Source organism: Streptomyces longispororuber (genome assembly GCF_024448165.1).
Classification (GTDB): Bacteria; Actinomycetota; Actinomycetes; order Streptomycetales; family Streptomycetaceae; genus Streptomyces; species Streptomyces longispororuber_A.
In genome coordinates this window covers 1-45,905 of the sequence record NZ_JAMOLN010000058.1, presented here as the reverse complement: position 1 = coordinate 45,905, position 45,905 = coordinate 1, and the positions used below count along the sequence as shown (strand labels likewise).

Annotated in this window: 37 protein-coding genes; 15 read left to right on the top strand and 22 right to left on the bottom strand. The window is 72.4% G+C overall.

Annotated features, from left to right (window positions below; translation table 11 throughout):
- The 4 genes from M4J07_RS18275 to M4J07_RS18260 all read right to left on the bottom strand — a co-directional run.
- On the bottom strand, positions 1-605 hold a 605-nt coding region (locus tag M4J07_RS18275), incomplete at its 3' end, for a DUF4142 domain-containing protein (RefSeq protein ID WP_255973186.1).
- 43 nt (positions 606-648) lie between these two features.
- The gene (locus M4J07_RS18270) at positions 649-1,548 is read right to left on the bottom strand and encodes a cytochrome c biogenesis CcdA family protein (RefSeq protein WP_255973184.1); all 900 of its coding nucleotides are present in this window, start codon (positions 1,546-1,548) and stop codon (positions 649-651) included.
- On the bottom strand, positions 1,545-2,315 hold the full coding sequence (locus M4J07_RS18265; protein ID WP_255973183.1) for a DsbA family protein: 771 nt from the start codon (positions 2,313-2,315) through the stop codon (positions 1,545-1,547). Before M4J07_RS18265 ends, M4J07_RS18270 begins: the two co-directional genes overlap by 4 nt.
- Before the next feature lie 59 nt (positions 2,316-2,374).
- On the bottom strand, positions 2,375-2,764 hold the full coding sequence (locus M4J07_RS18260) for a hypothetical protein (protein WP_255973181.1): 390 nt from the start codon (positions 2,762-2,764) through the stop codon (positions 2,375-2,377).
- A 117-nt stretch (positions 2,765-2,881) separates the two neighbouring features.
- Between M4J07_RS18260 and M4J07_RS18255 the strand changes: the two genes are divergently transcribed.
- Together M4J07_RS18255 and M4J07_RS18250 are read left to right on the top strand one after the other, a co-directional pair.
- Positions 2,882-3,439, top strand: coding sequence for an HD domain-containing protein (locus tag M4J07_RS18255; protein WP_255973180.1), 558 nt, complete (start codon positions 2,882-2,884; stop codon positions 3,437-3,439).
- Between the two features lie 318 nt (positions 3,440-3,757).
- On the top strand, positions 3,758-4,579 hold the full coding sequence (locus tag M4J07_RS18250) for an SDR family oxidoreductase (protein ID WP_255973178.1): 822 nt from the start codon (positions 3,758-3,760) through the stop codon (positions 4,577-4,579).
- On the opposite strand, the gene M4J07_RS18245 is transcribed toward M4J07_RS18250, so the two are convergent.
- Complete coding sequence (locus tag M4J07_RS18245; protein ID WP_255973176.1) at positions 4,558-6,057, bottom strand: SDR family NAD(P)-dependent oxidoreductase; 1,500 nt, start codon at positions 6,055-6,057, stop codon at positions 4,558-4,560. The genes M4J07_RS18250 and M4J07_RS18245 overlap by 22 nt on opposite strands.
- Positions 6,058-6,237: 180 nt before the next feature.
- Between M4J07_RS18245 and M4J07_RS18240 the strand changes: the two genes are divergently transcribed.
- A complete protein-coding gene (locus M4J07_RS18240) occupies positions 6,238-7,020 on the top strand; it encodes an NAD(P)-binding domain-containing protein (RefSeq protein WP_255973174.1) in 783 nt (260 codons plus the stop codon).
- 200 nt (positions 7,021-7,220) lie between these two features.
- Here the strand turns inward: M4J07_RS18240 and M4J07_RS18235 are convergent, their stop codons facing one another.
- From M4J07_RS18235 to M4J07_RS18220, 4 genes are all read right to left on the bottom strand, one after another.
- The gene (locus M4J07_RS18235; RefSeq protein ID WP_255973172.1) at positions 7,221-8,588 is read right to left on the bottom strand and encodes a wax ester/triacylglycerol synthase family O-acyltransferase; all 1,368 of its coding nucleotides are present in this window, start codon (positions 8,586-8,588) and stop codon (positions 7,221-7,223) included.
- Positions 8,589-8,744: 156 nt separating this feature from the next.
- Positions 8,745-11,081 (bottom strand): GH92 family glycosyl hydrolase, encoded by a 2,337-nt coding sequence (locus M4J07_RS18230; protein ID WP_255973170.1) that lies wholly within the window; start codon positions 11,079-11,081, stop codon positions 8,745-8,747.
- A 79-nt stretch (positions 11,082-11,160) separates the two neighbouring features.
- Positions 11,161-13,578 carry a beta-L-arabinofuranosidase domain-containing protein gene (locus M4J07_RS18225; RefSeq protein WP_255973168.1) on the bottom strand — a complete coding sequence of 806 codons (2,418 nt, stop codon included), beginning with the start codon at positions 13,576-13,578 and terminating at the stop codon, positions 11,161-11,163.
- Positions 13,579-13,639: 61 nt separating this feature from the next.
- Positions 13,640-16,252, bottom strand: a complete 2,613-nt coding sequence (locus tag M4J07_RS18220) for a PA14 domain-containing protein (protein WP_255973167.1) — start codon at positions 16,250-16,252, stop codon at positions 13,640-13,642.
- Positions 16,253-16,433: 181 nt separating this feature from the next.
- Here M4J07_RS18220 and M4J07_RS18215 point away from each other — a divergent pair, with 181 nt between their 5' ends.
- The 7 genes from M4J07_RS18215 to M4J07_RS18185 all read left to right on the top strand — a co-directional run bounded on the left by M4J07_RS18215 (position 16,434) and on the right by M4J07_RS18185 (position 24,069).
- Positions 16,434-17,447 (top strand): LacI family DNA-binding transcriptional regulator, encoded by a 1,014-nt coding sequence (locus tag M4J07_RS18215; protein WP_255973165.1) that lies wholly within the window; start codon positions 16,434-16,436, stop codon positions 17,445-17,447.
- Positions 17,448-17,639: 192 nt separating this feature from the next.
- On the top strand, positions 17,640-18,740 hold the full coding sequence (locus tag M4J07_RS18210) for an ABC transporter substrate-binding protein (protein ID WP_255973163.1): 1,101 nt from the start codon (positions 17,640-17,642) through the stop codon (positions 18,738-18,740).
- Entirely contained in the window at positions 18,740-20,266 is a 1,527-nt protein-coding gene (locus M4J07_RS18205; RefSeq protein WP_255973161.1) for a sugar ABC transporter ATP-binding protein, read from the top strand. Before M4J07_RS18210 ends, M4J07_RS18205 begins: the two co-directional genes overlap by 1 nt.
- Complete coding sequence (locus tag M4J07_RS18200; RefSeq protein WP_255973159.1) at positions 20,259-21,221, top strand: ABC transporter permease; 963 nt, start codon at positions 20,259-20,261, stop codon at positions 21,219-21,221. The genes M4J07_RS18205 and M4J07_RS18200 overlap by 8 nt, the downstream gene beginning before the upstream one ends.
- A 2-nt stretch (positions 21,222-21,223) precedes the next feature.
- Positions 21,224-22,240: an ABC transporter permease gene (locus tag M4J07_RS18195; RefSeq protein ID WP_374215056.1), complete on the top strand. Its 1,017-nt coding sequence runs from the start codon at positions 21,224-21,226 to the stop codon at positions 22,238-22,240.
- 69 nt (positions 22,241-22,309) lie between these two features.
- Entirely contained in the window at positions 22,310-23,284 is a 975-nt protein-coding gene (locus M4J07_RS18190) for an ATP-binding cassette domain-containing protein (RefSeq protein ID WP_255973155.1), read from the top strand.
- A complete protein-coding gene (locus tag M4J07_RS18185) occupies positions 23,281-24,069 on the top strand; it encodes an ABC transporter permease (protein WP_255973153.1) in 789 nt (262 codons plus the stop codon). Before M4J07_RS18190 ends, M4J07_RS18185 begins: the two co-directional genes overlap by 4 nt.
- Here the strand turns inward: M4J07_RS18185 and M4J07_RS18180 are convergent.
- The 3 genes from M4J07_RS18180 to M4J07_RS18170 are packed head-to-tail and all read right to left on the bottom strand — an operon-like array spanning position 24,050 to position 29,846.
- The gene (locus M4J07_RS18180; RefSeq protein WP_255973151.1) at positions 24,050-27,163 is read right to left on the bottom strand and encodes an ATP-binding protein; all 3,114 of its coding nucleotides are present in this window, start codon (positions 27,161-27,163) and stop codon (positions 24,050-24,052) included. The two genes, M4J07_RS18185 and M4J07_RS18180, sit on opposite strands and share 20 nt — an antisense overlap.
- 26 nt (positions 27,164-27,189) lie before the next feature.
- Positions 27,190-28,647, bottom strand: a complete 1,458-nt coding sequence (locus M4J07_RS18175; RefSeq protein WP_255973149.1) for an MFS transporter — start codon at positions 28,645-28,647, stop codon at positions 27,190-27,192.
- Entirely contained in the window at positions 28,644-29,846 is a 1,203-nt protein-coding gene (locus M4J07_RS18170) for a M20 metallopeptidase family protein (RefSeq protein WP_255973147.1), read from the bottom strand. The genes M4J07_RS18175 and M4J07_RS18170 overlap by 4 nt, the downstream gene beginning before the upstream one ends.
- Positions 29,847-29,957: 111 nt before the next feature.
- Here M4J07_RS18170 and M4J07_RS18165 point away from each other — a divergent pair, with 111 nt between their 5' ends.
- Entirely contained in the window at positions 29,958-31,001 is a 1,044-nt protein-coding gene (locus M4J07_RS18165; RefSeq protein ID WP_255973145.1) for an Lrp/AsnC family transcriptional regulator, read from the top strand.
- Here M4J07_RS18165 and M4J07_RS18160 read toward each other — a convergent pair.
- Positions 30,976-32,193, bottom strand: coding sequence for an acyl-CoA dehydrogenase family protein (locus tag M4J07_RS18160; RefSeq protein WP_255973143.1), 1,218 nt, complete (start codon positions 32,191-32,193; stop codon positions 30,976-30,978). The genes M4J07_RS18165 and M4J07_RS18160 overlap by 26 nt on opposite strands.
- 12 nt (positions 32,194-32,205) lie before the next feature.
- Entirely contained in the window at positions 32,206-33,756 is a 1,551-nt protein-coding gene (locus M4J07_RS18155; protein ID WP_255973141.1) for an acyl-CoA synthetase, read from the bottom strand.
- 133 nt (positions 33,757-33,889) lie between these two features.
- Here M4J07_RS18155 and M4J07_RS18150 point away from each other — a divergent pair, with 133 nt between their 5' ends.
- Entirely contained in the window at positions 33,890-34,519 is a 630-nt protein-coding gene (locus tag M4J07_RS18150; protein ID WP_255973140.1) for a TetR/AcrR family transcriptional regulator, read from the top strand.
- A 102-nt stretch (positions 34,520-34,621) separates the two neighbouring features.
- Here M4J07_RS18150 and glgC read toward each other — a convergent pair whose 3' ends face one another.
- Together glgC and glgA are read right to left on the bottom strand one after the other, a co-directional pair.
- The gene (glgC, locus tag M4J07_RS18145) at positions 34,622-35,839 is read right to left on the bottom strand and encodes a glucose-1-phosphate adenylyltransferase (RefSeq protein ID WP_255973138.1); all 1,218 of its coding nucleotides are present in this window, start codon (positions 35,837-35,839) and stop codon (positions 34,622-34,624) included.
- Positions 35,840-35,855: 16 nt separating this feature from the next.
- Positions 35,856-37,013, bottom strand: coding sequence for a glycogen synthase (gene glgA, locus M4J07_RS18140; RefSeq protein ID WP_255973188.1), 1,158 nt, complete (start codon positions 37,011-37,013; stop codon positions 35,856-35,858).
- Positions 37,014-37,312: 299 nt separating this feature from the next.
- Between glgA and M4J07_RS18135 the strand changes: the two genes are divergently transcribed.
- Positions 37,313-38,293 carry a DMT family transporter gene (locus M4J07_RS18135; RefSeq protein ID WP_255973137.1) on the top strand — a complete coding sequence of 327 codons (981 nt, stop codon included), beginning with the start codon at positions 37,313-37,315 and terminating at the stop codon, positions 38,291-38,293.
- On the opposite strand, the gene M4J07_RS18130 is transcribed toward M4J07_RS18135, so the two are convergent.
- Positions 38,283-39,446, bottom strand: coding sequence for a transglycosylase family protein (locus M4J07_RS18130; protein WP_255973135.1), 1,164 nt, complete (start codon positions 39,444-39,446; stop codon positions 38,283-38,285). The two genes, M4J07_RS18135 and M4J07_RS18130, sit on opposite strands and share 11 nt — an antisense overlap.
- A gap of 100 nt (positions 39,447-39,546) precedes the next feature.
- Positions 39,547-40,518, bottom strand: coding sequence for an acetylxylan esterase (locus tag M4J07_RS18125; RefSeq protein WP_255973134.1), 972 nt, complete (start codon positions 40,516-40,518; stop codon positions 39,547-39,549).
- Between the two features lie 112 nt (positions 40,519-40,630).
- On the opposite strand from M4J07_RS18125, the gene gndA reads away from it, so the two are divergent.
- Positions 40,631-42,070 carry an NADP-dependent phosphogluconate dehydrogenase gene (gndA, locus tag M4J07_RS18120; RefSeq protein WP_255973132.1) on the top strand — a complete coding sequence of 480 codons (1,440 nt, stop codon included), beginning with the start codon at positions 40,631-40,633 and terminating at the stop codon, positions 42,068-42,070.
- Between the two features lie 328 nt (positions 42,071-42,398).
- Here the strand turns inward: gndA and M4J07_RS18115 are convergent, their stop codons facing one another.
- Genes M4J07_RS18115 through panD form a run of 4 tightly spaced genes read right to left on the bottom strand, consistent with a single transcriptional unit; the run spans position 42,399 to position 44,387 of the window.
- Positions 42,399-42,842, bottom strand: a complete 444-nt coding sequence (locus tag M4J07_RS18115; protein WP_255973131.1) for a nitroreductase family deazaflavin-dependent oxidoreductase — start codon at positions 42,840-42,842, stop codon at positions 42,399-42,401.
- Between the two features lie 26 nt (positions 42,843-42,868).
- A complete protein-coding gene (locus M4J07_RS18110; RefSeq protein ID WP_255973129.1) occupies positions 42,869-43,534 on the bottom strand; it encodes an aspartate/glutamate racemase family protein in 666 nt (221 codons plus the stop codon).
- Between the two features lie 32 nt (positions 43,535-43,566).
- Entirely contained in the window at positions 43,567-43,920 is a 354-nt protein-coding gene (locus M4J07_RS18105) for a GNAT family N-acetyltransferase (protein WP_255973127.1), read from the bottom strand.
- Positions 43,921-43,952: 32 nt separating this feature from the next.
- On the bottom strand, positions 43,953-44,387 hold the full coding sequence (gene panD / locus M4J07_RS18100; protein ID WP_255973126.1) for an aspartate 1-decarboxylase: 435 nt from the start codon (positions 44,385-44,387) through the stop codon (positions 43,953-43,955).
- A gap of 227 nt (positions 44,388-44,614) precedes the next feature.
- On the opposite strand from panD, the gene M4J07_RS18095 reads away from it, so the two are divergent.
- The gene (locus tag M4J07_RS18095; RefSeq protein WP_255973124.1) at positions 44,615-45,817 is read left to right on the top strand and encodes an erythromycin esterase family protein; all 1,203 of its coding nucleotides are present in this window, start codon (positions 44,615-44,617) and stop codon (positions 45,815-45,817) included.
- Positions 45,818-45,905: the final 88 nt, after the last annotated feature.

Sequence of the window (45,905 nt, the reverse complement as noted above, 5' to 3'; positions counted from 1 at the left end):
GCCGCCTCGTCGGCGATCGCGTCGAAGTCCACGTCACCGGTGCCCTCCAGCATGGTGATGTGGTCGAGCACCGTCTGGTTGGCGTCGGTGGCCAGGGTCCGAACGAGCGTGTTGCGGGTGGTGTGCCGGACCTGGGCGATGAGCGCGAACACCTTTCCGTGCGAGTCCCGCAGCAGATTGGCGAACTTCCGCTCGTAGTCCTTGCCGCTCGCCGCCGACAGCTCGTCGAGCCAGCCCTGCTGCTGCGGGTTCGGCTGGTTGGGGAGTTCCACGCCGAGCTGCCCGGCCACCGAGCGCACCCGCTGGTCGAGGTCGGTGTGGCCGACGACGAGGTGGTCGCCGGCGTCCCTGATCGCCTGGGTGGGGGCGCGCTCCATGGCCTGCTGGCCCGCCGGTATCTCCCACAGCCCGGCGAGCCTGACCTTGACGATGAAGTCCCGGTCGGTCGCCGACAGCGGGCCCCACCGGGTGGCCACGGTGGCGGCGTTCAGGTTCGCCTGGCCGGTTCCCGACCGGTCCGCGTACGACCAGATCGGGAAGGCCAGGGCGCCGAGGGTGGCGACCAGGGCGGCGAGGATGAGGGCGGTGCCGTTGACGCGACGCAAGCAGTCCTCCCGGTGACCGACGTCGACTCGCCGGTACGGCGAGCTACTTGGTGGTACGGGAAGATACGGGCGCGGCGGGTGTCGTGTTCAGCTCCTCGCGGGGTTCGCCGTCCTCCGTCACGTTCCGTGTCCGGCCGCGACGGACGCGGACCGCGAACACCCCGCCCACGACGGCGACGGCCAGGGCGAGCAGCGCCACGTCCGGCACCCGGTCGCCGACGCCCCGAGCCCACTGCTCGACGGCGAACGAGTCGTCGACGTCGAGCAGTCCGGGCAGCGCCGTCGTCCCGTCGAAGACCAGGAACAGGGTGCCGAGCGCGATGAAGAAGAGCCCGGAGGCGAGGGTCGTCGTGTGCGCCTCGAACCGGCCGATCCGCACCGGCCGCCCGCGCAGCCACCGCCGCCCGCCGAGGTCGAAGCGCTCCCAGAGCAGGGCGAGCAGGAACAGCGGTACCGCCATGCCCAGCGCGTAGACGGCGAGCAGCGCCCCGCCGTACACGGGGTGCCCGCCGAGCGCGGCGACGGTCAGGACGCTGCCGAGGATCGGTCCCGCGCAGAATCCGGCGAGACCGTAGACGGCACCGAGCGCGTACACGGAGACGGCGTTGGTGGGCCTGATCCGCCCGGACAGCTCGGTCATCCGGCGCGAGGCGAAGCCCCGGCCCGCGATCTGCAGCACGCCGAGCGCGATGATCAGCCAGCCGCCGACGGCGACCAGCAGGTCCCGGTTGCCGTAGAAGAAGCGGCCCGCGTACGAGCCGGCGGCGCCGAGCGGGACCAGGGTGGTGGCGAGCCCCAGGTAGAAGATGCCGGTGCGGGCGACGAGCCGGGTCGGGCTGTCGACGGAGTACGCGAAGAAGGCGGGCAGCAGCAGGGCGCTGCACGGGCTGAGCAGCGCGAGCAGGCCGCCGAGGAACGCCGCGAGGTAGCCGATGTCGCTCACCGTGCGGCCTGCGCCTTCGCCGTCTCGACCGCCTGCTCGAAGGTGGCCGCGGGCTGGGCGCCCGCGATGGGCTGTCCGTTGACGAGGAAGGAGGGCGTGGACGTGGCGCCCAGGCGGTACGCCTCGTCCCGGTCCTTGCCGACGGCCGCGTGTGCCGCCGAACCGTCGCGGTCGGTGCGGAACCGGTCGAGGTCCTTCACCCCGGCCTCCCGGGCCAGGGCGTCCAGCCGCGCGGCGCCGAAGCCCTTCTCCTTGGCGCCCTCGGCGTAGGCCGCCGCGTGGAACTGCCAGAAGCGGCCCTGCTGCCCGGCCGCCCAGGAGGCGCGCGCGGCGGCCTCGGACTCGGCGCCGAAGATCGGGAAGTTGCGCCATTCGATGCGCAGGGTGCCGTCGTCGACGTACTTCTTCACGAGGGCGGGTTCGGTGTCGCGGGCGAACTTGCCGCAGTAGCCGCACTTGAAGTCGGCGTACTCGATGAGGACCACGGGCGCGTCCGCGCGGCCCTGCGCGAGGGCGTCGTCGGCGTCCCGGCGGGCGAGCTTCACGAGCTCGGCGGTGGCGTCGTCGAGCTGCTGCCCGGAGTCGCCCTCCTCGGTGACCACGGAGGTACGGGGCTCGGGCCGGGTCGCCGTGTACGAGACGGTGCCGAGGAGCGCGGCGGCCACGGCGACGGCGGCGCAGATGACGAGCGGACGGCGCTTGCCGGGGGTGTTCTTGCCGGGGGTGTTCCTACCGGTGGTGTTGTCGGGAGTGGTGTTTTCGGGCATGGCGAAGTCGTCCTTGCGTGCGGCGGTACGGGTGATGACGCGGGGTGAGTGGGCGTCATCTACACGCGCAGGACGGACAGTTCGACCGGTGAGGGCGGGTCGTGCGGCGGCGGGCCGCGGCCTGCCGGGGTCGGCGGGACGGTGCCGTCGAACGTGGCGTCGGCGCCGAGCCCGTGCTCGTGCACGAGCGGCGCGAGGAGTTCGTGGGCGGACGTGCCGCGCGAGGGCACGCCCTGCCGGCCGTCCGGGGCGTGCCGCTGCTCGGGGTCGCAGCCGGGTGTCGCGGGCGCGACCCGGGCGACCGCGCGGGCGTCGGCCTGCGGGGCGGTCGCCGCGCACGCCGGGACGCCGAGCACGGAGACGAGCAGCGCCATCAGCAGCGCACCCCACAGGACGCGCGCGCCCGGCGCGGCGGGGCGCGTCCGGGTGCGGTGGGTCGGGCGGGGCATGCGGGCAATTCTGCACCACACGAGGGAAGGAGCGTTAACGTCCCGTTGACCGGTCCGTCAGGTCCTCATGGTCTGCTTCCGGACAGGCAGCGGAGGATCTTCGGGAGGAGTCCGTCCATGGAACGCGTCGAGCTGTGCACCGTCGAGGAGTTGATGGCCGCGCTGTACGCCTGCCGGGGCGCGTGGGACACCCCCGACCGCAGCGGTGACCCCGTCGACCTGCACGACCACGCGCTGCAGACGGCGGCGCTGCTGCGCCGTTCCCGGCCCAGCGACAAGGAGTTGCAGGTCGCGGGTCTGGTGCACGACCTCGGGCACCTGCTGAGCCCGGGCGACGACGCGGGGCACGCGGACCGGGCGGCGGAGGCGGTGCGCGGGCTGCTCGGTGAGCGGGTGGCGCGGCTGGTGCGGCTGCACGTGCCGGCCAAGCGGTACCTCGCGGCCGTCGAGCCGGGCCGTGGTCTGTCCGCGCAGAGTTCCCTGACGCTCGGTGCGCAGGGTGGTCCGATGACGGCGCGCGAGGTGGCGTCGTTCGAGGCGGATCCGCTGGCGGAGGACGCGGTGACGCTGCGGCAGGCGGACGACGCGGGCAAGGTGGTCGGGCTCGATGCCGGGTCGATGGAGGACTGGCGGGCCGTGGTCGAGCTGGTGGCGCAAGGGGTGCCGGTGCGCTGAGCGGCGCTGCCGCGAAGGTTGTTGCCGCGAAGGTTGTTGCCGGGGTGCGGGCCGGTGGGGGCCGGTCGCGCAGTTCCCCGCGCCCCTGAAGGCGTGCGCCGGCGCACAGCCTTCCCCGCCGGGGAGATGCCATCCGACGGGTGAGCGTCTCAGGGGCGCGGGGCTGTGTCATCAGCGGCTCCGCCGCGGGGCGCGACCAGCCCCCACCGGCCCGCACACGACGACCCCCCATCGACACACCTGGCGCACCAACCGTCCACGACCACCCCACCCACTGACCCGTCGTCACGCCCACCCGCCCCGTGAGAACGTACGCGCATGAATGCGGAGCGCGTGCTCGGCGGTCGGGTGGCCGTCGTGACCGGGGCCTCACGCGGCATCGGCCGCGCGATCGCCGAGGAACTGGCCCGCGCGGGCGCCGACCTGTGCGTGACGGCACGCCACACCCAGGGCCTCGCGGAGACGGTCACCGCCCTGCGCGCGCTCGGCGCGAACGCGGTGGGCGTGGCCGGGTCCGTCGCCGACCCGGCCCATCTGTGGGAGGTGACGGAGCGGACCATGGCCGAGCTCGGCCGGGTCGACGTCGTGGTGAACAACGCGGCGACGAACCAGCCGTACGGCCCGCTCATGGACGCCGACCCCGAGGCGTGGCGCACCGCGTTCGCCGTGAACGTGGAGGCGCCGCTGCGCCTGGTGCAGTGCGCGTGGCGGGCGTGGATGAGCGAGCACGGCGGCGCCGTCGTCAACGTGTGCACGGAGGGCGCCGCACACGTCGGCCCGCACGTCGGCGCGTACGGCACGAGCAAGGCGGCGCTGCTGCACCTGACGGCTCAACTGGCCGGGGAACTGGGCCCGTTGGTGCGGGTCAACTCGGTGTCCCCCGGTCTCGTACGCACCGAGATGGCCCGCTTCGTGTGGGAGACCGCGGAGGAGACGGTGGCGGCGGGGCTGCCCGCGGGCCGGATCGGGGAGCCGGCGGACGTGGCGCGGGCGGTGCGCTGGCTGGTGTCGGACGAGGCGTCCTGGATCACCGGCGCGGACCTGCTGGTGGACGGCGGCACCCGGGTGCGCGCCGCCTCACCGGCCGGCGACGCGCACGCCGTGCAGCGGCAGCTGCGTCACCACTTCCCGGGTTCGTAGTCCTTCAGGAAGACGCCGTACACGTCGTCGCCGGACTCGCCGCGGACGACCGGGTCGTAGACGCGCGCGGCGCCGTCGATCAGGTCGAGCGGGGCGTGGAAACCCTCCTCGGCGAGGCGCAGCTTGTCGTAGTGCGGGCGCTCGTCGGTGATCCAGCCGGTGTCGACGGACGTCATGAGGATGCCGTCGGACTGGAACATCTCCTGGGCGCTGGTCCGCGTCACCATGTTCATCGCGGCCTTGGCGGCGTTCGTGTTCGGGTGGCCCGCGCCCTTGTAGCCGCGGCCGAAGACGCCCTCCATCGCCGAGACGTTCACGACGTACGCGCGACCGCTGCCCGCCTTCTTCGCGGCCTCGGCCATCGCCGGGCGCAGGGCGCTGATCAGGATGAACGGCGACGTGTAGTTGCACAGCTGGGTCTCGAGCAGCTCCACCGGGGAGATCTGGTCGATGGTCTGCACCCAGGTGTTGGTGTCGACGACGTCCGGGACGAGGCCGCCCGCGTCGATGGCGGTGCCGTCGAGGTGCCGCTCGATGCTGGCGTTGCCCGCGACGAGCGCGAGGTCGGCGACCTGCTGCGCGTCGATGCCGCTGGTGCCGATGGGCAGGGCGGCGATGCCGTCGACCGCGCCCGAGTTGAACGCGCCGATCACGGAGTGGGCGGGCAGTTCACCGGCGGGCAGCGGCGCGCTCTCGCCGTCGACCAGGGCGGCGTAGGCGGAGGGCAGCCGGCGCACGGTCTGCGTCGCGTTGTTGATCAGGATGTCCAGCGGTCCCGCCGCGGTCAGCTGCTCGGCGAGGGCCACGGACTGCGCGGGGTCGCGCAGGTCGATGCCGACGACCTCCAGGCGGTGGATCCAGTCGGCGGAGTCCTCCATCGCCTTGAAGCGGCGGATGGCGTCCTTCGGGAACCGGGTGGTGATCGTCGTGTGGGCGCCGTCGCGCAGCAGCCGCAGCGCGATGTACATGCCGATCTTGGCGCGGCCGCCGGTGAGCAGGGCGCGCTTGCCGGTGAGGTCGGCGCGGGCGTCCCGCTTCTCCCGGTTGAGGCGGGCGCAGTCGGGACAGAGCTGGTGGTAGAAGTAGTCGACCTCCACGTACCGGGTCTTGCAGGTGTAGCAGGAGCGCGGGCGCTGGAGTATCCCCGCGATCCGGCCCTCCTCGGTGATCGACGACGGCAGGATGCCCTCGGTCTCGTCGTCGATGCGCTGCGCCGAGCCGGTCGCGGTCGCCTCGGTGACGGCCTTGTCGTGGGCGGTCTTGGCGGCCCGGCGCTCCTGGCGGCGGCGCTGCTTCACGGTCCGGTAGATGCCGGCGGTGGCGCGCCGCACGGTGATCGCGTCGGGGTGGTCGACGTCCAGCGTGTCCAGCTCGTCGAGGACGGCGAGGCAGACGGCGAGGCGCTCGGGATCGATGCCGGGACCGTACGCGATCTCGTCGCCGGGCCCGGGGGCCTCGTGGTTCTCTGTCACCGTCATCGCTGTTGCCGTTCCTCGGGTCACCCGCGTCGCGCGCGAACCGCGCTCGCTTTCGAATGCGGAATTTTACGGAGCGGCGGGCCCTGTCTCCAAACTCGTTCCGCGGCGGCGAATCTACGTTGTAGGTTTGGCGGGGTCGGGACGGCGTGCGCGCAGCACCAGGACGACCGGGGAGAGACCGTGGACCGCATAGGAATCATCGGCGTGGGCGAGCTCGGCCGGGCCCTGGTGACCGGCTGGTGCGAGGGGGTCGCCGACCCGCCGCCGATCACGCTCTCGCCGCGGGGCGCCCGGGCCGCCGCCGAGCTCGCCGGGCGGTATCCGGGCGTGCGGGTCGGCGCCGGCAACCAGGAGGTGGTGGACCGCAGCGATCTGGTGGTCCTCGCCGTTCGCCCGCAGGACCGCGCGCAGGCCCTGGCCGGGTTGCGGATCAGGGACGATCAGGTCGTCCTCAGCGTCATGGCCGGGGTCACCGTCGACGAGGTGCGCGGACTGCTCGGTACGGCAGTGCCCGTGGTGCGGGCCATCCCGCTGCCCGCCGTGCGCGAGCGCCGCTCGGTCACCGTGACCTGCCCGGCGCACCCGGCCGTGGACGCCCTCTTCGACCGGCTCGGCGGGGCGCTGCCCGTCGCGGACGAGGCGACGCTCGACGTCTTCCAGACGCTGACGTCCACGCTGACCACGCACTACTGGTACCTGGCGACGCTCACCGCGTGGGCGGCCGGGCAGGGCGTCCCCACCGAGGACGCGGACCGGTACGTCCGCGGCCTCTTCCAGGAGGTCGGCCGCACCCTGGGTGACGGCTCGCGGTCCCTGCGGCAGCTCGCGGGCGACCACGAGACGCCGAAGGGCACGAACGAGCGGATCCGCACGACCTGGTTCGACCCCCGCGCCGAGGCCCTGACGGAGGCGCTGGACGCGCTCCGCACGGACCTCGGCCGCCCCGGCGTGGACCCGGGCTAGGGCCTGTCTCCCAGATCCCTCCTGCCCCGCGACGCCTGGCACGCGCTCTCGCCGCACCGGGCGCAAGGCCAAGTACACCCAGTACGAGGCCTTGAGCCCGGCACTCCCCCAGCCTTCGTCCGGGGGGACCCCCTGAGAGCACGCACCAGACGCCGCGGGGCCCGCCCTTCGGGCGGACGGACGGACCTGGGAGACAGGCCCTAGGCGCCACAGGCAGCCAGCAGCTCCTTCACCTCGTCGGTCACCGCGCCCGCCAGGACGTCCAGGTCGGGTACGGCGGCGGCGTCGGCGACGAGCCCGTAGTGCACCCGGCCGCGGTACGTCGAGACGGCCACGGCGAGGGACTGGCCCTGCGCGAGCGGGGCCAGCGGGAAGACCTCGGTGAGCGGGCAGCCGCCGAGCTTCAGGCCGAGGCTGGGCAGCGGCACGCTGGTGACGAGCAGGTCGAACAGCAGGCGGGCGTTCTGGCCGACGAAGGCGCCGCCGAGCCGGTGGCCGAGCGGCGGCACGTGGTCGGCGAGCAGCGCCACCGCACCGGCTCCGCGGCCCGGCCCGTGGTCCTTGCGCCGGTCCATGGTGGCGCGTACGACCCGGAGCCGTTCGAGGGGGTCGCCCTCCCCCACGGGCAGCCGCACCAGGTAGCCGGAGAGCCGGTTGCCCTGCGGGTGGGCGGTGCGCGGGCGGCGGCGGGAGACCGGGACGAGGGCGCGCGGCTCGACGCCCGCGCTGCCGTCGCCGCGCTCGTCGAGCCAGCGGCGTACGGCCCCGGCGACGACGGCGATCAGGACGTCGTTCACCGTGCCGCCCACCGTCTTGCGGATCCGGTGCACGTCGTCCAGGTCGAGTACGACCCCGGCGGTGCGCCGCCGGCCGCTGGCGTCGGCGGTGAGCGCGGGCGAGGTCCGCACGCCCCAGGTGGCCCGCGCCACGGACGCGCCGATCGACAGGGCCTGCGACGCGCCGCCCGCGAGCGCGCGCACGTGGCCGGGGTAGCGCCGCGGGTCGAGGTCGCCGAGCGTGATCTCCCGCATCCCGGGGAACGGCAGCCGCAGTCCGCGGCGCGGGGCCGGCTCGTCCTTCGGTGCGCGTGCCAAGGGCAGGTCGACGGGGTCCATCACGGCCGCCGCGAGGGTCAGGGCGCGCAGGCCGTCGGCGAGGGCGTGGTGGAACTTGAACAGGACGGCGAAGGAAGCGCCGTCCGCCGCGGGCAGCACGTGCGCCTCCCACGGCGGCCGCCGCCGGTCCAGCGGCCGCTCCATCAGGGCGCCCGCGGCCGCGTGGAAGTCGTCCACGGGAGCGGTGAGCCGCACGTGCTCCAGCGGCTCGAAGTCCGTGACGGGCACCCGGGCGGCGCCCCCGACCGGGATCAGCACTCCCGCTATGCGCATCCGCAGCCCGGGCACCCCGGCGGCGCGGGCCGCGAGCAGTTCGTGGGCGTGCTGCGCGGCGCCGGGCGCATCGGCCTCGAAGACCCCCAACGCGCCCAGGTGCATGGGGTGTTCCGCGGTCTCGATGTTCCAGAAGGCAAGGTCGAGTGGTGCGAGCAGGTCCGAGCTCTTGGCGGTCATGGAGTGCTCTCGCGTCGACGACGGGGAGTGGGCAGTCAATCGCCCTCACTCGATTACGGTCAAGTACGATCTCGGCACGCTCAGTTAACAACAGATTAAGACCCGCCCCTCTGGGAGAGGCGGGTCTCGTGGGACGGGTGTGGACTGTCTAGTACGTCACCTCAGGGCGGGCGGCGCCGCGTCGGCACCGGTCCCCCACGCCGACGGCGTACTGCCCACCTCGAAGGAGAGGTCCCGCAGTCCGCGCAGGTCCTCGGTGGTCAGGTACGTCTTGCCGTACGCGGTCCCGTCCGTCCGGGCGGACTGGATGTAGCGGACCGAGTCCGAGGTGCCCGGCGCCCGCACGGTCAGCTTCCCCTGCGGGTAGTACCGCCGGTCGAGCGTGACGTCGACCCGCTCGAACACCGGCGTCGACAGGCCCCAGGTGTCCGTGCCGGGCTGCACCGGGAAGATCCCGATGGACGACAGGACGTTCCACGCGGACATCGTGCCGAGGTCGTCGTTGCCGGTCATGCCGGTCGGCGCGTCGGTGAACAGGGTCAGCGCGGCGTGCACCACGTCGGTGGTCTTCCACGGCTGTCCGGTCGACAGGTACGTATAGGGCGCGATGAGGTCGGGCTCGTTCTGCGGGTTGTACTTGTCCGCGTTGTAGTAGGCGTACGGGCCGTTGACCCACACCTCGCGGGCGGTCTTCGCCGGGTCCTTCACCAGCTGGTCGTAGGCGAAGAACGAGTCGAGCCGCTGGTTCGCGGCGTCCGTGCCGCCGATCAGGCCGACCATCCCCGGCAGGTCCTGCGGCACGAGCCACTGGTACTGCCAGGACGTGCCCTCGTGGAAGCCCTCGCTCTCGGCGGGGTCGACGGGCCCGGTGAAGGCGCCGGCCGCGTCCCGCGCCCGGAAGAACCCGGTCAAGGCGTCGAAGATCTTCCGGTAGTTCTGGGCCCGCTCGGTGTACCGCTTCGCGTCGTCCGCGTGCCCGAGCTCCTTCGCCATCTGTCCGAGCATGGCGTCGGAGAGCGCGTACTCCAGGGTGGCAGAGGCCCCGTGGTCGTAGTCGGAGTCACCGGGCTTCACGTGCGCGCGGCCCTTGATGTACGGCGCGAAACCGTCGGCCAGGTACTCCTTGTTGGCCTCGCGTCCGACCGGCGCCGAGTCGGCGGGCGGCACGCCGTCCGCGTTCTTCTTCAGGGCGCGGTACGCGTCCTCCTCGTGCCCCTTGAGCAGCCCCTGCTGGTAGGCGTTGGTGAGGAACGGGGTGACGGGGTCGCCGGTCATGATGTTCGTCTCGACCGTGCCGTAGCCCCACTTGGGCAGCCAGCCGCTGTCCTTGTCGATCTGGATCACGGACAGCGCCATGTCCCGCGACTCGCGCGGCGCGAGCAGCGAGAGCAGCTGGGCCTGGGTGCGGTAGGTGTCCCACAGGGACCAGTTCTGGTAGTACGTGAAGCCCTTGGCCCGGTGGACCTTCTGGTCCCAGCCGGTGTAGCGGCCGTCGACGTCGCTGCCGACGTTCGGCGCGAGGAACGACCGGTACAGGGACGAGTAGAAGGTGCGGCGCAGGGTGTCGCCGCCGCCCTGGGCCTTCACGTCGTCGAGGCGGTCCTCCCACGCGGTCTGCGCGGCGTCGCGCACGGCGTCGAAGGAACGCCCGCCCTCCGTACGGAGGTTGAGGGCCGCGCCCTTGGCGTCGACGTAGGAGATCGCCGTGGTCGCCTCGACCGTGCGGTCCTTGCTCGTGTCGAAGCGGACGTAGGCGCCGTTGCGGTCGGCGTCCGCGTCCGACGTCTTCGAGCCGGCGGTGACCGTGTCGCCCTTCCAGGTGCCGGACGTGGTGAAGGGGCGGTCGAACTTCGTGATCGTGTAGACGGTGTACGGCTTGGTGTCCTGGCAGAAGCCGCTGCCGGTGATGGCGGTGCGCACGGTCCGGTTGTCGAGGATCTCGACCTTGGTGTGCAGGCTCTTGTGGAGCGACTGCCCGGCGTTGATGAGGACGTTGGCCTTGTCGGTGGCCGGGAAGGTGTAGCGCTGCACCCCGGTCCGCTTCGTGGCGCTCAGCTCGGCGTCGATCCCGGTCTTCAGGCCGACCTTGTAGTAGCCGGGCGACGCCTTCTCGTCGTCGTGGCTGAACTCTGCCGCGTACGACGCGTAGTCGGTGCTCGTGACGTCACCCGTGGTGGGCAGCACCGGCAGGTCGCCGCCGAGGCCGCAGCCCACGCCCGACAGATGGACGGTGGAGAAGCCGCGGATGTGGTTCTCGGAGTAGTCGTAGCCGGTGTTGTGCCCGGTGTCCGGCGAGAACTGCACCATGCCGAACGGCACGGCGGCGCCGGGATAGGTGTTGCCCTCGTTCTCGGTGCCGATGAACGGGTTGACCAGGTCGGTCAGTCGGCCGTCCGCGCCCGACGCGGCCTGCGCCGCGGGCGCCCCGAGTCCCGTACCGAGCAGGGCGGCGGCCGCGAGCACGCCGAGCGTGCGGCGGGTACGTCTCTTCATCGTGCGCCTCTCATGGTGCGCGTTTCGACAACGTTGTCAGCGTGATGCGCGATCATTCTTCGTCCGTCCCGACAGCCCGTCAAGACTCCAGGCGCCACAGGTGGTCGTCCGTCCCGTTGTCGGCGAACTGCACCACTTGGGCACTGTTGGCGGTGGACATCCCGTCGACGCCGAGCACCTTGCCGCTGTGCTCGTTGCGCAGCAGGAACCAGCCGTCGGACTGCTCGACACGGGTCCACAGCAGGTCGGCGCGTCCGTCGTCCTCGTACTGGACGGCCCGGGCGCTGTCGCTGGTCGAACTGCCTTCCACCGCGAGGAACTTCCCGCTCTGCCCGTTGCGGATGCGCAGGCGTCCGTCGCCGGCGTCGAGCAGCTGCCAGGCGTGGTCGCCCGTCCCCGTGTTGTCGAACTGGACGACGCGCGCGTCGTTCGCGGTGGACATGGAGTCGACGGCGAGGACCTTGCCGCTGTGCTTGTTCTGGATGCGGTGGTACGCCGGTTCGGGCGTCCAGGGGTGTCCGTCGGGGGCGGCCGTGGGGAAGGAGGTGATGCGCAGTCGTGCCGCGCCCATCGGCACGAGCGTCACGGTCTCCACGGCTGCCCGGCTGCGCGCGGGGCTGGGCTGCAGCGGTGCGACGACGTGTTCGTCGTCGGCGATCCACTCGGGGATGCGGCGGGCCTTCGCGGCGAGCGTGACGGGGGTGCCGTCGAGGGTGAACGGGTTGTCGGGCAGCGGTCCCGCACTGCGCCGCAGTGCGGGCGAACTCCCGGGCACCAGCCCGTAGTTCCAGTTCGACGCGGCGTGCACGTCGTACTCGGGGAAGGTGTCGCTGCCGCCGGTCCGCACGTACTTCTCGGCGACCTTGAGCGAGTAGGTGAGCGGCCCGTGGTCGACGCTGACGCTGTCGTGGTTGGCGCTCCAGGTGCGCAGGGTGGTGCGCTGGGGCAGCCGGAGGGTGACCCGGTCGCCGTCCCGCCAGGTGCGCCGGACGGTGGTGAAGGACGGACCCGAACCCGCCTTCACCTGTTGCCCGTTGACGGTGAGGCGCGGTCGGTCGCACCAGCCGGGGACGCGCAGCCGCAGCGGGAAGTCGACGGGCCGGTCGACCTGCACGGTCAGCGTGATCGTCTCGTCGAACGGGTAGTCGGTCTCCTGGCGCACGGTCACGGGCACGCCGTCGGCGCCGACCGTCGCCCGCACCTCGCAGGCGGCGTAGAGCGCGGCGGCGAGTCCGCCGTCGGGGGTGGCGAGCCAGAGTTCCTCGGTGAAGTAGGGCCAGCCCATGCCGTAGTTGTGCGGGCAGCAGCGGTACTGGTCGACGCCCGGCTGGAACGACTGCATGGCGAAGCCGTTCTGGAACTGGCCGTCGGTCTTGCGGGCGTTGTCGAGGTCGACGCCGTTGGCGCTGGTGACGTAGTGGATGCCCTTGCCCTGCGGGTCGAGGGCGGCCGGGAGCATGTTGAAGGCGAGGTCCTCGCAGCGATCGGCCCAGACCGGGTCGCCGGTGATCCGGGTGAGCAGCTCGTGGCTGGCCATGAACTCGACGATGCCGCAGGTCTCGAAGCCCTGGCGCGGATCACCGAATCCGGGCCGGTAGTTCTCGTCGCCCGCGATGCCGCCGCCCGCGAACTGGCCGTATTCGGCGAGGACTTGGTCGTAGGTGCGGTAGGTGGCCCGCACGAGGCCGTCGGCGCCGTCGGCCGCCCACTGAGCGTACTGGGCGGGTTCGCGGAAGCCCTGGGCGATGTTCACGTTGTGCGGGGTGGGCAGGGCGCCGGTCCAGTCGGCGCCGTAGCGGTGCATCTTCTCGACGAGGCTCGTCAGGAACGTGTCGCCGGTGCGCTCGTACAGCCAGCGCGCCGTGTCGATGCCGTCGCCCCAGCGCACCGAGACCCAGCTGGAGTCGAAGGCGCCCTTGCCCTGCGTCTCCATGTACCGCAGGAACCGGGTCAGGAACGGCACGATGCGCTCGTCGTGCGTGTACTCCTCGTACGTGCGCAGGGCCATGAGCAGCGGCAGGAACGGCCAGAAGTCGGGGCCGCCGTTCAGGGAGGTGCGCAGGGCGCGCGGGCCGAAGAAGCCGTCGGGCTCCTGGGTGGCGAGGATCGCGTCGATCCAGCGCTTGCTGGTGGCGAGTGCCGCGCTGTCCCGGGTGGCGACGGCGAGCGGTACGAAACCCCTGAGCCAGTAGGGGAGTTCCTCCCAGCCGCCGAGTTCGGGGTGGGCCCAGCCGCTGGTTTCCATGGCGAGGAAGTGCGAGCGCTCCTCGTAGCGGCCGCAGAGTCCGGCGAGCTGGAGTCTCAACTGTCCGGCGAGCCAGCCGCGGGCGGTGATGCTGCCGGCGGGGAGGCGGGTGAAGGCGTCGGCGGCGGGACCGGCCGCGTCCGCCCGGGCCGGGGTGTCCGCCATGGCCGGGGCGCCGGCCGCGCCGCCGAACGCGGTGGCCGCGGAGACCACCGTCGCGGCCTGCAGCACGCCGCGTCGTGTCACTGTCATGAGCTGTCTCCCACGAGAAGGGGGCGGGCCCGGCGTGCGGGCCCGCCCCGGGGCGTACGGATCAGGAACAGTTCTGCACGGTCGCCTGGGAGGCGTCGCGGATCAGCGCCTGCTGGGCGTCGTGCACGCGCTTCACGTCCGGCTTGACGACCCTGCGGTCGTAGGTGAGCAGGCCGTTCAGCTCACCCTCCACGTCGGAGATCTGCGTGTAGACGGCGCCGTTGCCGCCCTTGCAGGCGAGCTTGTGCACCTCATCCAGCTTGGTGAGGTAGTCGTCCGTGTACGTCGCCGGGTCGACGTCGACGTAGGACTGCTGGACCGACCAGGCGTGGCCGGGCACGGCGAGGCCGAGGCCGCCGTACTCGCCCGCGACCAGGGCCCGTTTGCCGTCGGGGTTCGGCGGCAGGGCCGGGCTCGGATAGCCGTGTTCGTCGAGGATGTCGCCGGTTCCGCCGTCCCGGCCCAGGTTGATGCCGGACATCGAGTTGATCAGGCGGGTCGGGTCCCAGGACTTGGCCTGGTCGGCGAGGCGCGCCTCGTCGTACTGGCCCCAGCCCTCGTTGAGGGTGACCCACATGACGACCGACGGGTGGTTGTAGTGCTGGTCGATCATGATCTTCATCTCGCGCTCGAACTCGGCGCGGGCGGCCGTGGACGGGTTCACCCCGGCCGTCATCGCCGGCATGTCCTGCCAGACGAGCAGGCCCAGCTTGTCGGCCCAGTAGAACCAGCGGTCGGGTTCGACCTTGATGTGCTTGCGGACGGAGTTGAAGCCCATCTGCTTGTGCATCTTCAGGTCGTACGCGAGCGCCTCGTCACTGGGCGCGGTGTGCAGGCCGTCCGGCCAGAAGCCCTGGTCGAGGGTGGCCATCATGAAGGTGGGCTTGCCGTTGAGCACGGTGCGCGGGGTGCCGTCCACCTGCTCGACCTTGATGGAGCGCATCCCGAAGTAGCTGCCGACGCGGTCCGAGCCGACGCTCACCTTGAGGTCGTACAGGTAGGGGTCGTCCGGGGTCCACAGCCGCGGCTTGGCGATCTTCAGGGTGAGCGGTGAGCCGGAGGTGCCGGTGGCGGTGGCCACCTTGCGGTCGCCGGCGTACGCGGTGGCCGTGACCGGGAGTCCGGCGCGGACCCCGGTGGTGTCGACGGCCAGTTGGCCCTTCTCCACATCCGGCGTCAGCTTCAGGTCGGTGACGTGGTCGGCCGCGACGGGCTCCATCCACACCGTCTGCCAGATGCCCGACGACGGGGTGTACCAGATGCCGCTGGGGTCGAGGCGCTGCTTGCCGAGCGGCGGGTTCTCGCCGTTCGCCGCGTCGGTCGGGTCGTAGACGCCGACGATCAGCTCCTGGGTGCGGCCGGGCTTGAGCGCGTCGGTGACGTCCGCGCTGAACTTGTCGTAGCCGCCCTTGTGGTCGGCGACCTTCTTGCCGTTGACGTAGATCTCGGACTTCCAGTCGACGGCACCGAAGTTCAGCTGGAGGCGCTGCCCCTTGCCGACCTTCCAGTTCGCGGGAACCGTGAAGGTACGCCGGTACCACATGCGGTCCTCGTGGCGCTCGATCCCGGAGAGCTGGGACTCGACCGGGTACGGCACGAGGATCTTCTCGCCGAGCTTCTTGCCGACCGGCACCGGATCGCCGTCCTTGGCGGCGGCGAACTCCCAGCTCCCGTTCAGGTTCTGCCAGTTCGAGCGGGTCAGCTGGGGCCGCGGGTACTCGCGGTGGGCGTTGCCCGCGGTGACGTCGTCGCCCCACTTGGTGGTCAGCTGGTGCGTGGAGTGGTTCGGGCCGCTGGACCAGAAGGAGCCGACGGCGGTGCCGTCGCTGCCGGCGAGGCCGCCCTTGCCGTCGTACGTGACGTCGGCCAGGCCGGGTGCGTCGCCGTCCTTGTTGCCGACGACCGGTTCGGCCAGGCCGACGAGCAGGGACCGCGCGTCGTCCGGGTCGGCCTTGACCGTCTTCAGCGGCCACTTGGCGCCGCCGATCACGGCGTTCAGGTGGTCGTTCACATCGCCGGGTATCGTGCCCAGCTTCTGGGCGAAGTCGAGCTTCAGGGTGCGGCCGTCGCCGAGCACGGTGGTGCCGATGGCGCCGTCGTACTTCCAGTCGTCGGGCAGCCGGAACGCCGACGACGGGATCGCCTCCTTCTGCTCACCCGGCTCGGTCCAGCGCAGGTGGAGGTTGGAGCCGCCGTAGTGCTCGAAGTACTCGACCTTGATGTCGACGGCCTTGTCGGCGGTCAGTTCGACGGGCGCGGAGGTCTGCTCCTTGTCCCAGTCGTCGACCCAGTGGTCGATGACCAGCTTGCCGTCGACCCACAGCCGGAATCCGTTGTCCCCGATGAGGGAAAACGTTGTCGAGCCGGTCTTCTCCGGCACGAGTTTCCCGGTCCAGCGGACGCTCGCGTCGTCCGCGCGGCCGGTGGCGGACTGGAGCCGGGACTCCAGGCTGCCGAAGTCGATCCTGGGGTCGAATCCGGTGGCCTTCAACTCGTCGAAGTCGAAGGCTCCCGGGGCGGATTGGGTGTAGTACTCGCCCTTGAGCCCCTGCGGCACGACGGGCTCGTCCGCCGCCGTGGCCTGCGGGGCCACGGTGAGTGCGGTGAGTCCGAGTGCCGTGGTCAGCAGCAGGGCGAGCTGTCTGCCATGGCGTCCGAGGGTGTTGGTGCGCACGGATCCTCCTGTGCTGGAACGCGATGAGGAAGGGTGGCGGCTCGCCGCTCGAGTCGGTACAACTCGTCTGTACAACGTTGGAAGGAACGGCAGTTGGCATGACAGCACGCCTCCCGGCGTGCTGTCCAGGGTCATGACAAGCGCTCCCGAAGCGCGGGGGCACCGAACCGAAGGAGATTCCGTGCGGGTGAGCCTCAAGGATGTCGCGGAGCGCGCGGGCGTCTCGATCAAGACCGTGTCGAATGTCGTGAACAACTACCAGCACGTCACCCCCGCGATGCGCGCCCGGGTCCAGGAGGCCATCGACGAGCTGGGCTACCGGCCGAACTTGACGGCTCGTCACCTGCGCAAAGGCCGTACCGGGATCATCGCGCTCGCCCTGCCCGAGCTGGGCAACCCGTACTTCGCGGAGCTCGCCGGCGCCGTGATCGACGCGGCCGCCGAGCACGACGTCACGGTGCTGCTCGACCACACGCGGGGCGAGCGCGAGCAGGAGATCCTGGTGAGCCAGGGCTTCCGGGCCCGGGTGATCGACGGCCTGATCCTCAGCCCGCTGGAGCTGGAGGCGGACGATCTGCGCGGGCGGGACGACGACGTGCCGCTGGTGCTGCTGGGCGAGCGGGAGTACGACCTGCCCTTCGACCACATCGCGATCGACAACGTCGCCGCGGCCCGCACCGCGGTGCGCCATCTGCTGGGCCGCGGCCGCACCCAGATCGCCTACCTGGGCGAACGCACCGATTCCGCGAACCAGCCGGCCCATCTGCGACTCGCGGGCTGGCGCGCCGAGCTGACGGCGGCGGGGCTGCCCGCGCCCGAGTCACTGGTCGGGGCGACCGGGGGCTGGGACCGCGGGGACGGCGCCGAGGCGATGGCCAGGATGCTGGACTCCGGGGTGCGGCCGGACGCCGTGTTCGCGTACAACGACCTGGTCGCGATCGGTGCGATGCGGGTGCTGCACGAGCGGGGTCTGCGGGTGCCGTGGGACGTGGCGGTGGTCGGTTTCGACGACATCGCGGAGGGCCGGTTCGGGGCGGTCACGCTGACCACGATCTCCCCAGACAAGCAGGCCATCGCGCGGCTCGCGGTGCAGTCGCTGCTGCGCCGGCTGGAGCATCCCGAGGAGCGGGCCGGGCGGGAACTCACGGCGGAATACCGCCTGTTGGAGCGGGAGAGCACGCTCGGCCGACGCTGATCGCAGGACCCCGGAATCCGGCCCGGCCGACCGGGCCGCCGTCGACGAGTCGCTGCGCACCCTCTTTACAGCCTCCTTCCAACGATGTAAAAACCTCCCCTGTACCGCCGATCGACCGGTCGAACGATCTCGAACTCACCCACCCCGTCAGCGCGTTCACGCGCCGGGCCGTGCCGTTTTGGGGACCTCCACATGACGCAGACCGTGCCACACCGCCGTACCGCCAGCCGGGCCCTGCTCGCCGCCGGCCTCGTCGCGAGCCTCGCGCTCGCCACCGGATGTGCCAAGTCCGAGGACGACAACAACGCCTCGGACAAGGGGAGTTCGAGTGCGGCGAACGAGAACGCCGGACAGGAGGTCGCCTCCCCCGACGGCGGCAAGACCTGCGACATCGCCGCCTTCGGAGGCGAGAAGGCCGACCTGAAGAGCGCGACCGTCGGCTTCTCGCAGTCCGAGAAGGAGGCCAACCCGTTCCGGATCGCGGAGACCGCCTCCCTCAAGGCCGAGGCGAAGAAGCGCGGCGTCAAGCTGCTCACCGCGAACGCCCAGTCGCAGTTCTCCAAGCAGATCAGCGACGTCCAGGACCTGATCTCCAAGGGCGCCGACCTGCTGGTCATCGCGCCGCTCAACTCCGACGGCTGGGAGCCGGTGCTGCGCGCGGCCGGCGCCAAGCACATCCCGATCGTCACCGTCGACCGCAAGATCAACGCGACGGCGTGCAAGGACTACGTCTCCTTCATCGGCTCGGACTTCGTGGAGCAGGGCAAGCGTGCCGCGGACCAGATGATCGAGGCGACCGGCGGCAAGGGCACGATCGCGATCCTGCTCGGCGCCGCGGGCAACAACGTGACCACCGAGCGCACCAAGGGCTTCGAGGACCGCATCAAGGAGAAGGCCCCCGACCTGAAGGTCGTCTTCAAGCAGACCGGCGAGTTCGCCCGCGAGAAGGGCCAGCAGGTCACCGAGCAGCTCATCCAGTCCAAGCCGGACATCACCGGGATCTACGCCGAGAACGACGAGATGGGCCTCGGCGCGGTCAACGCCCTGAAGGGCGCGGGCAAGAAGGCCGGCGACGTGAAGATCGTGACGGTCGACGGCACCCGCAACGCGGTGCAGGGCATCGTCGACGGCTGGATCTCCGGCGTCATCGAGTCCAACCCGCGCTTCGGCCCGCTCGCCTTCCAGACCCTGGACTCCTTCACCAAGGGCGACAAGGTCGGCCAGGACATCGTTATCAAGGACAGCGCGTACACGAAGGACAACGCCGAGTCGGACCTCTCCAAGGCGTACTGATGCTGTCGGCGAGCAGTCTGAGCAAGACGTTCCCCGGCGTGCGCGCCCTCGACGGCGTCGACTTCACCGCGCGCGCCGGGGAGGTGCACGCCCTCATCGGGGAGAACGGGGCCGGGAAGTCGACCCTGATCAAGGTGCTCACCGGTGTGTACCAGCCCGACCAGGACGCGGGCGAGCTCAGCTACGACGGTCGACGGGTCAGCTTCTCCACACCTCTTGAGGCGCAGCACGCGGGCATCTCCACCATCTACCAGGAGGTCAATCTCGTCCCCCTGATGAGCGTGGCCCGCAATCTGTTCCTGGGCCGCGAACCGCGCGGGAAGCTGGGCCTGATCGACTTCCGGCGGATGCACCGGGAGGCGGACGCGGCCCTGCGCGAGCTGGGCGTGCGCGTCGACGTGCAGCGCCCGCTGCGCGAACTCGGCGTCGGCGCCCAGCAGATGGTGGCCCTGGCCCGCGCGGTCTCGGTCGACGCGAAGGTCGTCATCATGGACGAGCCGACGTCGTCGCTCGAACCGCGCGAGGTGCGGACCCTGTTCGGCGTGATCCGGATGCTGCGGGAGCGCGGCATCGCGGTCGTCTACGTCAGCCACCGCCTCGACGAGCTGTACGAGGTGTGCGACGTGGTCACCGTGCTGCGCGACGGCAAGGTGGTGCACACCGGGAGCCTCGGCGACCTGGACCGGCTGCGGCTCGTGTCGCTGATGCTGGGCCGCGACATCGGCGACGTACAGGACGAAGGGCTCACCAAGTTCTCCGGCGAGCACGACGCGGCGGCCGAACCGGTGCTGCGGGCGGAGGAGTTGACGGCACGCCACCAGCTGCACGGGGTGTCGCTGGAGGTCCGGCCCGGGGAGGTCGTCGGGCTGGGCGGTCTGCTCGGTTCGGGGCGCAGCGAGACCGCGAAGGCCATCGCGGGGGCGCTGCCCACCGACAGCGGCCGGGTGGTCGTGGCCGGTTCACCGGTGCGGACCGGGTCCACGCCCGCCGCGATCCGGGCCGGGATCAGTCTGCTGCCCGAGGACCGGAAGGCGGAGGGGATCGTGCCGGGCCTGTCGGTGCGGGAGAACATCGCGCTGGCCGCGCTGCCGGGTCTGTCCCGGTTCGGGCTCGTCGACGAGGGCCGGATCGACAAGATCGTGGACACGTTCGTGAAGCGACTCCGCATCAAGGCGTCGGGCCCGCACCAGAAGGTGGGCGAGCTGTCGGGCGGCAACCAGCAGAAGGTGCTGCTCGCGCGCTGGCTCGCGATGAACCCGAAGGTGCTGCTGCTCGACGAGCCGACCCGGGGCATCGACGTCGGCGCCAAGGCCGAGGTCCAGAAGCTCATCGACGAGCTGGCGGACGACGGCCTGGGCGTGCTGCTGATCTCCTCCGACATGGAGGAGCTGATCGAGGGCTCGGACCGGGTCGTCGTCCTCAAGGACGGCGCGGTGGTCGCCGAGCTCACCGGTGACGCGGTCACCGAGGACCGTCTGATGCGCGCGATCGCCGCAACTCCCGCTGGAGGGCCGCCCGTTGAGTGAACTGACCCTGGGCAGGGCCGCCGTCGACCGCGACCGGCTGCTTCGCCTGCTCCAGGACTACGGCGTCTATCTCGGCGTCGCCGTCCTGCTCCTGGTGAACATCGCCTTCACCCCGCACTTCCTGTCCGCCGAAAACTTCCGCACCCAGGCCGTGCAGGTCGCGCCCGTGCTGATCGTGGCGCTCGGCATGGCCCTGGCGATCGGCAGCGAGGGCGTCGACCTGTCGGTCGGCTCGGTGATGGCGCTCGCCACGTCCCTCATCTCCCTCTACCTCGGCTACGGCGCGTGGATCGCGCTGATCGCCGCGCTCGTCGGAGGCGTGCTCGTCGGGGTCGCCAACGGCGCGCTCGTCGCGTTCATCGGGGTCCAGCCCATCGTCGCCACCCTGGCGCTCATGGTGGCCGGCCGCGGACTCGCGCTCGTGCTCCTCCCCCAGCTCAAGGACGTCCGGGACCCGGGCCTGCGCTCCCTGGGCACCGGTGACGTGCTCGGCATCCCGTACCTGGTGCTGATCGCGGCGGCCCTGGCGCTGCTCGTCGCGTTCGTCGTGCGGCGCACCACGTTCGGCCGTCAGCTCCTCGCGATCGGCGACAGCCGCCCGGCCGCCCAGCTGGCGGGGCTTCCGGTGCGCAGGGTCCTCGTCCTCGTGTACGTGCTGTCCGGCGCGCTGGCCGCCGTGGCGGGGGTGCTGGCCACCGCGCGGCTGACCGCGAGCGACCCGACGTCGCTCGGCAATCTGATGGAACTCTCCGCGATCACGGCGGTCGTGGTCGGCGGCACCCCGCTGACCGGTGGCCGGGTGCGGATCGGCGGCACGGTCGCGGGCGCCGTCCTCATCCAGCTGCTCACGGCCACGCTCATCAAGCACGACCTGCCGCCGTCGTGGACGCAGATCGCCCAGGCCGTGGTGATCGTGCTCGCCGTCTACGCGGCCAGGGAACGGGGGAAGCGATGACGATGACGGATGTGGAGACCGCACCGCCGGCCGGTCCACGGCACGACGAACCGCTCGGGGCGACCCGCGCGGAACGCCTGAGCGCACTGGCCCAGCAGCACGGCGCCCTGGTCACGCTGGTGATCGCGGTGATCGCCGCGTCGCTCTCCTTCGACACCTTCCTGACCGGCGACAACCTGGAGAACATGGCGCTGTCGTCCGCGTTCCTCGCGGTCGTCGCGCTCGGCATGACGTTCGTGATCGTGACGGGCGGCATCGACCTGTCGGTGGGTTCGCTGTTCGCGCTGGGCGGTGTGCTCGCCGCCTGGGGATCGCAGTACGGGACGGTGGTGGCGCTGCTCCTGCCGCTCGCGGTGTGCGGTCTGATCGGCCTGGTCAACGGGCTGCTGATCGCGCGTTCGCGCCTCGCCCCGTTCATCGTGACACTGGCGGCGATGCTCGGCGCCCGCGGCATCCTGCTCGCCGTCACGGACGAGGGCTCGACGACGTACCTCGTCGACAAGTCCACGTTCTTCGCGTCGCTCGGCCAGGAGAAGCTGCTCGGCGTCGGCGTCCCGGTGTGGATCACGCTCGCCCTGTTCGTGCTCGGCGCGGTGGTCCTGCGCCGCACCCGGTTCGGGCAGTACGTGTACGCGGTCGGCGGCAACGAGGACGCGGCGGCCCTGATGGGCGCGCCGGTGGCCCGGACGAAGATCGGCGTCTACACGGTGTCCGGTCTGTGCGCGGGGCTCGCCGGTGCGCTGAACGCGGCGTGGCTGGTGTCCGGGGTGACGATCCTCGGCTCCGGCATGGAGCTGGAGGCGATCTCGGCGGTCGTCATCGGCGGCACGCTGCTGACGGGCGGCTTCGGGTTCATCAGCGGATCACTGGTGGGCGTGCTGCTGCTGAAGGTGATCCAGAACGTGATCAACCAGATCGGGTCGCTGGACTCCGCGTACCAGCAGGTGGTCAGCGGTGCGTTCCTCGCCGTGGTCGTCATCGCGCAGACGTGGCTGGGGCGGCGCCGACGGGTGCTGTGACCTGCAGGTTCCAGGGACTGAAACCGTCGTGAAGCCGCGCTGAGTGCGGCAGGCCCGAGCCTGTGCGGCATGACCACAACGACAGCGCCCGTCCCCTTCGCCATCACGGCGAAGGGGCTCCGCAAGTCCTTCGGGGACAAGACCGTCCTCGACGGCATCGACCTCGCGGTGCCGACCGGCACGGTCTTCTCCCTGCTCGGCCCGAACGGCGCCGGGAAGACCACCGCCGTCAGGATCCTCTCCACGCTCATCACCGCCGACGGCGGCCACCTGTCCGTCGGCGGCCACGACCTGGCCGTCGACCCGCAGGCCGTACGGTCGACGATCGGCGTGACCGGCCAGTTCTCGGCCGTGGACGGGCTGATCACCGGCGAGGAGAACATGCTCCTCATGGCGGACCTGCACCATCTGCCCCGGCGCGAGGGGCGCCGGGTCACCGCCGAACTCCTCGAACGCTTCGACCTGGTGGCGGCGGCGCGGAAGCCTGCCTCCACCTACTCCGGCGGCATGACCCGCCGCCTCGACCTCGCCATGACCCTGGTCGGCGCCCCGCGGATCATCTTCCTCGACGAGCCGACGACCGGCCTCGACCCACGCTCCCGCCACACCATGTGGGGCATCGTCCGCGAGCTCGTCGCCGATGGCGTCACCGTCTTCCTCACCACGCAGTACCTGGACGAGGCCGATGAACTCGCCGACCGGATCGCCGTGTTGAGCGAGGGACGGATCGCCGCCACGGGCAGCTCCGACGAGCTGAAGCGGCTGGTGCCGGGCGGGCACGTGCGGCTGCGGTTCGCCGACCCGGCCGCGTACCGGTCGGCCGTCGCCGCGCTGCGGGACGTCACCACGGACGACGAGGCGCTCGCCGTGCGGATCCCGAGCGACGGCACCCAGCGGGAGCTGCGCTCCGTCCTCGACCGGCTGGACTCGGCGGGCATCGAGGCGGACGCGCTGACCGTGCACACCCCCGACCTCGACGACGTGTTCTTCGCGCTGACCGGCGGCACCGACCAGCCCGTCCCGGCCGAGGAGGCCGTCCGATGAGCGGCACGTCCCTCGCCGTCCGCGACTGCGCCACGATGCTGCGGCGCAACCTGCTGCACGCGCGGCGCTACCCCTCCCTCACTCTGAACATCCTGCTGACGCCCATCGTCCTGCTGCTGCTGTTCGTGTACGTCTTCGGGGACGTGATGAGCGCGGGCATCGACGGCGAGGCCGACCGCTCCGCCTACATCGGCTACCTCGTCCCCGGCATCCTGCTGATGACGATCGGCGCCACTCCGGCGGGCACCGCGATCTCCGTGACGATGGACATGACCGAGGGCATCATGGCCCGGTTCCGCACCATGGCGATCCATCGCAGGGCGGTCCTCGTAGGGCACGTCCTGGGCAGTGTGCTGCAGACGGTCATCGGGGTGCTCGTCGTCGGCACGGTCGCCGTGGCCATCGGGTTCCGGTCGACGGACGCGACGGCCCTGGAGTGGCTGGCGGCGTTCGGGCTCACCGTCCTCGTCGCCCTCGCGCTCACCTGGATCGCGGTCGGCCTGGGCCTGGCCAGCCCGAACCCGGAGGCGGCCAGCAACAACGCCATGCCGCTGTTCGTCCTGCCGTTCATCTCCAGCGCGTTCGTCCCGGTCGACGCGATGCCGGGCTGGTTCCGGCCGGTGGCCGAGTACCAGCCGTTCACACCGATCATCGAGACCCTGCGCGGACTGCTCATCGGCACCGGGATCGGCCACAACGGGTGGCTCGCCGTCGCCTGGTGCCTGGCGCTGGCCGCGCTCGGCTACTTCTGGTCGAGGGCGCTGTTCAACCGCGACCCGAGATGAGCGCGCGGGACGCGTCCCGCAACGCGTCCCGCCCCAGGGCGGCGTACCCGGCCACCGCGTCGGCGTACGCCGCCCGGTCGGCGTCCTCGGCGGCCTGCCGGGCGCGGTCCGCGGCCATCGTGGGCTGGAACTCGCGCAGCACCCACAGCCGTTCGGCGAGGGCGACCATCCGTACGGCGGCCGGGTCGCGGCCGGCGAGCCCGGTGGCGCCGAGGGCGTGCAGCGCCGTGCCGAGGACGGGCAGTCCGAGCCAGGCCACGGGCGGTCCGGTGAACAGCGTCCGCAGCCGCTCGGCGGTCTCGGCGACGGGTTCCGGCCGGCCAGCGTAGGCGTGCGCCGTCACGGCCGTCGCCTGGATCTGCAGCGCCCACGGGTCCAGCCACAGGTCACCGGGGTACTGGGTGCCGGTCGCGGGCAGCCGGGCCACGGCGCGGCGCCACAGGTCGAGGCCGGCCCCGGTCCGGCCGCGGGCGAGGGCGATCTCGGCGCGGACGCCCAGGTCGGGGCTGTAGAAGGGGTCCTTCTGGGCGGCGCCGTCGGCCTCGGCCCGCCGCTGCCAGCTCTCGGCCTCGTCGGGGTCGCCGCGCTGCAGGCAGGCCAGCGCGAGGCCCCAGCGGATGCCGACGTAGTCGTTCTCGTCGCCGAACCGGGGCAGTGCCGCGCGGGCCGCCCGGAGGTGGCGGTGGGCGGCGTCGCCGTCGCCCGTCTTCAGGCACAGCTCGCTCAGCCGGGACAGGCCCAGGACCTCCAGCGGCGGGCTGTCGACCGGTCCCAGCACGTCGATGCTCCGCCGGGCCGAGGCGAGCGCCGCCTCGATGTCGTGCTCGTGCTCCCAGACGTACGTGGCGACGGCCTCGGCGACCGCGGCGACCAGGGGGTACTCGCTCGCGCAGAGTTCACGCAGCACGTCGTAGCGGGGCGGCCGCAGGTCGGGCACCGCGCGCAGCACCACGGCGATGGCGCGCAGCAGAGTGTCCGGCGGGGCGGCGGGCAGCCGGCGCAGCGTGACGAGGTGGCGGACGACGCGGGGCGCCTGGTCCACGATGAGGCTCGCCGCGCACAGCACCGCGGCGGCTCGGGCGACGTCGACGTGGGCGGGCTCGGGGTGGTAGTGCGAGAGCGGGGGTCCGGTGTCGGCCGCGAGGGCGGCGAGGCGCGGGTAGTTGGAGTCGGTGGACCAGAGCGACGCGAGGACCGCGGTGACGGCCGCGACGGTGGCGCCGTCGCCGCGGGTCAGGGCGTGCCGCAGGGCCGCGACGAGGTTGTCCTGCTCGGCCTTGATCCCCTCCCAGGCGGCCGGTGACCGGACGCCGAGCAGCACCTCGTGGTGGGTGATGCCGAAGTCCCTTGCCCAGTCGAGGAGTTGGCCGACGGCCCGCTCCTCTTCGCCCGTCTCCGCGCGCCGGGCCGCGCTGAACTCCCGTACGGTCTCCAGCATGCCGAACCGGACCCCGGCCGGGGTGTCGGTGACGGTGAGCAGCGACTGCTCGGCCAGTTGCTCCAGGAGGAACGGCGCGTCGTGGCCCAGGACGTGCTCCGCGCCCTCGCCGGAGAATCCGCCGGGGAAGACGGACAGGGTACCCATGGCCGACCGGGCCTCGTCCGCGAGCAGGTTCCAGCTCCAGTCCACGACGGCGTGCAGGGTGCGGTGGCGCTCGGGCACGTCGCGTACGCCGCCGCGCAGCAGTGCGAACCGGTCGCCGAGGCGGCGGGCGACGTCCGGCACCGACAGGGTCCTGACCCGCGCGGCGGCCAGTTCCACGGCGAGCGGCAGTCCGTCGAGGTGGCGGCAGAGGTCCGCCACCGCGTCCGGGGGGAGTTCGACGCCGGGCCGCGCGGCCGTGGCCCGCTGGGTGAACAGGTCGACGGAGGTGTCCAGGTCCAGGGCGGGCAGCGGGTACACCGCTTCCGACGTGAGGCCCAGCGGGGACCGGCTGGTGGCGAGCACGCGCAGGTCGGCCGCGCGGGCGAGCAGCGCCTGGACGAGGCCGGCGACGCCGCCGATGACGTGCTCGCAGTTGTCGAGGACGACCAGGGCGGGCCCGGCACCGAGCGCGCCGACGATGCCGGCCAGCGGGTCGGCGGGGGCGTGGCCGCCGACGGCGCCGTGCCGTCCCTCCCCCGCGCCGAGCGTGGCTGCCACCTCCGCGGCGACGTCGGCGTCCGCGGTGACCCCGGCCAACGGCACGACGTACACGACGCGTTGTCCGGCGCGGCGGCTCACGGCGTGCGCGAGGCGGGTCTTGCCGAGGCCGCCCGGGCCGACGACGGTGACGGCGCGGGAGGTGTGCAGCAGCCGCTCCACCGCCGTGATGTCCTCGTCGCGGCCGACGAGCCGGTTCGGTTCGTGCGGGACGCCGTGCCGGACCGTGGTTCCGCCGCGCAGCAGCTCCTCGTGCACGGACCTGAGCCGGGCGCCCGGGTCCGCGCCGAGCCCGTCGCGCAGCTCGCGGCGGTACGTCTCGTAGCGGATCAGCGCGGCGGCCGGGCCCGCGATCGCCGCCTCGCCGCGCAGCAGCTCGGCGAGCACCTCCTCGTCGCGCGGCAGCCGTGCCGCCGTCGTGGCCAGGGAGTCCGCCGCCTCCGCGTGCCGGCCGAGCCGGGCGAGGGCGAGCGCCCGGGTGCGGACGAGGCCGGCGCGGACGGGACCGCGCTCGGCGCGCAGCGCCTCGACGGGGTCGTCCGTGCCGCCCGGCTCGTCCGGGCCGTCCGGCCACAGGGCGAGCCCGGCCTCGGCCGCGGCCAGCGCCCCTGTGTGGTCCCCGGCCCTGGCCCGCTCCGCGCTCACGGCGGCGTGCCGCAGCAGTGCGGAGCTGTCGACCTGGTCCTCGGCGAGGGCGAGGCGGTAGCCGGTCGGCGTGCTCGTGATCGCGTCGGCGCCCAGCAGGGTCCTCGCCCGCGAGACGAGCACCTGCACCGCCTTGCCGGGACGCTCCGGCAGTGCCTCGGGCCAGAGCCCCGCCACGAGCCGTTCGGTGCTGCACCCGCTCCGCGGCTCACCGGCGAGCAGGGCGAGCAGGCCGCGCAGCCGGGGCGCGGTGATCTCCCGGCCCCGGTGGGCGACGCGGGGCAGCAGGGTCAGGTCGGTGCTCACCCGTGCAGGTTAGATCCCCGGCGCGGTCAGGGGCCCGGCGGTGCCGGACGTGCGGCGGCGGGCACCGGTGCGGCGGCGGGTTCCGCGGGCGTGGACTCCTTTCCGCGGAAGGCGAGTTGGGCGAGGACCGCGAGGGCGCAGGCGACGGCGGCACCGGTCCAGATGGCCAGGTAGGCGGTGAGCGCCGGGGTGTCCGTCGTGCCGATGACGAGGGAGCCGAGGGCGACGGAGAAGGCGGCGCCGCCGACGCTGCCGCCGAGCGTCTTGAGGTTGTTGTAGACGGCGGTCGCGCTCGCGGTGCGGTCGGTGGCGCTGCGCTCCACGATGACGGTGGGCAGGCCGCCGAGCGCGAACCCGGCTCCGACGCCGACCAGTGCGCCGCACGCGGCGAACGGGACGAGCGCGGAGTGGCCGACGATCTGTCCCGCGTATCCCGCGGCGAGCAGGGCGAAGGCGACGAGCAGCAGCCGCCGGTAGCCGATCTTCACGGCGAGCGCGGCGCACAGGGCGGAGCCGGCGAACGCCATGACGTTCGGGACGACGCCGTAGAGGCTGATCTGCCAGGGCGCGAGGTCGAAGCCGTAGCCCTCGTCGGCGGGCGAGGCGGCCATGAAGCTGACGGCGACGGTCTGTCCGCCGAGCATCACCCCGCCGAGCACGAACCCGGACGCGTAGTACGGGGCGCTGTGCCTGCGCGCGAGGGCCCGGACGTCCACCAGGGCGTGCGGGCGGGCGAGTTGGAGCCTGGCCCACCCGGTGAGCAGCACGGCGGCGAGCAGCAGTCCGCCGAGCGTGGGCGCCGACAGCCAGCCCCACGCGGTGCCGCGCGAGACCGTGCCGAGCAGCAGGACCAGGGCGAGTGCGAGCAGGGCCGCGCCCGACCAGTCCATGCGGCCCCCGGCCCGGGTGCGCGACTCGGGCACGGCGACGAAGGACAGGGCGACGCAGCACACGGCGAGCACCGCGAGGGCGACGAGGGTCGCGCGCAGATCGCCGAGGAGGCTGAGCAGGGGTCCCGCGAGGGCGTGTCCGAGGACGGTGCCCAGGGTCAGCGAGCCGACCAGCATGCCGACGGCCCGGCGTCCGCCGTCGACGCTGAGCCGGTCCCGTACGAGACCGATCTCCAGGGGAAGGAGCGCGGCGAGGGGGCCCATCAGGGCGCGGCCGACGAGGAGGACGGCGAGGTTCGGGGCGCAGGCGACGAGGACGGTGCCCAGGGCGATGGAGCCGAGCGCGACGCGGATCAGGCGCCGGTGTCCGTAGAGGTCGCCGAGGCGGCCGAACGCGGGGACGCTGATCGCGGCGGCCAGGTACTGCACGGTGGTGAACCACTGGGCCTGGCCCGTGCTGATGCCCTGCCAGTCCTGGATCTGCGGGACCAGGGGTACGGCGGCGCCCTGGAGGAAGCCGCTGACCAGCTCGAAGGCGACGAGGAGTCCGACGACGGCACGGACCTTGGCGCCGGCCGGGGCGGGGGCGTTCACGCGGCGGCTCCCTGCTTGAGGCGCTCCTCGGCGAGCACGCTGAGCAGGGCGGCCTGGCGGCCCAGGATCCGGTCGTCGAAGACGGCGTGCGGCGAGTGGTTCATGGGCGCGGTCGCCGCGTCGACGCCTTCGGGGGCGGCGCCGACCAGGAGCATCGCGCCGGGGACGCGCTGCAGGACGAACGCGAAGTCCTCGGAGCCGTTGGCCGGGTCGGGGGCCTGCCACACCTGGGTGGGGCCGAGCAGTTCGCGGGCGGTGTCGAGGGCGAAGGCGGTCTCGCCGGGCTCGTTGACGGTGACCGGGTACTGCACGTCGTACGTGACCTCGGCCTCGATGCCGTGCGCCTCCGCGATGCCGCGCACGAGCCGGGGCAGGCCCTCGATGAGGCGGGCGTGGGCGGCCTCGGAGTAGCTGCGCACGGTGGCCTCGAAGGTGGCGGTCTCCGGGATGACGTTCTGCTGGGTGCCGGCGTGGAAGGTGCCGACGGTGACGACGACCGGGTCGAAGATGTCGAAGCGGCGGGTGACCCAGTTCTGCAGCGCGGTGACGATCTCGCAGGCGACCGGGACCGGGTCCTTGGCGCTGTGCGGGGTGGAGCCGTGGCCGCCCGCGCCGCGCACGGTGACGCGCAGGACGTCGGAGGCGGAGGTGACGGTGCCGGGGCGGGTGGCGACGAGGCCGCCGGGCAGCCGGTTGGCGGCGACGTGCAGCGCGAAGGCGGCGTCGAGCGGCTTGCCCGCCGCGTCGAGGACGCCCTCCTCGATCATCAGGCCCGCGCCGTTGTGGCCCTCCTCGCCCGGCTGGAACATGAACACGATGTCGCCGTGGAGGTGTTCGCGCCGTTCGGCGAGCAGCGTCGCGGCGCCGACGAGTCCGGCCGTGTGCAGGTCGTGGCCGCAGGCGTGCATCGCGCCGGGGACCCGGGAGGCGTACTCCGCGCCGGTCTTCTCCGTGACGGGCAGGGCGTCCATGTCGCCGCGCAGCAGGACGGCGCCGCCGGGCTTCCCGCCGCGCAGGACGGCGGTGACGGAGCCGAGTCCCTTGCCGGTGCTGATCTCCAGGGGCAGTCCGTCGAGGGCGGTGAGCACCTTCTCCTGGGTGCGGGGCAGGGCGAGGCCGAGCTCGGGATCGCGGTGCAGGGCCCGGCGCAGTTCGACGAGGTCGGGGGTGAGTTCCTGGGCGCGTTCGGTGATCGACATGGGGGACGAACCTCCTGGTACGGTCCGGCGGGACGGCGGGGAATGGCGTCAGGGTGCTGCCCTGGCGCAGGATCGGTTCTTGAATCGCAGGGAAAACGCAGGAGTGGAGCAGTGGTGCAGGAATTCGGCGGGGCGCTCGACGACCTGGATCAGGCCCTCGTGCACGCCCTGCAGATCGCGCCGCGGGCCGGTTGGGCCCGGATCGGGGCGGCGATCGGGGTGGATCCGGTGACGGTGTCGCGTCGCTGGAGCCGGCTGACCGAGGCGGGTGCCGCCTGGGTCGGCTGTCATCCGGCACCGGTCGTCGCCGACTCCGGCCAGGGGTGTCTGGCGTTCGTCGAGGTCGACTGCGCGAACGGGCGGCTCTCCGCCGTCGCCCGGGAGCTGATGGCGGAGCCGCACGTCATCGGGGTCGAGCACGTCAGCGGCGGCCGGGACCTCCTCCTGACGGTGCTCGCGCCGCGGCTGTCGGCGCTCACCCACTGGGTGACGCACCGGCTGGGCTCGCTGGCGGGCATCGTCGCGACCCGCACCTACCTGTCGAGCACCGTCTACACGGAGGGCAGTCGCTGGCGGCTGCGCGCCCTCGACTCCGCGCAGATCGCCCGGCTCGCCGGGACGGCGCAGACCCGCGCGGACGCGCCGGTCTTCGAACTGACCGAGCTGGACCACGCGTTGCTCGCGGAGCTGTCGGCGGACGGCCGGGCGGGCCACCGGGCGCTGGCCGAGCGCTGCGGTACGAGCCCGGACACCGTGCGGCGCCGCGTGCACCGGCTGTTCGCGTCGGGCATGGCGCAGACCCGCTGCGAGGTGGCCCGCCCCCTCTCCGAGTGGCCGGTGTCGCTGATCCTGTGGTGCCGGGCGGCGCCCGCCGAACTGCGGGCGGTCGCCGAGCAGGTCACGGGGGCGCGTGAGGTGCGGCTGTGCGCGGGGGTGATCGGCCGCCACAACCTCAAGGTGATCGCCTGGGTCCGCTCCGTCGACGACGCGCAGCGCTTTGAAGTCCGGCTCGCGGAGCGGGTCCCGGCCCTGACGGTGGTGGACCGGGCCGTGGCCCTGTGGCCGATGAAGCTCAACGGCCACCTCCTCGACGAGCGCGGGTACCGCACGGGCGCCGTGCCGATCGACGTCAGGGCCGTGGCTCCCCCGGCATGAGCAGGTTCCGGGCGATGCCGTTCTTCTGGATCTCGGAGGACCCGGTCAGCACCCGGAACATGCGGAGCCGCCGGAAGATCCCTTCGACCTCGGCGCCGCGCACCAGGCCCGCCTTGCCGTGGATCTGCACGGCCTCGTCGGCGATCCTGAAGGCGTTCTCGGCGACGAACAGCTTGCACATGAAGGCTTCGGTACGGGGTTCGTGGCCCGCGTCGAGGTCGGCGAGCGCGTCGTACGTCATGCTGCGGGCCGCGTAGTACGAGGTGGCCATGTCGGCGATCTTGTGCTGGACGGACTGGAGGGCGCCGAGGGGTGCGCCGAAGACCTGGCGGGTGCGGGCGAAGCCGATGGTCAGGTCGAGGGCGCGGCGGGCCTGGCCGAGGGCGGTCGGGCAGTGCAGCAGCCGGTTGGTGGTGACGCGGCCGAGCCCGATGCGCAGCCCGTCGCCCACGGCACCGAGCAACTGCTCGGGCCCGACCCGGCAGTCGTCGAGCACGATGTCGCTCTCGATGTGCTCGCCGGACATCGGCGTCTCGCCCGGCAGGACGGCGCAGCCGGGCGCGTCCAGGTCGACGAGGAACGCGGAGAACACCGGCGGGGCGTCGGCCGGGGCGTCCGGCTCGGGTGCCATGCGCGCGATGAGCACGGAGAAGTCGGCGAAGGGGCCGGCCGAGGAGAACACTTTGTGTCCGGTGATCCGCCAGCCGTCGCCGTCCGCCTCCGGTACGGCGACGGTCGTCATGGCCCGCACGTCGGAGCCCGCGTCGGTCTCGGTCAGCGAGAAGCAGCAGGCCCGCTCGCCGCGGACGACCGGCAGCAGGTACTTCTCCAGCTGGTGGTCGGTGGCGTACCGGAGGATCGACCCGGCGCGCAGCGGCCCGCCCATGTCACCGAGGACGCTGTGCTGGAGGACGCGTCCGCTGGCGCCCACCTCCTCCTTCAGGGCGGCGAGTTCGGTGTGGGTGAGGCCCTGACCGCCCTGGTCGACGGGCAGGTGGATCCCGTAGAAGCCGAGTGCGCGGCTGCGCCGCCAGACGGGTTCGAGGACGGCGCGGGTGTAGGCGCTCTCCGGCGCGAGCCCCGACTCCGCCTCGTACTCGGCGAGTTCGCCCTGGAGATAGTCACGCAGCCGCTCGACCAGGTCCTGGAGGCGCGGGTTGTCGTCGTAGGTCGGGGTGAGGGTGAAGGTCACGACGGTCTCCTGTCAGTGGACGCGGCGCTCGGCGCCGGCCCAGTAGCGCGCACGGACGGCGCGGCGGTCGATCTTGCCGTTGCGGTTGACGGGGAGCGCGTCGACGAACTCCACGGACCGCGGCTTCTTCACCCGGGCGAGCCGGTCGGCGCAGTACGCGACGATCTCGTCCTCGTCGGCCGCGGCGCCCGCCCTGCGCACGACGACGGCCTTGACGGCCTCGCCCCAGCGCTCGTCGGGGACGCCGACGACACAGACCTCGGCGAGGGCGGGGTGGGTGTAGAGGACGGCCTCGACCTCGCTGCAGTAGACGTTGTAGCCGCCGGAGATGATCATGTCCTTCTTGCGGTCGACGATGAAGAGATAGCCGTCCGCGCGCAGGTAGCCGAGGTCGCCGGTGTGCACCCAGCCGTTCTTGAAGGTCTGCGCGGTCAGTTCGGGTTCGTGCCAGTACTCGCGCACGCAGTCGGGTCCGCGCGCGATGACCTCGCCGACGGTCCCCGCGGGCACCGCCTCGCCCGCCTCGTCGACGATGCGTATCTCGGTGTCGTAGACGGGGCGTCCGCAGGACAGCAGGAGGTCGGGGTCGGTGGTGGTGCCGGCGAGGATGTCCTCGCGGGTGAGCATGGTGATGCCGCTGGTCGTCTCGACCTGTCCGTAGCCCTGCACGAGGATCGGTCCGAACGCCTCGACGGCGTCCCGCAGCCGCTGCGGGGCGACCGGTGCGCCGCCGACGTGCAGGGCCTTGAGGCTGGACAGGTCGGCGGTGGCGGACGCCGGGTGGGCGAGCAGCATGTTCAGCATCGTGGGCACGACGAACGTGGCGGTGATCCGCTCGCTCTCCACGGTGCGCAGGAACAGCTCGGTGTCCCACTGCGGCAGGACGACCACGGTCGAGCCGTACGCCAGTGAGGCGAGCAGCGGCATGCCGGGCGCGTGCGTGATGGGTCCGGCCGCGAGGTAGCGCTCCCCGGTGGAGGGCGCGCTCTGCGAACTCATCATCCGCTTGCGCATGTTGGCCAGCCGGTTGCCCTGGGTCTGGACGGCGGCCTTGAGCTTTCCGGTGGATCCCGAGGTGAAGTTGAGGACGGCCGGGTCGTGCTCGTCGACCTCGACGGCGACGGGTTCCTCACTCCCTTCGGTGAGCAACTCCGCGTAGCCGAACGCCCCTTGCCCCTCGTACGCGACCAGCAGGCAGTCCGTGCCGGCCTTCTGGAGCGCGGCGCGGGCGGTGTCCAGACGCTCCGCGTCGACGAACAGCACGCGCACGTCGGCGTCGGCCACGATGTGCGCGACCTCGCCGGCGGAGAGCCGGGGACTGATCGGCACCCGCACGAGACCGCTCTTGCACAGGGCCATCTCGGTCTCCACGACCTGTGCGCAGTTGCCCGCGTACGTCGCGACGGCCCGGCCCGGAGTCAGCCCGCGGCCGGCCAGCGCCGACGCGAGGCGGTTGGAGACCCGCTCCAACTCGCGGTAGGTCAGCCTGCGTTCACCGCAGACCAGGGCTTCCCTGTCCGGCCAGAAGGTACTGCTTCGAGTGATGTACGTGCCCAGGTTCACGGGCTGCTCCCACGCTCGTCGGCTCAAATCGTCATGGCGGCCACTAATAGACAGCGTGTACAGAAACTTTCTGGCTGTCAATGATCAGGTGTAGGCTGCCGACGCCGACGAGGGACACGAGAGGAGCCGGACCATGCCGCCGGAAGCGGGCGACCGCCGAGTACGCCGCACCCGACGCCTGCTGCGCGACGCGCTGGTGTCACTGGTCCTGGAGCGGGGCTACGCCGCCGTGACCGTGGAGGACATCACCGAGCGCGCCGATCTGGGGCGGGCGACGTTCTACAGCCACTACACGGACAAGGACGACCTGCTCGACCGGGTCGTCACCGATCTGCTCGACGAGCTGGCGGAGCGGCTGCGGCCGCTGGTCCCGGCGTCCGAGGTCGGGTTCACCGGCAAACCGGCCCTGGAGATCTTCCGGCACGCCGAACAGGAGCGCGACGCCTACCGGATGATCCTGCGCGGCGAGGGCGACGGGCGCGCGCTGCGCCAGTTCACGCAGGCGCAGGCGCAGGCGGCGGCGGAGGTGTTCCGGGAGCGCGCCGCCCACGAGAACGTCACGCCGAGGATCAGCGTCGACGTCCTGGCCCGCGCCTGGGTCGGCGAGCAACTCGCCGTGCTGCACTGGTGGTTGGAGGAAGAGCCGCGCCCGATGTCTCCGGAGGTGGCCACGGAGACGCTCCTCGACCTCTCGCTCCGGGGCCGCTACTGGGCCAACGGCTTCGAGGGCACCGCCCCCGAGCGGGGGCCGTCCGACCGGTAGCGGCCGCGCTGTGCACGCGCTCGCCGACCGCCGTGCGCGCGTTGTGCGCTTTCCGCAGGTCGAAGACGGCTGCCGGGAGCGGTGTGCCCGGGCCCTGAGGGTTCAGCGCACCGCCTGGCCCTTGCCGAGCGCGATCACGCCCGCCTTGGAGACCGTGTAGAGCTCGGCGTCGCGGCCCGGGTTGACGCCGATCGTCGCGCCCGCCGGGACCTCCACGTTCTTGTCGAGGACCGCGCCACGCACCACCGCGCCCCGGCCCACCCGCACGTTGTCGTGCAGCACCGAGCCCTGGACGACCGCGCCGTCCTCGACGGTGACGCCCGGCGAGAGCACGGAGCGGGTGACCTGGCCGCGGATGACGCAGCCGGGGCTGACGATCGACTCGCTCGCGATGCCGCCCGCGCAGAACTTGGCGGGCGGCAGCTGGCCGGGGTGCGTGTAGATCGGCCAGCGGCGGTTGTCGAGGCTGAACACCGGACGGTCGGAGATCAGGTCCATGTGGGCCTCGTAGTACGAGTCGAGCGTGCCGACGTCGCGCCAGTAGCCGTGGTCGCGCTCCGTCTCGCCGGGGACGTGGTTGCCGTCGAAGTCGTAGAGCTGGGCGACGCCGCGCTCGGTGAGCATCGGCAGGATCGAACCGCCCATGTCGTGCGCGGAGTCGTCGTCCTCGGCGTCCTGCTGGATCGCGTCGATGAGCGTCTTCGTCGTGAAGAGGTAGTTGCCCATCGAGGCGAACACCTGGTTCGGGGTGCCCGGCAGCGCCGGCGGGTCGGACGGCTTCTCCAGGAACGCCTCGACGCGGGTGCCGTCCCGGGCGGGCGTGATGACGCCGAACGACGACGCCTCCGCGCGCGGCACGCGGATGCCCGCGACCGTGACGCCCGCGCCGGACTCGATGTGCTGGGCGAGCATCTGCCGCGGATCCATCCGGTACACGTGGTCGGCGCCGAACACCGCGATGTAGTCGGGCTGTTCGTCGTGGACCAGGTTCAGGGACTGCAGGATCGCGTCGGCGCTGCCCAGGTACCAGCGCGGCCCGAGGCGCTGCTGCGCCGGGACGGGCGTGACGTAGTTGCCGAGCAGGCTCGACATCCGCCAGGTCGTGGTGACGTGCCGGTCGAGCGAGTGCGACTTGTACTGCGTCAGGACACAGATCCGCAGGATGTCGGCGTTCACCAGGTTCGAGAGGACGAAGTCCACGAGGCGGTACGTGCCGCCGAACGTCACCGCGGGCTTCGCCCGGTCCGCGGTGAGCGGCATCAGCCGCTTCCCCTCTCCTCCCGCCAGTACGATCCCGAGCACCGAAGGCCCACCGCGCATGTCAACCCCCTGTGATTCACGTGCCGTTGAGGATCTCCTCGTACACGTCGACCGTGCGTCGGGCGATCGCACCCCAGCCGAACTCGGCCGCCGCCCGCTCCCGCCCCGCCTCACCCATCCGGCGCGCCGCGCCCGGATCGGCGACCACCTCGTTCAGCGCCCGGGCCAGCCCCGCCTCGAAGCCCTCCGGATCCTGCTCGCGGTACGGGACGAGCAGCCCGTTCTCCCCGTGGGCGACCACCTCGGGGATGCCGCCGACCCGGGAGGCGACCACCGCGGTGCCGCAGGCCATCGCCTCCAGGTTCACGATGCCGAGCGGCTCGTACACCGAGGGGCAGACGAACACCGAGGCATGGGTGAGGAGTTGGACGATCTCGGAGCGCGGCAGCATGGACGGGATCCAGCGCACGCCGTCCCGCGCCCGCTTCAACTCCTCGACCAGTTCCCGGAATTCACGCCCGATCTCCGGGGTGTCCGGCGCCCCCGCGCAGAGCACGAGCTGGACGTCCTTCGCGAGTCCGTGGGCCGCGCGCAGCAGATGGGGCACGCCCTTCTGGCGGGTGATGCGGCCGACGAACAGCACGTAGGGGCGGGCCGGGTCGACGCCGATCCGCTCCAGCACCTCCGTGCCGGGGTCCGCGTGGTAGAGCGAGACGTCGATGCCGTTGTGCACGACGCGCACCCGCTTGGGTTCGAGGGCGGGGTAGCAGGCGAGGATGTCGTCGCGCATCGCCCGGGACACGGCGATCACCCCGTCCGCCGCCTCGATCGCGGTGCGTTCCGCCCAGGCCGACAGAGCGTAACCGCCACCGAGCTGCTCCGCCTTCCAGGGGCGCAGCGGCTCCAGGGAGTGAGCGGTCATCACATGCGGGATGCCCAGGTGCAGGGCCGCCAGGTGGCCCGCGAGGGCCGTGTACCAGGTGTGCGAGTGGGCCAGTTCGCGGCCTTCGAGGGCGGCGGCGATGGACAGGTCCACGGAGAGGGTGCGCAGCGCGTCGTTCGCCCCGTCGAGCGCGGGCCACGCGCGGTGCCTGCGGACCCCGTCGGTCGTGCCCTCGCCCCACGTGTGGACCTCGAGGTCGACGAGGGGGCGCAACTCGCGCGCCAGGAACTCGACATGGACACCGGCCCCGCCGTAGACGTCCGGCGGGTACTCCCGGGTGAGCAGTCCCACTCGCACGCGCGGCCCCCGTCGTCGGTCGGCAACACTCGCTGAAGGTCATGGTGCTCGGATCCGTGCTCGAAGCGCTCCTCATGGTCACCCATGGACCGGCCCGTGCGGAAGAGCGCGTACGCCACGAGGTGCTCCGACGCACCGGGGGCACCCGCCCTGGGGATGACGCGGCAGGGGGCGTACTCCATCGGCAGTAGGACCCAATGCCTGCTCAGGTCGGACGACAGATCCGCGGAAGAGAGAGATCGTGGAGACATGAGAACCGACCGTTCGCCGCGCCGCACCGCCAGGGACGCCAAATGAGTGCCCTGGTGCTGTCCGTGCTGCTCTCGCTCGTCTCCGCGTTCGCCTACGCGGGCGGGGCGATCGTGCAGGAGCGGGTGGCCGAGACGTCCGGATCCACGTACGCACCGCTGCGCAGGCCCGCCTGGTGGGGCGCCGGGTGCCTGAACGGCCTGGGCGCGCTGCTGCACGTCATCGCGCTCGCCTACGGTCCGCTGAGCCTGGTGCAGCCGCTCGGCGCCCTGACGATCGTGGTGGCGCTGCCCATGGCGGCCCTGTTCGTCGGCCGCAGAGCGGGTTCGACCGCCTGGCGCGGGGCGATCATGGCGACGGTCGGTCTCGCGGGGCTCCTCGCGCTGACCGGGACGCCGTCGGAGCAGTCCCTGGACGGCACGGAGCGCCTGCTGGTCGGCCTGATCACGGCCGGTGGCGTGGTCGTCCTGATGACGTCGGCGCGGGCCGCTCACCGGCACCCGGTGGTGCGGGCGGTGCTGCTCGCGGTGGCCGCGGGCGGCGCGTTCGGCATGGCGTCCGTCTTCACGAAGTCGGTGGCCGTCGACTGGTCCGGCAGCCCGCTGGCCCAGCTGCCCAGCCTGCTGGCCATCGCGGGCCTGGCCACGACGGGCATGCTCCTGTCGCAGGCCTCCTACCGCGGTGCGGGGCTGGCCGCCCCGCTGGCGACGGCGACGGTGGTGAACCCGGTCGTGGCGGCGGCCGTCGGCATCACGCTGTTCGGCGAGACGTTCCGGCACGGCACCATCGGCACGGTGCTGGCCCTGGGCTGCGGCGTCGTCGCGGCCGGCGGCCTGATCCTGCTGACCACGGAGCGCATCGGCCGGGACCGCCGCGAGAGCACCGCTCACGTCGTCGCCCGGCACCCGTCGGCGCCGGCGTCACCGGTGGTGCCGGACAGCCCGGCCGCGCTCGACGGCATGCCGAGCCAGCCGAAGCCGCCGCACGACGACGAGCGCTCCTCGTACGAGAACGTCAGATCCTGACCCCATGGGCCCGCAGGTACGCGAGCGGGTCGATGTCACTGCCGAAGCCGGGCCCGGTCCGCACCTCGAAGTGCAGATGCGGGCCCGTGCTGTTGCCCGTGGACCCGGAGCGGGCGATCCGCTGGCCCGCGACGACGCGCTGGCCGCTCTTCACGGACAGCGCCGACAGGTGCCCGTACTGGCTGTACCGGCCGTCTGCGTGCCGGATCACCACTTCGTAGCCGTACGAGCCGCCCCAGCCCGCCGAGACGACCTGACCCGCCGCGACGGCCTTCACCGAGGTGCCGGTGGGCACCGCGAAGTCGACGCCCGTGTGATAGCCCTTCGACCACGAGGAGCCGGCGGCGTGGTACGGGGTGCCGAGCGAGGCGGCGACCGGGGCGACGACGCCGCCCGCGCCCGCCCTGGGCGCTTCGGCCTTCTTCGGCTCGGTCTTCTTCGGCTCGGCCTTCTTGGGCTGGCTCTTCCTGGGCTGGGCCTGCTTCGGGTGGGCCTGCTTCGGGTGCGTCTTCCGGGACACCGGTGCCTGCCCGGTCCCGCCGGGGACGGTGAGCCGCTGACCGGGCACGATCAGGTCCGGGTCGGCCCCGATCGTGGAGCGGTTCGCCTCGTACAGCCGGGACCAGCCGCCGGGCACCTTGCGGGACTCGGCGATGCCGGACAGGGTGTCGCCGCCGACCACGGTGTACGAGGGCCCGCGCCCCGCCGTGGACTGCGGGATGACCTCCGGCTTGACGTCCTGGACGGTCCGCGCCCGGACCGGTTCGCGCTCGGGGGCGCGGGCCAGGCCGGCCTTCTGCGAGCACACCGGCCAGGCGCCGGGCCCCTGCCCCTTCAGCACCTTCTCCGCGACCGCGATCTGCTGGTCCTTGGACGCGAGGTCGGCGCGCGGCGCGTACGCCGTGCCGCCGTACGCGGCCCAGGTGGAGCGGGTGAACTGGAGCCCGCCGTAGAAGCCGTTGCCGGTGTTGACCGCCCAGTTGCCGCTGGACTCGCACGCGGCCACCTTGTTCCAGGTGGTCACGTCCGCAGCGTGCGCCGTCCCGGCGCCGATGAGGGGGATCGCCATCCCGGCGCCGCCGACGGTCACGGTGAGCGACGCCCGGTTGACCCGGCTCGGCTGATACCGGCGGTGCCGGCCGCGTAACGCCATGAAAGCCCCCTCTGGTACCCGTACAGGCACACGTAGGAGCGGCAAATTAGCCGCTCCCACGCAGTCATGACAAGAGAGCCTCAAGCCACCTTGGCCACTTTTAGCCCCTCAAGTGACCAGGAATCCAACGCAGTTGGACGGCCTGCTGGAAGGGGCCGCCGCCCTCGTGGTCGTTGAAGGCGTACACCTCCATGGACCGCTCCGCGCCCGCCCAGTTGTTGTACGCCGCGAACACCGTCGACGGCGGGCAGGTCAGGTCCTCCAGGGCGGCCGAGAAGAGTCCGGGCGCGGTGGCGCGGGCCGCGAAGTTCATGGCGTCGAAGTACGAGAGGGTCCGGAAGACCCGCTCGTCCTCGCCGATGTGCGTCTTGAGGTACTGCGCGATCTCGCGGTACGGCTGACGCTCGGTGAGCGTGGCCGCGCGCCCGAAGTGGCACAGGAACGGGACGTCGGGCGCCGCCGCCTTCAGGTCCGGCACCAGACCGGCCACGGCGATCGTGATGCCGCCGCCCTGGCTGCCGCCGGTGACGGCGACCCGGGAGGCGTCCACGAGCGGGTGCGAGCGGGCCGCGTCGACCGCCCGCACCCCGTCCGTGTACACGCGCCGGTAGTAGTACTCGTGCGGGTCCTGGATGCCCCGCGTCATGAATCCGGACACCGCGGGCGCGCTGCCGACCGGGTCCGGGGTGTCGCCGACGGTGCCGCCGCTGCCCTGGCCGCGGGTGTCCATCACGAAGTGCGCGAAACCGGCGGCCGCCCACCTCAGGTGGGTGTGCGGCAGGCCCCGGCCGCCGCTGTAGCCGATGTACTCGACGACGGCCGGTATCGGCTCGCTGGTGCCCGCGGGCAGCACGAGCCAGCCCTTCACGGGATGCCCTCCGAAGCCCGCGTACGTAACGTCGAACACGTCGACCGCCGTGTACGGCACGTCGACGGGCTCGAAGCGCGCGTCGAGGTCGTGCTCCCTGGCCTCGGCGAGGGTCTTCTCCCAGAAGGAGTCGAAGTCGTCAGGGGCCGTCAACGCCGGCTTGAAGGCACGCAGTTCATCGAGCGGCAGGTCGAAATGAGGCACGCACGGCTCCGGATTCGTAGAGAGTTCACCTGGGGTGTCAGCGGCAACGCTAACTCCCGCCGTGCCACAACTGAACAAGATCTTTCAATTTCCCAATCCAGGAGCGACAGGCATGAGCACTACAGCCCAGATCGGTGTCACGGGGCTCGCTGTCATGGGGCGCAATCTCGCCCGCAATTTCGCCCGCAACGGCTACACCGTCGCCCTCCACAACCGGACGGCGTCCCGGACGCACGCGCTGGTGAAGGAGTTCGGCGAGGAGGGCATCTTCGTCCCGACCGAGACCGCCGAGGAGTTCGTGGCCGCGCTGGAGCGCCCGCGCCGCCTGGTCATCATGGTCAAGGCGGGCGACGCGACGGACGCGGTGATCAAGGAGTTCGCCCCGCTCCTGGAACCCGGCGACATGATCGTCGACGGCGGCAACGCGCACTTCGCGGACACCCGCCGCCGCGAGAAGGAGCTGCGGGAGCAGGGCATCCACTTCGTCGGCACGGGCGTCTCCGGCGGCGAGGAGGGCGCGCTGCACGGGCCGAGCATCATGCCGGGCGGCAGCGTCGAGTCGTACGCGTCGCTCGGCCCGATGCTGGAGAAGATCTCCGCCAAGGCGAAGGACGGCGCCCCCTGCGTCACGCACGTCGGCCCGGACGGCGCCGGTCACTTCGTGAAGATGGTGCACAACGGCATCGAGTACGCCGACATGCAACTCATCGGCGAGGCCTACCAGCTGCTGCGCGACGTGGCCGGCTACTCCCCCGCGGAGATCGCGGACATCTTCCGCAGGTGGAACACGGGCCGCCTCGACTCGTACCTCATCGAGATCACGGCGGAGGTGCTCTCCCACGTCGACGCGGCCACCGGGAAGCCGTTCGTGGACGTGGTCCAGGACCAGGCCGAGCAGAAGGGCACCGGCCGCTGGACGGTGCAGATCGCGCTCGACCTGGGCGTGCCGGTGTCCGGCATCGCGGAGGCGGTCTTCGCCCGCTCCCTGTCCGGGCACGCCGAGCTGCGCGCCGCGTCCCGGGGCCTGGCGGGCCCGACGGCGAAGCGGCTCACCGACGCGGAGGCCGCGGCCTTCGCCGGGCAGGTCGAACAGGCCCTGTACGCCTCGAAGATCGTGTCGTACACGCAGGGCTTCCACGAGATCGCCGCGGGCAGCGACGAGTACGACTGGACCATCGACCTGGGCGCGGTGGCCAGTATCTGGCGCGGCGGCTGCATCATCCGGGCCGCGTTCCTGGACCGGATCACGGCCGCCTACGAGGCGGAGCCCGGTCTGGTCTCGCTGCTCTCGGACAAGGGCTTCGCCGACGAGATCGCGGCGGCGCAGGACGACTGGCGTGCCGTCCTGGTCGCCGCGACCACGCAGGGCGTACCGACACCGGGGTTCGCCGCGGCCCTCGCGTACTACGACGCGCTGCGCGCCGAACGGCTGCCGGCCGCGCTCACGCAGGGCCAGCGGGACTTCTTCGGCGCGCACACCTACCGCCGCGTCGACCGGGAGGGCTCGTTCCACACGCTGTGGGGCGGTGACCGCTCCGAGGTCGACGCGTAGGCGGGCCGCCCCCTACGCGGGTGAGGGCTCCGGCTCGGGTGGCGCCGGGTCGGGGTCCGGGAGCGGTCCCGGTGGTGCCGGGGCCGGCGGGGGCTGCGGCACGGGCCGCGGCTTCGGCGTCGGGAACGGGTCGGGGAGCGGTCCCGGATCCGGGACGTCGGGGCCCGGTCCTGGGCTCGGCCCGGGGCCCGGCGTGGGCCCGGGCGGGACGGGGTCGGGGAACGGATGGGTCATGGTGGTGCCTCCAGCGGTTCGGAGGATTCCTTTCCACTGTCTCCCGGCACGCGTGCCCACGCCCGCCGAGTCCACGCGTCCCGCACCCGGCGGTTCAGCCGTCCGTGCGGGTCAGCCGGACGACGGGGATGTCCCGGCTGGTCTTCTTCTGGTACTCCGCGTAGTTCGGGAACAGCTCGACGAGCGAGTCCCACACGCGCGCCTTGTCCGCGGCGGAGAGCGTCTCGGCGCGGGCGGCGAACCGCTCGGTGCCCACGCGCAGCCGGACGTCCGGGTTGTCCTGGAGGTTCAGGTACCACAGCGGGTGCGTGTCGGAGCCGCCGTACGAGGCCACGATCAGGTAGTCGTCGCCGTCGCGCCCGTAGATCAGGACGGTGCGCCGCCACTGGCCGGACCTGCGGCCCTGGTAGTCGAGCAGCAGACAGGGCACGCCCTGGATCGTGGTGCCCTTGGTGCCGCCGGACTCCTCGTAGGTGCGCGCCTGGTCGGCGACCCATCCGGTGGGGCTGATGACGACGTCGGTGTCTTGGTCGGCCATGCCGGTCCTCCTCGCTCGGTCCTTGCTCAACTTCCTTCACCGTAAGCGTTCTTGAGCCGTCCGCAGGCCGCCGCGCCGGCCTCGAAGCCGGTGCGCGGGCTGGACAGGACGGGCAGCGGGGTGCGGACCCGGTCGGCGGCATCGGCGAGGGAGGGCTGCGCGAGGACGATCACGTCGGCGTCGGTGACCGCGTCGACGGCCGCCGCGACCAGGTCGAGGTAGCCCTCGCGGTCGCCCGCCTCGAACCGCTCCCAGGCGCCGTCGACGAGGACCGTGCGCACGGCGACCGTGCGGCCGGCCCGTGCGGCCTCCTCCGCCACCAGTGCGGCGCTCGGCCCGAGGGTGCTGGCGACGGTGGCGATCACGGTGACGCGCTCCCCCGCGGCGACCGCGCGTGCGGCCATCGGCCGGTCCCCGCGCAGGACGGGGACGCCGACGGCGGCGGCCTGTTCCTCGGCGACGCCGCTGATGGTGGAGCAGGTGCACACCACGACGCCGGCGCCGTCCGCGACCGCCGCGGCCAGCAGGGCGCGGATGTCGTCGGCCACGGCGCCCGGGCCCTCGGCGCGGGCTCTGGCCAGCAGGTCCTCGTGCACGAGGTGGCGCAGCGCGAGGCCCGGCTCGTGGGCGTCGCGCAGCGCGTCGTAGACGGGGACGTGGACCGGGGAGGTGTGCAGCAGTGCCAGGGTCATGCCGGGCACCCTACGCAGCGCCTCCGATCAGGTCACCAGGTGCTCGGGTCGGCGGCGAGGGCGGCCCGCGCCGCGGCCAGCAGTTCGCCGGACGCGGCGGGCGCCTCGCCGGGGTGCCGCTCGGCCCATCGCACGACGAACGAGCAGAGCGGGGCGACGGCCATGCCGTCCCGGGCCGCGATCGCGTACAGCTCGCGGGTGAGCGATCCGGCGATGCCCTTGCCCTCGTGCTGCGGCTCCACGACGGTGTGCACCGGCACGAGGGCCCGCTCGGGCGCGTCGAGCACGAAGTACTGGATGTGGCCGACCGTCTCCCCGCCGGGGCCGCCCGCGCGGGCCAGGAGCATGCCCCGGTCGCGGTCGTCGTGGATCTCGATGTCGCTCATGGGGCTCTCCTGCCGTCCTGGGCGGGCCGTGCTCAGCCCGCGGACACCGCCTGGGGAACTGCCTGGGGGCTGCGCGTCGCGTCGCCGCCGGGGGCCGGCTCGGACGGGTCCGTCCCGAGCGCCACGATCGCGTTGTCCCGGTCCACGTGCACGACCCTGGGCCGCAGGGAGCGGGCCTCGGTGTCGTCGACCTGAGCGTAACTGATGATGATCACGAGGTCGCCCGGGTGCACGAGGTGGGCGGCGGCGCCGTTGATCCCGATGACACCGGATCCGCGCTCGCCCTCGATGACGTAGGTCTCCAGACGGGCGCCGTTGTCGATGTCGACGATGTGGACGAGTTCGCCGGGCAGCAGGTCGGCGGCGTCCAGCAGGTCGGCGTCGATGGTCACCGAGCCGACGTAGTGCAGGTCGGCCTGGGTGACGGTGGCCCGGTGGATCTTGGACTTGAACATGGTGCGCAGCATGAAGGCACTCCTGAGGGGTCGGCTCCCTGCCTGTCTTGTGCAGGTCAAGGGCGTCTCGCCACTGTAGCGCGCCCCTGATCGGCCCCACCGGCCGAACGCCGGAAGGCTCCACCGGCCATGGACCCGGATTTGAGGGTTGCTCACCCGGACTTCCGGTCTTCCAGGCCTCATTCACGACCCGTTCGCGCAAAAGTTTCCACCGTTTGTTCAACGATAGCGTTGAAGGCATGGCTACTGACATCAAGGGCACCACGCATGCCGTCGACGCCTCCGCCGTCCTGGGGCTGCTTCCGGTCCGGCCCCGGCTGCTCGGTCTCGGTGAGCCCACCCACGGGGCCGACTCGCTGCTCGACGTGCGCAACGACCTCTTCCGGGAGCTCGTCGAGGACCACGGGTTCCGGACGATCGCGATCGAGAGCGACTGTCTGATGGGGCTGGTCGTGGACGACTACGTCGCCGGGGGCCCTGGGACGCTCGACGACGTGATGGAGCAGGGGTTCAGCCACGGGTTCGGCGCGTCCGCCGCCAACCGTGAGCTGGTCCGCTGGATGCGCGCCCACAACGACGGCCGCCCGACGGACCAGCGGCTCCGGTTCGCCGGCTTCGACGGGCCGCTGGAGATCACCGGCGCCGCGAGCCCCCGGCAGGCCCTCACCGCCCTCCACCGCTGCCTCGCGGACCAGGTGGCGGCGGACCTGCTGCCCTGCACCGCCGGCACCCTCGACCGGCTGCTCGGCGCGGACGACCGGTGGCCCGAACCCGCCGCGATGACGGACCCCGCCCGGTCCGTGGGGCGGTCGGCCGACGCGAGGGAGCTCCAACTGCTCGCCGTCGACCTGGCGGCGCTGCTCGACGCGCAGACACCGGAACTCCTCGCGGCGGCCTCGCGGGCCGACGTGGAACGGGCCCGGCTGTACGCGCGCACCGCCGTCGGCCTGCTCACCTACCACCACTGGATGGCCGACACCTCCCCCGGCCGGATGGAGCGGCTGCTGGGCCAGCGCGCCACGATGATGGCCGCGAACCTGCTCGCGGTCGCCGAGCACGGACCGGCCCTGGCGTACGCCCACAACGGACACCTGCAGCGGGACCGCAGCTCGATGCGGATGGGCGACCTGCCGCTCCGGTGGTGGAGCGCCGGCGCGCTGGTGAGCGACCGGCTCGGGACCGACTACGCGTATCTGGCCACGCTGCTCGGCACGCTCCGGCACCATGGGGTGGACGCCCCGCCGCCGGACAGCGTCGAGGGACTCCTGTACGCGCTGCCGGAGGACCGCTGCCTGGTCGACCCCGCCCGGCTCGCCACCGCAGTCGACGGGACACCGGTCACGCAGCGCGTGTCCCCCTGGTTCGGGTACGCCCCGTACGACCCGGCCCATCTCGCGGCGACGGACGGGATCGTGTTCGTCAAGGACGTCCCGCGGGACTGAGCCGCACCCTGTGGACGGTACCTACCGCATCCGCCGTATCCCCCTGGTCCGCGATCCCAGGGTTTTCACCGTGGCCCGATCAGCGGCG

Excerpts from the sequence above, each read along its gene's own strand:
- M4J07_RS18265 (WP_255973183.1), bottom strand. The coding sequence starts at position 2,315 with ATGCCCGAAAACACCACTCCCGACAACACCACCGGTAGGAACACCCCC.
- M4J07_RS18260 (WP_255973181.1), bottom strand. The coding sequence starts at position 2,764 with ATGCCCCGCCCGACCCACCGCACCCGGACGCGCCCCGCCGCGCCGGGC.
- M4J07_RS18255 (WP_255973180.1), top strand. The coding sequence starts at position 2,882 with ATGGAACGCGTCGAGCTGTGCACCGTCGAGGAGTTGATGGCCGCGCTG.
- M4J07_RS18250 (WP_255973178.1), top strand. The coding sequence starts at position 3,758 with ATGAATGCGGAGCGCGTGCTCGGCGGTCGGGTGGCCGTCGTGACCGGG.
- M4J07_RS18245 (WP_255973176.1), bottom strand. The coding sequence starts at position 6,057 with ATGACGGTGACAGAGAACCACGAGGCCCCCGGGCCCGGCGACGAGATC.
- M4J07_RS18235 (WP_255973172.1), bottom strand. The coding sequence starts at position 8,588 with ATGACCGCCAAGAGCTCGGACCTGCTCGCACCACTCGACCTTGCCTTC.
- M4J07_RS18230 (WP_255973170.1), bottom strand. The coding sequence starts at position 11,081 with ATGAAGAGACGTACCCGCCGCACGCTCGGCGTGCTCGCGGCCGCCGCC.
- M4J07_RS18225 (WP_255973168.1), bottom strand. The coding sequence starts at position 13,578 with ATGACAGTGACACGACGCGGCGTGCTGCAGGCCGCGACGGTGGTCTCC.
- M4J07_RS18210 (WP_255973163.1), top strand. The coding sequence starts at position 17,640 with ATGACGCAGACCGTGCCACACCGCCGTACCGCCAGCCGGGCCCTGCTC.
- M4J07_RS18205 (WP_255973161.1), top strand. The coding sequence starts at position 18,740 with ATGCTGTCGGCGAGCAGTCTGAGCAAGACGTTCCCCGGCGTGCGCGCC.
- M4J07_RS18195 (WP_374215056.1), top strand. The coding sequence starts at position 21,224 with ATGACGGATGTGGAGACCGCACCGCCGGCCGGTCCACGGCACGACGAA.
- M4J07_RS18190 (WP_255973155.1), top strand. The coding sequence starts at position 22,310 with ATGACCACAACGACAGCGCCCGTCCCCTTCGCCATCACGGCGAAGGGG.
- M4J07_RS18185 (WP_255973153.1), top strand. The coding sequence starts at position 23,281 with ATGAGCGGCACGTCCCTCGCCGTCCGCGACTGCGCCACGATGCTGCGG.
- M4J07_RS18170 (WP_255973147.1), bottom strand. The coding sequence starts at position 29,846 with ATGTCGATCACCGAACGCGCCCAGGAACTCACCCCCGACCTCGTCGAA.
- M4J07_RS18150 (WP_255973140.1), top strand. The coding sequence starts at position 33,890 with ATGCCGCCGGAAGCGGGCGACCGCCGAGTACGCCGCACCCGACGCCTG.
- glgC (WP_255973138.1), bottom strand. The coding sequence starts at position 35,839 with ATGCGCGGTGGGCCTTCGGTGCTCGGGATCGTACTGGCGGGAGGAGAG.
- M4J07_RS18135 (WP_255973137.1), top strand. The coding sequence starts at position 37,313 with ATGAGTGCCCTGGTGCTGTCCGTGCTGCTCTCGCTCGTCTCCGCGTTC.
- M4J07_RS18130 (WP_255973135.1), bottom strand. The coding sequence starts at position 39,446 with ATGGCGTTACGCGGCCGGCACCGCCGGTATCAGCCGAGCCGGGTCAAC.
- gndA (WP_255973132.1), top strand. The coding sequence starts at position 40,631 with ATGAGCACTACAGCCCAGATCGGTGTCACGGGGCTCGCTGTCATGGGG.
- M4J07_RS18115 (WP_255973131.1), bottom strand. The coding sequence starts at position 42,842 with ATGGCCGACCAAGACACCGACGTCGTCATCAGCCCCACCGGATGGGTC.
- M4J07_RS18110 (WP_255973129.1), bottom strand. The coding sequence starts at position 43,534 with ATGACCCTGGCACTGCTGCACACCTCCCCGGTCCACGTCCCCGTCTAC.
- M4J07_RS18105 (WP_255973127.1), bottom strand. The coding sequence starts at position 43,920 with ATGAGCGACATCGAGATCCACGACGACCGCGACCGGGGCATGCTCCTG.
- panD (WP_255973126.1), bottom strand. The coding sequence starts at position 44,387 with ATGCTGCGCACCATGTTCAAGTCCAAGATCCACCGGGCCACCGTCACC.
- M4J07_RS18095 (WP_255973124.1), top strand. The coding sequence starts at position 44,615 with ATGGCTACTGACATCAAGGGCACCACGCATGCCGTCGACGCCTCCGCC.